The 57671-nt window shown below is 37.7% G+C and carries 56 protein-coding genes and 2 pseudogenes (2 of these 58 cut by a window edge); 9 read left to right on the forward strand and 49 right to left on the reverse strand.

The annotated features are described in order from the left end of the window. The 5 genes and pseudogenes from BTR_RS06980 to BTR_RS07005 form a co-directional block, all read right to left on the reverse strand. Positions 1–610, reverse strand: a pseudogene (locus BTR_RS06980) (hemagglutinin repeat-containing protein); its annotated part reaches 2426 nt to the left of the window's first position; the annotation flags it as partial. Between the two features lie 915 nt (positions 611–1525). Continuing rightward, on the reverse strand, positions 1526–2902 hold the full coding sequence (locus tag BTR_RS06985) for an amino acid permease (protein ID WP_012231955.1): 1377 nt from the start codon (positions 2900–2902) through the stop codon (positions 1526–1528). Positions 2903–3352: 450 nt separating this feature from the next. Beyond that, positions 3353–3715 (reverse strand): hypothetical protein, encoded by a 363-nt coding sequence (locus BTR_RS06990; protein ID WP_012231956.1) that lies wholly within the window; start codon positions 3713–3715, stop codon positions 3353–3355. Positions 3716–3988: 273 nt separating this feature from the next. After that, on the reverse strand, positions 3989–5527 hold the full coding sequence (gene hutH / locus BTR_RS06995) for a histidine ammonia-lyase (RefSeq protein WP_012231957.1): 1539 nt from the start codon (positions 5525–5527) through the stop codon (positions 3989–3991). A gap of 1440 nt (positions 5528–6967) precedes the next feature. Continuing rightward, a pseudogene (locus BTR_RS07005) lies at positions 6968–7697 on the reverse strand (class I SAM-dependent methyltransferase). Positions 7698–8085: 388 nt separating this feature from the next. Between BTR_RS07005 and BTR_RS07015 the strand changes: the two are divergent. The 4 genes from BTR_RS07015 (at position 8086) to parE (ending at position 12592) form a co-directional block, all read left to right on the forward strand. Beyond that, positions 8086–8712 carry a LemA family protein gene (locus tag BTR_RS07015; RefSeq protein WP_012231959.1) on the forward strand — a complete coding sequence of 209 codons (627 nt, stop codon included), beginning with the start codon at positions 8086–8088 and terminating at the stop codon, positions 8710–8712. After that, positions 8712–9563 carry a TPM domain-containing protein gene (locus BTR_RS07020; protein WP_012231960.1) on the forward strand — a complete coding sequence of 284 codons (852 nt, stop codon included), beginning with the start codon at positions 8712–8714 and terminating at the stop codon, positions 9561–9563. The genes BTR_RS07015 and BTR_RS07020 overlap by 1 nt, the downstream gene beginning before the upstream one ends. A 142-nt stretch (positions 9564–9705) precedes the next feature. Further along, positions 9706–10443 carry a lipoyl(octanoyl) transferase LipB gene (gene lipB / locus BTR_RS07025; protein ID WP_012231961.1) on the forward strand — a complete coding sequence of 246 codons (738 nt, stop codon included), beginning with the start codon at positions 9706–9708 and terminating at the stop codon, positions 10441–10443. A gap of 82 nt (positions 10444–10525) precedes the next feature. After that, on the forward strand, positions 10526–12592 hold the full coding sequence (gene parE, locus BTR_RS07030; protein ID WP_012231962.1) for a DNA topoisomerase IV subunit B: 2067 nt from the start codon (positions 10526–10528) through the stop codon (positions 12590–12592). 25 nt (positions 12593–12617) lie between these two features. On the opposite strand, the gene recJ is transcribed toward parE, so the two are convergent. Further along, positions 12618–14402, reverse strand: coding sequence for a single-stranded-DNA-specific exonuclease RecJ (gene recJ / locus BTR_RS07035; RefSeq protein ID WP_012231963.1), 1785 nt, complete (start codon positions 14400–14402; stop codon positions 12618–12620). A gap of 288 nt (positions 14403–14690) precedes the next feature. Here recJ and rplM point away from each other — a divergent pair, with 288 nt between their 5' ends. Beyond that, complete coding sequence (rplM, locus tag BTR_RS07040; protein WP_012231964.1) at positions 14691–15155, forward strand: 50S ribosomal protein L13; 465 nt, start codon at positions 14691–14693, stop codon at positions 15153–15155. Between the two features lie 2 nt (positions 15156–15157). Then, entirely contained in the window at positions 15158–15643 is a 486-nt protein-coding gene (gene rpsI / locus BTR_RS07045; protein WP_012231965.1) for a 30S ribosomal protein S9, read from the forward strand. A gap of 325 nt (positions 15644–15968) precedes the next feature. Here rpsI and BTR_RS07050 read toward each other — a convergent pair whose 3' ends face one another. The 8 genes from BTR_RS07050 to BTR_RS07090 all read right to left on the reverse strand — a co-directional run bounded on the left by BTR_RS07050 (position 15969) and on the right by BTR_RS07090 (position 26584). Then, a complete protein-coding gene (locus BTR_RS07050) occupies positions 15969–16334 on the reverse strand; it encodes a response regulator (protein ID WP_012231966.1) in 366 nt (121 codons plus the stop codon). A gap of 542 nt (positions 16335–16876) precedes the next feature. Further along, positions 16877–17236 carry a hypothetical protein gene (locus BTR_RS07055; RefSeq protein ID WP_012231967.1) on the reverse strand — a complete coding sequence of 120 codons (360 nt, stop codon included), beginning with the start codon at positions 17234–17236 and terminating at the stop codon, positions 16877–16879. Between the two features lie 989 nt (positions 17237–18225). Next, entirely contained in the window at positions 18226–18588 is a 363-nt protein-coding gene (locus BTR_RS07060; protein ID WP_012231968.1) for a hypothetical protein, read from the reverse strand. Positions 18589–21055: 2467 nt separating this feature from the next. Further along, complete coding sequence (locus BTR_RS07065) at positions 21056–21367, reverse strand: hypothetical protein (RefSeq protein ID WP_012231969.1); 312 nt, start codon at positions 21365–21367, stop codon at positions 21056–21058. A gap of 875 nt (positions 21368–22242) precedes the next feature. Beyond that, entirely contained in the window at positions 22243–23031 is a 789-nt protein-coding gene (locus tag BTR_RS07070; protein WP_012231970.1) for an ABC-2 family transporter protein, read from the reverse strand. Then, entirely contained in the window at positions 23015–23749 is a 735-nt protein-coding gene (locus BTR_RS07075) for an ABC-2 family transporter protein (protein ID WP_012231971.1), read from the reverse strand. The genes BTR_RS07070 and BTR_RS07075 overlap by 17 nt, the downstream gene beginning before the upstream one ends. A 64-nt stretch (positions 23750–23813) precedes the next feature. Beyond that, on the reverse strand, positions 23814–24821 hold the full coding sequence (locus BTR_RS07080) for an ATP-binding cassette domain-containing protein (protein WP_244393416.1): 1008 nt from the start codon (positions 24819–24821) through the stop codon (positions 23814–23816). A gap of 779 nt (positions 24822–25600) precedes the next feature. After that, positions 25601–26584 (reverse strand): RluA family pseudouridine synthase, encoded by a 984-nt coding sequence (locus BTR_RS07090; protein ID WP_012231973.1) that lies wholly within the window; start codon positions 26582–26584, stop codon positions 25601–25603. A gap of 234 nt (positions 26585–26818) precedes the next feature. Between BTR_RS07090 and BTR_RS07095 the strand changes: the two genes are divergently transcribed. Then, the gene (locus BTR_RS07095) at positions 26819–28606 is read left to right on the forward strand and encodes a glucan ABC transporter ATP-binding protein/ permease (RefSeq protein ID WP_012231974.1); all 1788 of its coding nucleotides are present in this window, start codon (positions 26819–26821) and stop codon (positions 28604–28606) included. Positions 28607–29313: 707 nt separating this feature from the next. On the opposite strand, the gene alaS is transcribed toward BTR_RS07095, so the two are convergent. From alaS to rpsL, 35 genes are all read right to left on the reverse strand, one after another. Next, the gene (gene alaS / locus BTR_RS07100) at positions 29314–31980 is read right to left on the reverse strand and encodes an alanine--tRNA ligase (RefSeq protein WP_012231975.1); all 2667 of its coding nucleotides are present in this window, start codon (positions 31978–31980) and stop codon (positions 29314–29316) included. A 208-nt stretch (positions 31981–32188) separates the two neighbouring features. Further along, on the reverse strand, positions 32189–33232 hold the full coding sequence (gene recA / locus BTR_RS07105; RefSeq protein WP_012231976.1) for a recombinase RecA: 1044 nt from the start codon (positions 33230–33232) through the stop codon (positions 32189–32191). A gap of 989 nt (positions 33233–34221) precedes the next feature. Further along, the gene (locus BTR_RS07115) at positions 34222–35541 is read right to left on the reverse strand and encodes a replication-associated recombination protein A (protein WP_038474623.1); all 1320 of its coding nucleotides are present in this window, start codon (positions 35539–35541) and stop codon (positions 34222–34224) included. Between the two features lie 7 nt (positions 35542–35548). Then, entirely contained in the window at positions 35549–36943 is a 1395-nt protein-coding gene (locus BTR_RS07120; protein WP_012231978.1) for a DegQ family serine endoprotease, read from the reverse strand. A 271-nt stretch (positions 36944–37214) separates the two neighbouring features. Then, the gene (rplQ, locus tag BTR_RS07125) at positions 37215–37643 is read right to left on the reverse strand and encodes a 50S ribosomal protein L17 (protein ID WP_012231979.1); all 429 of its coding nucleotides are present in this window, start codon (positions 37641–37643) and stop codon (positions 37215–37217) included. 24 nt (positions 37644–37667) lie between these two features. Further along, positions 37668–38681, reverse strand: a complete 1014-nt coding sequence (locus BTR_RS07130) for a DNA-directed RNA polymerase subunit alpha (RefSeq protein ID WP_012231980.1) — start codon at positions 38679–38681, stop codon at positions 37668–37670. A 94-nt stretch (positions 38682–38775) separates the two neighbouring features. After that, positions 38776–39165 carry a 30S ribosomal protein S11 gene (gene rpsK / locus BTR_RS07135; RefSeq protein WP_005773294.1) on the reverse strand — a complete coding sequence of 130 codons (390 nt, stop codon included), beginning with the start codon at positions 39163–39165 and terminating at the stop codon, positions 38776–38778. 116 nt (positions 39166–39281) lie between these two features. After that, entirely contained in the window at positions 39282–39650 is a 369-nt protein-coding gene (gene rpsM / locus BTR_RS07140; protein WP_012231981.1) for a 30S ribosomal protein S13, read from the reverse strand. A 180-nt stretch (positions 39651–39830) separates the two neighbouring features. Next, complete coding sequence (locus tag BTR_RS07145) at positions 39831–40409, reverse strand: adenylate kinase (RefSeq protein ID WP_012231982.1); 579 nt, start codon at positions 40407–40409, stop codon at positions 39831–39833. Beyond that, positions 40406–41752, reverse strand: a complete 1347-nt coding sequence (gene secY / locus BTR_RS07150) for a preprotein translocase subunit SecY (RefSeq protein WP_012231983.1) — start codon at positions 41750–41752, stop codon at positions 40406–40408. The genes BTR_RS07145 and secY overlap by 4 nt, the downstream gene beginning before the upstream one ends. Positions 41753–41907: 155 nt before the next feature. Then, positions 41908–42375 carry a 50S ribosomal protein L15 gene (rplO, locus tag BTR_RS07155; RefSeq protein ID WP_012231984.1) on the reverse strand — a complete coding sequence of 156 codons (468 nt, stop codon included), beginning with the start codon at positions 42373–42375 and terminating at the stop codon, positions 41908–41910. A gap of 20 nt (positions 42376–42395) precedes the next feature. Beyond that, positions 42396–42602, reverse strand: a complete 207-nt coding sequence (gene rpmD / locus BTR_RS07160; protein WP_012231985.1) for a 50S ribosomal protein L30 — start codon at positions 42600–42602, stop codon at positions 42396–42398. A gap of 31 nt (positions 42603–42633) precedes the next feature. Beyond that, positions 42634–43182: a 30S ribosomal protein S5 gene (rpsE, locus tag BTR_RS07165; RefSeq protein ID WP_005773287.1), complete on the reverse strand. Its 549-nt coding sequence runs from the start codon at positions 43180–43182 to the stop codon at positions 42634–42636. 112 nt (positions 43183–43294) lie between these two features. Beyond that, on the reverse strand, positions 43295–43657 hold the full coding sequence (gene rplR, locus BTR_RS07170) for a 50S ribosomal protein L18 (protein WP_012231986.1): 363 nt from the start codon (positions 43655–43657) through the stop codon (positions 43295–43297). 12 nt (positions 43658–43669) lie between these two features. Continuing rightward, the gene (gene rplF / locus BTR_RS07175) at positions 43670–44203 is read right to left on the reverse strand and encodes a 50S ribosomal protein L6 (protein ID WP_012231987.1); all 534 of its coding nucleotides are present in this window, start codon (positions 44201–44203) and stop codon (positions 43670–43672) included. Positions 44204–44242: 39 nt separating this feature from the next. Further along, complete coding sequence (gene rpsH / locus BTR_RS07180) at positions 44243–44641, reverse strand: 30S ribosomal protein S8 (protein WP_012231988.1); 399 nt, start codon at positions 44639–44641, stop codon at positions 44243–44245. Positions 44642–44655: 14 nt separating this feature from the next. Further along, the gene (gene rpsN / locus BTR_RS07185) at positions 44656–44961 is read right to left on the reverse strand and encodes a 30S ribosomal protein S14 (protein WP_005773283.1); all 306 of its coding nucleotides are present in this window, start codon (positions 44959–44961) and stop codon (positions 44656–44658) included. Positions 44962–44985: 24 nt separating this feature from the next. Then, positions 44986–45543: a 50S ribosomal protein L5 gene (gene rplE / locus BTR_RS07190; RefSeq protein WP_012231989.1), complete on the reverse strand. Its 558-nt coding sequence runs from the start codon at positions 45541–45543 to the stop codon at positions 44986–44988. After that, on the reverse strand, positions 45536–45850 hold the full coding sequence (rplX, locus tag BTR_RS07195) for a 50S ribosomal protein L24 (protein WP_012231990.1): 315 nt from the start codon (positions 45848–45850) through the stop codon (positions 45536–45538). Before rplX ends, rplE begins: the two co-directional genes overlap by 8 nt. Positions 45851–45862: 12 nt before the next feature. Then, positions 45863–46231, reverse strand: coding sequence for a 50S ribosomal protein L14 (gene rplN / locus BTR_RS07200; protein WP_004855715.1), 369 nt, complete (start codon positions 46229–46231; stop codon positions 45863–45865). A gap of 143 nt (positions 46232–46374) precedes the next feature. After that, positions 46375–46614, reverse strand: a complete 240-nt coding sequence (gene rpsQ, locus BTR_RS07205) for a 30S ribosomal protein S17 (protein WP_012231991.1) — start codon at positions 46612–46614, stop codon at positions 46375–46377. Positions 46615–46625: 11 nt separating this feature from the next. Further along, positions 46626–46826: a 50S ribosomal protein L29 gene (gene rpmC / locus BTR_RS07210; protein WP_012231992.1), complete on the reverse strand. Its 201-nt coding sequence runs from the start codon at positions 46824–46826 to the stop codon at positions 46626–46628. Between the two features lie 12 nt (positions 46827–46838). Then, positions 46839–47252 carry a 50S ribosomal protein L16 gene (rplP, locus tag BTR_RS07215; protein WP_005773276.1) on the reverse strand — a complete coding sequence of 138 codons (414 nt, stop codon included), beginning with the start codon at positions 47250–47252 and terminating at the stop codon, positions 46839–46841. Positions 47253–47288: 36 nt separating this feature from the next. Continuing rightward, positions 47289–47999 (reverse strand): 30S ribosomal protein S3, encoded by a 711-nt coding sequence (gene rpsC, locus BTR_RS07220; RefSeq protein ID WP_012231993.1) that lies wholly within the window; start codon positions 47997–47999, stop codon positions 47289–47291. Further along, positions 47999–48388: a 50S ribosomal protein L22 gene (gene rplV, locus BTR_RS07225; protein WP_012231994.1), complete on the reverse strand. Its 390-nt coding sequence runs from the start codon at positions 48386–48388 to the stop codon at positions 47999–48001. Before rplV ends, rpsC begins: the two co-directional genes overlap by 1 nt. 2 nt (positions 48389–48390) lie before the next feature. After that, entirely contained in the window at positions 48391–48669 is a 279-nt protein-coding gene (gene rpsS, locus BTR_RS07230; protein ID WP_004855734.1) for a 30S ribosomal protein S19, read from the reverse strand. A gap of 15 nt (positions 48670–48684) precedes the next feature. Continuing rightward, positions 48685–49518, reverse strand: coding sequence for a 50S ribosomal protein L2 (rplB, locus tag BTR_RS07235; protein WP_012231995.1), 834 nt, complete (start codon positions 49516–49518; stop codon positions 48685–48687). Positions 49519–49539: 21 nt separating this feature from the next. Then, positions 49540–49833: a 50S ribosomal protein L23 gene (locus BTR_RS07240; protein ID WP_005773270.1), complete on the reverse strand. Its 294-nt coding sequence runs from the start codon at positions 49831–49833 to the stop codon at positions 49540–49542. After that, complete coding sequence (gene rplD / locus BTR_RS07245) at positions 49830–50450, reverse strand: 50S ribosomal protein L4 (protein WP_012231996.1); 621 nt, start codon at positions 50448–50450, stop codon at positions 49830–49832. Before rplD ends, BTR_RS07240 begins: the two co-directional genes overlap by 4 nt. Positions 50451–50452: 2 nt before the next feature. After that, positions 50453–51190, reverse strand: coding sequence for a 50S ribosomal protein L3 (rplC, locus tag BTR_RS07250; RefSeq protein WP_012231997.1), 738 nt, complete (start codon positions 51188–51190; stop codon positions 50453–50455). A gap of 27 nt (positions 51191–51217) precedes the next feature. Continuing rightward, positions 51218–51526, reverse strand: a complete 309-nt coding sequence (gene rpsJ, locus BTR_RS07255) for a 30S ribosomal protein S10 (RefSeq protein WP_005773267.1) — start codon at positions 51524–51526, stop codon at positions 51218–51220. A gap of 61 nt (positions 51527–51587) precedes the next feature. Beyond that, positions 51588–52763, reverse strand: coding sequence for an elongation factor Tu (gene tuf, locus BTR_RS07260; RefSeq protein WP_012231465.1), 1176 nt, complete (start codon positions 52761–52763; stop codon positions 51588–51590). 65 nt (positions 52764–52828) lie between these two features. After that, positions 52829–54913: an elongation factor G gene (gene fusA / locus BTR_RS07265; RefSeq protein WP_012231998.1), complete on the reverse strand. Its 2085-nt coding sequence runs from the start codon at positions 54911–54913 to the stop codon at positions 52829–52831. A 24-nt stretch (positions 54914–54937) separates the two neighbouring features. Then, positions 54938–55408 (reverse strand): 30S ribosomal protein S7, encoded by a 471-nt coding sequence (rpsG, locus tag BTR_RS07270; protein WP_012231999.1) that lies wholly within the window; start codon positions 55406–55408, stop codon positions 54938–54940. An 18-nt stretch (positions 55409–55426) separates the two neighbouring features. After that, a complete protein-coding gene (rpsL, locus tag BTR_RS07275) occupies positions 55427–55798 on the reverse strand; it encodes a 30S ribosomal protein S12 (protein WP_005773262.1) in 372 nt (123 codons plus the stop codon). A gap of 496 nt (positions 55799–56294) precedes the next feature. On the opposite strand from rpsL, the gene xth reads away from it, so the two are divergent. Then, on the forward strand, positions 56295–57077 hold the full coding sequence (gene xth, locus BTR_RS07280) for an exodeoxyribonuclease III (protein ID WP_012232000.1): 783 nt from the start codon (positions 56295–56297) through the stop codon (positions 57075–57077). A 123-nt stretch (positions 57078–57200) separates the two neighbouring features. Further along, positions 57201–57671 carry the 5' portion of a transporter substrate-binding domain-containing protein gene (locus tag BTR_RS07285; protein WP_012232001.1) on the forward strand. It continues 435 nt past the right edge of the window, so 471 of the gene's 906 nt are visible here — the first part of the coding sequence; the start codon lies at positions 57201–57203; its stop codon lies beyond the right edge, outside the window.

Genomic DNA, 57671 nt, shown 5'->3' on the forward strand with positions numbered 1-57671 from the left:
CTTTATTGCTCTCAACCCCAACACCCACAGAAGCACCACTTTTGCTCTTTTCAAACTGAAAGCCAAAACCTGTGCGTTCTTCCTTTGAATTTGTGCTATGGCTATTGTGACCAGGCAAAACATTCACATTATGGACTGCCGAAACATTAATATTTTCCTCTGCGATAAAGTCAGAACCTACCACATTCACATCTTCTTTTTCGGCGGTGATAGTGATATTTTTACCATTGAGCGAAGAGCCTTGATGTTCAAAACTTTCTTCATTTTGCACCTTTCCCTCACTCCCGTAGATTGAGACAAAGCCCTTGCCTGATCCCACACCAAAACCCGTTTCATGAGTTTCTGAATGGCTCTCATGGTGATCTGTCATGCCATCAATCGTCACGCTTTGTCCTGCCACATGGATATCTCCATTGGCAATCATATGAGAAGCCGTGATTGTGGTCTCTTTGTCTGATTGCGTAATAATGTTGCCCGTCGCCCCCAGAATGGAGGAAACCGTTGTTGTATGGGATTGAGATGTATCGGAAGATTTGCTACTCAAAAAGCCACTTTCTGACGATTGTGCTTGCTGATCATACTTTTCTTGCGCCCCTTTGATGAGAATATTGCATAGTTTTATACTTAAATACATTTAAAATGCATTTTACCCTCTTCTACTTGTGATAAAAATGAACCCTGTATCGATATTATTTAATTTTGTAACAAAAATACGCAATGAAACATATGCTTATAAACAAATAAGCCTACTCCCTGCCCTTTTGATAGCAATAACAGAATCGTAAAAAAATGATCATACGCTCATCATTCTCTTAGATTGCCTCTTCTATTATGAGATTTTTTTCTATGAGATTTTATTGCGATACCTTACTTCTTCTTTATTAAAGCTTTTGCAAACACAATAGTACAATCCCCCAATGAATCTTTTATCTGCTATTTTCTACCAACGCCTCTTTGAAAAAAATTCCTCCTCTTTAACCCACAATAACCGCGATATCCTTTTAATGGATGTGGAGGATATCAGTTCTTCTTCACAAGGAACTGCATAAAGAACTTCACCTTCGCTTCTTCAGCGATTTCTTAAATAACAAAATTTAAAAACTCAATTTAAAAAAGCTTATAAAATAATTCATTGGCTCAGTTGAACATAGATGAAAAAATTTAACTCAAATAATAGAAATAAATCTCACAATAACTTCTCTTGTGAAACATCACTTCATTAATAAATTAAAAAAAAATATTTCCCTATAGCCTTCTATTTAGTAAAATATGTCCGCACTGTCAGGCATTTTAACAGGTGATACCTATATTAATGGCATGGCTATTAATGGCACAACTCACCATCAAAAAATATCTGATATTTATATGATGGTGTTATTGTCATCAACAATAGCTCACAAAAAATCCCAAAGCAAAATGGTAACGAGTAGGTTGTTTTCAATCTAAATTATTCCAATCTTTGGAGAATAACGATCAAATACCCGCTCTCCTGAAGACATCAGCCATTTCTTTTTACTCTAATCTTTTAGAGCAGTTTCTTTTGCTTAAAATTATAAAATTTAAGGGCATAGAAACAAATAACAAGCCAAGCAATCCAACTAACACCGACAATTAAAACTGGTCGTGTCTCATCGAAGTACCATAAGAGAATAAAAATAAAAAACATAAATAAGATAGAAAAAATTGATCCTATCGGCCAAAATAGAATGGGAAAATTTAAAGTATTCTGTTCTTCTTTAGGCATCTTAATTCGCATAAAAATTTGCGAAAGTAGAATCATCATCCAAACAAAAACCGTTGCAAATGTTGCCATTGCTGCAATAAGAAAAAAAAGCTTTTCATGATAAAAATAATTAAGGACAACACCAAGAAGAAAAATAGCAAAGATCATCAAAATAACAAAAACTGGTATACCGTTTTTTGATAAATATTGAAACTTTTTTAAAGCATAACCTTCCTGCGATAAACCATGGATCATACGACAAGCACCATACATTCCACTATTCATTGCCGAAATAGCCGCTGTAACAACAACAATATTTAAAATATTTGCTGCATATGAAATCCCAAGATTTTCAAAAATGGATACAAAAGGGCTATCCATAAGACCAATCTCATTCCAAGGATAAAGAGACATTAAAATAGCTAACGTCATGATGTAAAAAAGTAAAATACGAACTGGAGTAGAATTAATTGCTTTTGAAATCGTTTGATGAGGATTTTGAACTTCCATGATTGCCATGCCAATGATTTCTATGCCACCAAAAGCAAAAACAACAACACTAAAGCAAGCTAAAAAACCAAACCAGCCATTGGGAAAAATACCACCATTCTTCCACAAATTATGAATAGTAACAGTAGAAGAACCTACACTTCCACCCCACCCCAAAAAAATAATTGCTATTCCTAAAATAATCATCGCAATGATAGCAATAACTTTAATAGAAGACAGCCAAAACTCTAGTTCACCATAGACTTCTACAGCAGCTAAATTAATACCTGTGATGATTAATGTAACACTCAGTGCCCATACCCAAGGAGCAACATCAGGATACCAAAAACCCATATAAGTCGCAAAAGCTGTAATATCAGCCAAACCAACAAGAATCATCTCAAATACATATGTCCATCCCGTTAAAAAACCAGCTAATGGCGATATGTAATTTGCCGCATAACGAGCAAAAGAACCAGGCAATGGATTATGAAGTATCATCTCTCCTAAAGCCCGCATAACCATAAAAATAGCTAAACCAGCAATACAATAGGCAATCAAAACACTAGGACCCGCAAGCTTAATTGCCTGTGCAGACCCATAAAAAAGACCTGTTCCAATAGCAGAACCAAGAGCTAAAAAAATAACTTGGCGCTTACTCATCCCTCGTTTCAGTTCATTTATTGCCATTTCTTTCCTTACTTTTTGAAATGCTGATAAAATCCACACCACTACAACAGCTTTATGATAAATAAAGTCTCATGTTTTTTTTCACAAATATATTTCAAACAACATCGAAGACCAGCCAGTCCAACACTTTGCTATAAACAATGGAAAAATACTTTTATTACGAATTATTCAGCTTTTATAGCCTGCAATTTCGTATTATTTTATAAATAAGGTGATAATGAATTTTTTTATAATTGTCATTTAATTCATTTTGTATTCTCTAGTTTTTTACAGAGAAAATTAGCCTTAATGTAGTGTAAACTACTTAGACCTCTATTTCGGCGCCCTGAAATAGAAGCCTAAAAATTCATAACGACGCATTAACTATGCGTACAATTAATTTTTTGTTACTTTAAGCAAACCCTTTTTGGGCCCATAAAACAAACTTTTTACGCCAATTTAATAGCTCAATCAGTGATAATACGAATCTCGCCAGCTTTCAAAAGTATGAGAAAGTGTATCTACAGCCCATCTTTTAAGGACTCCAACTGCTCTAACGACAAGCTTTCCAATGAAAAAAAAATATACGGTAAAAATGGCATCTTTAACTGTTGGTCCGATGATAGTATCCACCTTACCTCTAGGAGTTCTCCCTGAGATAGGAATCAAACCTTTGTTTTCCGCCGAAACAAGAGGCTTCTTCTCTTGAGCGACGATCATAATGAAAACGTCCTCTGAAAAACGACCTCTCCTAAAATTTGCATGAACCTCAAGTATTTGCAAAAAACAAAAAAGAACTGTTATTAAAACGCATAATCGAGCACTTTTAAACATTTCTTTCTCCTTTTTTATTTATAATACCAAAAATGAACTATAAAACTCATAAAGCATTAATAAACAAGAAGAATATACAATAAAATTCTTATTTTCTATAAAATTATGATGATAAATACAGATCATTATAAAATATCTAGTTGGCTACAGACAACAGATATATACAGTAAATAAATACATAAATTTGAATATATTATTGATCTCCTATATTTTTATATGAAGGAAGTTTTAAAATTCAATATCCGCCCCTCATCATTAACTTTAAAACAAATATTATTGAAAACTTAATGAAGGAAAAATTGTTTCTGGTAAAACAGATAATAAGTGCCCTTCACGTACAAGTATATGGACTTGATGAAGATCTGGAGCCAGATACCGATCTTCCTTAAGAGAAGCAATATTTTTGCGTAAACATTCCATAACAGACTGTAAGAGAGTACTTGTTTTTAAAGGTGCACGATATTCAATTCCTTGTGTTGCAATAAGCGTTTCAATGCCAATAAGTGTAAAAAGGTTTTCACTCATTACCAATAATCGACGAGCCCCATGGCAAGCCATTGAAACATGATCTTCTTGATTGGCTGAAGTTGGTGTTGAATCAACGGAAGCAGGATAAGCCATTTGCTTATTTTCAGACATTAAAGCTGCTGCTGTTACTTCAGCGATCATAAAACCTGAATTAAGACCTGCATTGTGCGCTAAAAAAGCTGGAAGACCGTAAGAAACTGCTGGATCAACCATAAGGGCAATGCGCCGTTGAGAAATAGATCCTATTTCACACAAAGCAAGAGCAATCTGATCAGCAGCAAACGCGACAGGCTCAGCATGAAAATTGCCCCCTGATACAACCTCACCATTCCTTAAAATCAAAGGATTATCTGTAACAGCATTTGCTTCAATAATCAGTGTTTTTGCTGCTGCGAGTAAAATATCAAAACATGCCCCCATAACCTGTGGCTGGCAACGTATACAGTAAGGATCTTGTACACGCTCATCACCACGTAAATGTGCTGCACGAATTTCTGAATCCTCTACAAGCTTTTCTAATGTTTTTGATACGGCAATCTGCCCATAATGACCTCGCAAAATATGGATATCAGGATGGAATGGCGCCGTTGACCCCATGGTAGCATCTGTCGTTAAAGCCCCTGCCAACAATCCACCACACAATGCCCGATAAGCTCGAAAAAGTCCAGCAAGTGCAAGTGCTGTTGATGTTTGAGTCCCATTAATAAGAGCCAGACCTTCCTTTGCCTCTAAAATAATAGGGGATAACCCTGCTTTCTCTAAAGCAAGTGCTCCACTCATACGAATATTTTGAAAAAACGCTTCTCCTTCTCCCATCATAACAGCCGCCATATGAGCAAGTGGAGCAAGATCACCTGAAGCGCCAACAGATCCTTTTTCTGGGATGACAGGAATAACACCCTTTTCAAGCATATTTTCCAGCAAATTTACCAACTCTAAACGAACCCCAGAGGCCCCTCTTCCTAAAGAGATAAGCTTTAAGCTCATGATCAAACGCACAATATTTTCAGCTAGAGGGTCTCCTACCCCACAACAATGAGACAAAATAAGATTTCTCTGTAAAACAGTGACTTTGTCCGCATCAATTTTAATGGAAGCCAACTTCCCAAAACCAGTATTAATACCGTACACAGGCTCACTTCCAGCAACAATTTCAGCGATACGCTGCGCTCCTCTCTCGATAACTAAATGCGTGTCATGATGAAGCTTACTGATTTCACCATTAAAATAAATAGCTTCAAGTTCGCTAAGCGTTACCTCACCCGGTTTTAGTATAATCGTCATAATTTTCTTTCTTTTTTAATTAAAGTATAACTCTTAGCATTATTGATCCTTCTATAAAACAAAAAAAGATATAATCACTCTTTAAACGAAAATGCTTTTTTAAAAGCCACTCCTGAGAATAAAGGTATTGCCAAAAAGTAGAATGATTAACGATAGATGAAAATGAGATAATGACAAACACAACAAAGGCTGTGAATTTTAAATAACAGATAGTGGATTGATATATAATGATATATCTAGCGTTAGTCATATTGAATGAGGGAACGAATATCTTAAGATTCTCTCATTCCAAATCTGTTTTAAAACAATCAAAACTATGTCGCTTGCAGGCCACAAGCGAAATTAGCGTGGAGAGTGGAACTGTACAAGAAAAGACTAAAAATACCTCTTATAAACCGTCTCAAGTGTCAAGGGCTGTCGCACAACATTGGGAGATGGGCAAAGTGTGTGATAATGCAGGTTAGCTCTTTTATTAAGTCTAAAGATGAGAAGTGCTCAATGAATTTATCGTAAAACTATTCCTACTAAACTTATGAAAAAGCTTAGATAGATAGCTGTCACAATCTATTATGATTGCAAAAATTAAACTTCTCCTTGAAGATAGAGCGGTATTTTCGATGGAACTTTATGGAAAATTTAAAAAACTTATTCAAAACATCAATATAGAGAAGAAATTAAGCTTATTTGCCACTTCTAACATTGTATTTAAAGCGCCAGATTGAAATCTGAAAATCACATTTCAGTAAAACCACACAAGACTGGAACTAACCCGTTATTTAAAATAGAAAATAAAGGAGATTTTCTTATATCAAAAAATTTAATTAACATATTGTTTTTATATTATATCTTTTAAAAAAAGAAATATTTCATATAGCATATTTCTATTTTAATTTTTTGTTATATTGAATTTGAATTTAGAAATAATTTTAAAATTCAATATAAGTCAGTTTTTTAGGTCTTTTAAAGCCACTTTTTTTTCGAGTTTTCATAGAGGTTTCAAAGTCCTCTACCCTTTATTACGAGCAAATTCTGATTGTGGTAATTTTTTGTATTTTTCAGTTTTTTGCTGTCAAAATCTATTTTAACAAAACTCTAATAGTAAACAATAATCATAAAAACAAAGAATTACCCAATATTTCCATTCAATCCCCCTCTTCCTACTTAGTGTAAAACCTACTGCCCAATTACAGTAAAGATACTCTCCCTTAAACGCCATAACGAAGTTCATAATTTTTCTGTTGAGAATTCCCACATGTCAATTAGACAGTAAAGATCAGATGTACTGAAGAGTCCATTCAGTGCAAAAGGAAAAAGCTATCTTCCCCCTCAAAATGTGCCTTAATACTGCACAAATTTCCCAAACATTGTCTTCTTTGATGTGCTAAAGGATAGTAAAAACATCATCGATAACAGATTATTTGCATACATATAAAGCTCACTTCAATACAAAATCTCCAAACTCTCTTGCAGTTCATATTTCTTTACCAATGCAACCAATTTCCGCAAATATTTTTCCCTATGGCGCGCAGTAGCGCCTTGCGCTTGCGTTGAAGAGCAGCTCATTCCAATAAAATCTTCAGATGGGATTGTCATTGTCCAATTACGTGTATGAAAAGAAATCTTTTCTAGATTTACCCCAAAACCATCACTCATTTCCTGTAAAAAATCACGATAATAATGAGAATAGTTCAAACGCTTCTTCTCTAACAATGCCTCATAAACGTCTAAAAATTCGCTATGCTTGAAATCACGATTATTTTGAACAATCGCCATAACACCATTGGCGCGAAATTGATCCGAAGCAGTGCCAAAGTAACTTAGGGCGGATCATCCACTGAAACGCCTGTGCCACAACAAAAAGATCGACCTCGCCGATTTGAGGCAATTTTTCAGCTTGACCTTGATACCACTATATCGTAGAAAATTTTCTTCACCCCTTCTTAATCATATCTGCCGATATATCGATAGCATGAGATTGGTGCTCATTCCCTCAAAGTTTAACTATCCCCTCTCATGCAATGCCTGGTCCCACCCCCCACATCCACGATCGACAAATATTTTTTGTTCTTAAAAGGAAGATCTTAAATAAGGCGAGAGGGTAGCGACAACGATCATAATCATCAGCTAATCCGTCAAACTTTTCATTTTGCTGTTGAAAGTTTTGCAAGATAGGATTTTTCCCCTTCTTCACAATTTTTGATATCCGTAATTTAAAAGCCTTTTTTATCCAATAGGTTAAGCGTGACTTCTAAAGGAGGGGAAATGGGCAGTGCCTCTCCTTTCTATAAGCTCGATGCCTATATTATTCTGAAACAAAAAAAATACTATGAAAATAATAAATACGCCATAAGAATAATTGATATAAATATTATAGATCTTTCACAAGATGACATCTATATTTTCATTATTATTTTCATATCAACAAGTCACTTAAGCGTGCTAAAAGCGCAGAAAGATATCAATTTATTGATAATAATATCTGTTTATAAAATTCAAAATACTTTCCACCAAGAATATAAACCCTATATAATACATAAAATATCTGTGGAGACATCTTTATGTTAAATGTACAAACTTCTTCAATGTTTAAAATATTAAAACAATTTTCAATTATTATTTTTTTGGCGGGATTAATCCCATTTTTAAGTGGTTGCGGATTTAATACCATACCAACAACTGAAGAAAAAGCACACGCAGCATGGAGTGAAGTGCTCAATCAATATCAACGCCGTACAGATCTCATCCCCAATCTTGTAGAAACAGTTAAAGCTTACGCAGCCCATGAACAAAGCGTTTTCACAAATGTCATTGAAGCACGTGCCAAAGCAACACAAGTCAACATTAACGCAGATATGTTGAATAATCAGGAAATTATGCAGCAATATCTCAAAAATCAAGCAAATTTATCAAGTGCACTTTCGCGGCTTATGGCAGTTGTCGAAAACTATCCGGATCTTAAAGCAAACCAGAACTTTCTTGCTCTTCAGTCACAACTAGAAGGAACTGAAAACCGTATCTCCGTTGCGCGCCGCGATTATATCGAAACGGTTCGTGCCTACAATACTGCACTCAAAACAATGCCGACAATGATTTGGGCAAAATTATGGTTTCGTGATGCTAAACCGATGCCAACTTTTACTATTGATACGGATAGCCAACAAACACCAAAGGTTAATTTTAATTAATGAAACTATTTCAACACTCTATACAACGTCGTTTTTTTCTACGTTTATGGATTCCTTTGAGCATTCTATGCTTGATCATTGCATTGGGGAATGTCACTTACGCACACATTAAGTTTCCTCCTTTAACCGGCTATATCAACGATATGGCTCATTTACTTGATCATGCAACAAAGAAAAATTTAACAGAACAGCTCTCTGCCCTCGAAGAAAAAACGGGAGATCAAATTGTTGTTGTAACGCTCCCTACTCTTTCAGGCAATGATATAGAGACATACAGCAATTCTCTTTTTCGCACATGGAAGTTAGGTCAAAAACAAATCAATAACGGCGTATTAATCGTCATTGCACCCAATGAACGTGAAGCACGTATTGAGGTAGGCTATGGTCTGGAAGGAGAACTAACAGATGCCATTTCCTCTGTCATCATGAATAGCTTTATGATTCCTAATTTTCGTGAAGGAAATTATCAAAAAGGAATTGTCGAATCGGTTCATGCAATTATCAAAGTGATCACACAAAGCGATGCTGATTTTTCTTTTCGAATCAATCAAAAGGCTAAAGCTGTTGAGGAACAACGTAAACAAGCTGCAAAAGAAGAAATGATTATAAATACAATCATGTTTTTCATTCTCTTTATAGCAGTTGGTTTGCCCATTCTTGCTATGATTTTTGGTCAGAAAATAGGTCCACGAAAATATCTTTGGATGGGTATTATCTTCACACCTTGGTTTTTAAACTTAAATGCAAGCGGTAGAGCCCCTGGTGGAATATTTGGTAAACATTCAGGAGGAGGAGGATTCAGAGGTGGTGGTGGATCATCAGGTGGTGGTGGTGCAACAGGAAGATGGTAAAACGAGCATAACGCGTTTTTTAAATAAAATTCATTGCAATTCTCATAAAGTATCTCTTAATCTTATGCTTTTGTTATTTTTCTGATTACAATACAAACTCAAACATTAAGATAAATCTCAAACATTAAGATAAATATTGCCAATGACATTTGAATTAAAACATAGGGATCGTAGTCACTTATCACATCATTTTAATGCTATTCTAGGAAATCCACCTGTTGAATGGAAAATAAGTGATCATTTGGTTGAGTATCCTGAAGCGCTGCGTTATATGCAGGAGCGTGTGGAAAAAATTCTTGCAAAAACTGCCCATGAACAGGTTTGGCTTCTTGAACACCCTTCCCTTTATACAGCAGGTACGAGTGCAGATAAAAAAGATCTTTTAGCGCCTCATTTATTTCCTGTTTATGAAGCAGGACGTGGGGGTGAGTTTACATATCACGGTCCAGGACAGCGTATTGCTTATATTATGCTTGATCTTAAACGTCGAAAACAAGACATTCGTGCTTTCATTAGTGCATTAGAAGAATGGATCATACAGATGCTTGCAAGCTTTAATATTAAAGGCGAACGCAGAGAAGATCGCGTTGGTGTCTGGGTAAAACAGTCTCATTGCCCATCAAAAAAAAATGATCTTTCTTCCGAAGATAAAATTGCAGCGATTGGCATTCGAGTGCGCAAATGGATAAGTTTTCATGGTGTTTCTATCAATGTTAATCCTAATTTAGCCCATTATTCAGGAATTGTTCCTTGTGGAATTACAAACCACGGTGTCACAAGCTTTCTCAATCTAGGGTGCCCTGTAACAATGCATGATATTGATATTGCTCTTAAACACGCTTTTGAGAAAATTTTTGGTCCAACGATTGATGTTTCCTAAGTGCATTGATTTTTAAATAAAAAACAGGCATAAAATTTATTTTAATGAATATTTTATTTTATGAGGTATATAGTTAAACGCTATGAGCGATAACAACAAGGATCTTTTTAGTGTTTTAAATAAAGCCCAATCTCGGGTAAATACAAAAGAAAGCACTCTGCAATCTCCAATGAAATCAAAAGCGATGATTTCAAAAAAAAGTGCAAAAAATACGCAAGAAGACGACTATAATGCCCTCTCTATTCGAGTGCTTGAGGGTTTAGAGCCTGTGCGTTTACGCCCTGGAATGTATATTGGTGGAACAGACAGTAAAGCACTTCACCATTTATTTGCTGAAATTATTGATAATGCGATGGATGAAGCTGTTGCTGGTTATGCAGACTCCATTGAAGTGTCATTAGATAGAAATGGTTATATAACCGTTACGGATAATGGACGTGGTATTCCTGTCGAAAATCATCCTCAAATGCCTGACAAATCTACTCTTGAAGTTATTATGACACAACTCCACTCAGGAGGAAAATTTGATGGAAAAGCTTATCAAACTGCGGGTGGACTTCATGGAGTAGGAATTTCTGTTGTCAATGCTCTTTCTGATGATATGGAAGTTGAAGTTGCTCGAGAACGAAAACTTTACCGCCAACGTTTCTCACGCGGTATTCCTCAATCTGGATTGGAAAATTTGGGGGATGTTTATAATCGTCGTGGTACACGCGTTCGTTTTCATCCTGATAGCGAAATTTTTGGTGAAAAAGCGGCTTTTAATCCAGAAAAAATCTATAAAATGGCGTGCTCCAAAGCCTATCTTTTTGGCGGTGTAAAAATTCGCTGGAGTTGTGATCCCGTCATACTTGAAAGTGTAAAAAATATTCCTGAAAAAGCTGTTTTTCATTTTCCCAATGGGCTTAAAGACTATTTACTTGCATCACTAAAAGATGAATATCGCGTAACGTCAGAAATTTTTTCTGGCAAAACACAACAAAATAATGGTCATGGCTCCGTCGAATGGGCTATCGCTTGGCATGGTGGTGATCCTTGTGTGCAATCTTACTGCAATACGATTCCTACAGGAGAAGGTGGAACACATGAAATAGGATTACGTCAAGCTCTTTTACGTGGATTGAAATCTTACGCTGAATTAATAGGCAACAAGCGCGCAGCGATCATTACATCTGATGATATTATGATTTCAACAGCCGCAATACTTTCTGTCTTTATCAGTAATCCTGAATTTGTTGGACAAACAAAAGATCGATTAGCAACCATTGAAGCACAGCGTATTGTTGAGAATGCAATCCGTGATCCTTTTGATCATTGGTTGGCAAATTCCCCCCAAGAAGCAACAAAACTTCTCGATTGGGTTATTGAACGTGCTGAAGAACGTGTTAGACGACGCCAAGATAGAGAAATAAGTCGAAAAACTGCTGTCCGTAAATTACGTCTCCCCGGTAAACTTGCAGATTGTAGCCAAAACCATGCAGCGGGTGCTGAATTATTCATTGTTGAAGGGGATTCTGCAGGAGGATCAGCCAAACAAGCAAGAAATAGAGCAAACCAAGCAATTTTACCTCTTCGTGGCAAAATCCTCAATGTTGCCAGTGCTGCCCATGAAAAAATGAACTCAAGTCAAACAATTAGCGATCTTATCCTTGCTCTTGGATGTGGAACACGTTCTAAATATCGTGAAAAAGATCTCAGATATGAACGTATTATCATCATGACAGATGCTGATGTTGATGGTGCTCATATTGCGTCACTGCTCATTACTTTCTTTTTTCAAGAAATGCCTGACCTTATTCATCAGGGACATTTATATCTCGCCGTCCCCCCCCTATATAGAATATCGCAAGGCGGGAAAGTTGCTTATGCACGTGATGACATCCATAAGGATGAATTGCTCAAAACTGAATTTACGGGAAAAGCTAAAATTGAAATCGGGCGTTTTAAAGGGCTGGGTGAGATGCGCGCAGAACAACTTAAAGAAACAACAATGCATCCTCAAAAACGTACATTGCTTCGTGTTTCTATTGATGCCGTGGAAATGCAAGAAACGAAAAAGACTGTAGAAAGTCTCATGGGAACAAAACCAGAAGCACGATTTCGTTTTATACAAGAAAATTCTACTTTTGCTTCTAATTTAGACATCTAATGTAATCATGTAAAAAATATCTCTTTTAAACCACTGCAGCAGCGTCAATCACGCGCAGTTGCGGATTGATCGTTCCATTCCAATAATTCAGACTAAGATGTCCCGCTAAATGAATCATTTCACCAATATTTCTCGACAGAAAATCACCAAGTGCAGTCCCTACAGCACGAAAAGCTATTCCTTGCAGTTTTTTACCTTCCCCATTAGATATAATAAGGCGAAGATGTCCTTTACCAACTTCAGATAGGTTCATTAATCGATGAGAGGGAAGAACAAAAACAGGTGTTGCATTCCCTGTCCCAAAAGGTCCCGCCTTTTCAAGCAATTCAAAGAGTGCTTGATTAGCACCAGAAGCAGAAAGAGAACCATCTATACGAAGAGACTTTTTTGCATGCAATTGTGAAACCATAACAGAAACTTTTTCTTCGAGCCATTTTCGAAAAAATTCAATTTTTGTCGATTGAATCGTAATTCCTGCTGCCATACTATGCCCCCCTCCTTTTTCTAATAAATTGAGTGTAACAGCTTCACGAACGAGTGCTCCTAAATCTATGCCATGAATTGAACGTCCTGATCCTACACCATTTCCATCTTCTTTCAAAGCAATAGCAAAAACAGGACAAAAAAAACGCTCTTTAAGGCGAGAAGCAAGAATACCAATAATTCCCGGATGCCATTCTTGATGAGAAATGACAAGTGACAATGGGGGTTCTTGATCTTGATAAAGAGAAGCAATATAAGATTCTGCTTGTGCTAATTGAATCTTCTCCATTTCTTGGCGTTCTTGATTAAGCTGATCTAATTGTTCTGCTATTCTATCCGCTTCATCTTTATTCTCACAGCTCAGCAAACGTGCTCCCAAAGCTTGGTCGCCAATGCGCCCTCCTGCATTAATTCTAGGGCCTAATAAAAAACCTAAATGAAAACTATTAAGTGGCTCCCCTATCCGTGCAACCTTTGTTAAAGCTGCTATCCCTAGATTATGCATAGAACGAGCAACGTGCAGCCCTTTTACTACAAAAGCACGATTAACACCCTGTAATGGAACAACATCACATATGGTTGCCAAGGCAACAAGATCAAGCATACTGAGAAGATCAGGCAACGGCCCTTCGAATTGTTTTTTCCGCAGCAAATGATGAACCCAAGCTAATGTAACAAAGACAACACCCGCTGCACATAAATAACCCTGTTCAGAAAAATCATCAGGGCGATTAGGATTGACAAGAGCAATAGCTTCTTGATGAATCTCTGACATTTGATGATGATCTAAAATCACAACATCAGCCCCAGCAAGCCTCGCCGCTTTTACAGCATCTGGACTATTGGCACCACAATCAACAGTGATAATTAAACGAGCCCCTTCTTGCACGAGCATTCTCATTGCTTGTTCATTCGGTCCATAACCTTCAACAATACGATCAGGAATATAAATTTTGACTTCAATCCCAAAATAACGAAAAAAACGCGCTATGAGTGCTGATGCGCAGGCACCATCAACATCATAATCACCAAAAACAGCAACCTGTTCTTGATTGAGAAGAGCCTTAACAATACGCTCTGCTGCGCATTGCATATCTCTAAAACTTTCTGGATCAGGCATAAGCATTCGCAATGTTGGATCAATAAAAGCAACAGCTTCAGTTTCATCTACACCTCTTGCTGAAAGGACTCGCGCTAACTGATCTGGAAAACCAAACTTTTGAGAAATAGCACGCGCATTATTTATCCCTTGAACATCAAGAGCATCTAACCAAGCTTGACCACAAGCAGAAGATTCAACATTGAGAAAATAACGAGACAGCTGCATTGCTGCTTATTTTATAATGAAGATCAATAAAACACAATCACGCGATAAAAATAAGATAGCCTTTTACAACATTCATTTTAGATTTAAATTGTCCATAAACTTATTTTAATAAGGTATTATAATACCTCAATCATAACGTACTGTTTTATAAAGCTTTTATTTTCTCTTGACGTCAATCAAAAGACATTATATCAGAGCAATTATGCGTTAAATATTTCGCTGTGCTAACAATTTTCAACGCAAACAATGAAAATGCCCTCGTAGGGGCTTTAATTAAAGGATACTTCTATGGCAACTTTTTCGCAAAAGCCAACTGAAGTGGTGAAAAAATGGGTTATTATTGACGCAGAAAACCTTGTTTTAGGGCGTCTTGCCGCATTTGTTGCAAACCGCTTACGTGGCAAACATAAAGCTACATTTACGCCACATGTTGATGATGGTGACAACGTTATTGTCATCAATGCCGATAAAATAGCTCTCACCGGCAAAAAATATACGGATAAAAAATATTATTGGCATACCGGCTATATTGGTGGAATCAAAGAACGTACAGCGCGTCAGCTTCTTGAAGGACGTTTTCCCGAACGCGTTGTTGAAAAAGCTGTAGAACGCATGATTCCGCGTGGCCCTCTTGGTCGTCGTCAATTGAAGAATCTCCGTGTTTATGCTGGAAGCCAACATCCGCATGAAGCACAACAGCCCGAGTCTCTTGACGTTGGTGCTTTAAACCGCAAAAACAAAAGGATTGCTTGATTATGGCTGAAATTAATTCTCTTTCTGAACTTAGCATGGCAACAAGTATTACAGAGCCCCATGAAAATGTTGTTCCTGTCCACGTGCAAAAGCTTGATTCTCAAGGACGTGCCTATGCAACAGGAAAACGAAAAGATGCTGTTGCTCGCGTGTGGATTAAACCTGGTTCTGGAAAAATTATCATTAACAACAAGGAATTTGACAAATATTTCGCGCGTCCTGTTCTTAGAATGATTCTTCGTCAACCAATTGTTGCAACAAATAGAGATACTCAATTTGATATTGTTGCAACCGTTGCAGGTGGTGGTCTTTCTGGACAAGCTGGTGCAATACGCCATGGCATTTCCAAAGCTTTAACCTATTACGAACCAGAACTTCGACCAATTTTGAAAAAAGGGGGATTTCTTACCCGCGATAGCCGTGTTGTTGAACGTAAAAAATACGGTAAAGCAAAAGCACGTCGTTCTTTCCAGTTTTCAAAACGTTAATTTCAATTTTTGTGCAATACAATATATGTGCAATATATAAGCCCCGTTTTCATCGGGGCTTTTTTTACCCTGCTAAAACAGATTTTTAGATGAATATCGGAACAAATCTATATCGATTAGAAAAAACAAGAATGCAAAACAGCTGTTTCTCTTAAGACAAAACCAAGAAAAATAGACCGAAAAAATTCAAAACTTTAGCTTCACTTTTAAAAATCTGTTTGACTAACTTGAATATATCCACGTGCTAAAACACAAAAAAATTTAAAATATAACTCGCTATCTCATAAGCTTTTCAGTGTCTTTTCTATCATCACTTAACAAAGATTCAGTCCACAAAATGTTTTACCATTGTGATAAAATGAGGGACAGAAATAGGCTTTGACATATATTCCTCACATCCACTAGCACGAATTCGTTCCTCGTCCCCCTTCATAGCAAAAGCTGTTACAGCAACAACAGGGATTGATCGAAGTTCTTCATCCTCTTTTAATTGTTTAATAACATCTATCCCAGAGACCTCTGGCAACTGTATATCCACAAGAATAAGAGATGGCATCGTTGAACGTGCCAAATCTAATGCCATAAGACCATTACGTGTTTCAACGGTTTCATAGCCACTCGCTTCTACAAGATCACGGAATAACTTCATATTAAGCTCATTATCTTCCACGATCATGACTTTTTTTGACATGCGTATAACTCCACCCTTCTCAGATAAAATAGAGAAATAGAAATGAATCCCCATCCTCTTTATCTTAAGATAAAATGATAAAAAAAATTGTAAACCACAAAGAGATGGAGATCCTCTAATAAAAGCATTTTTTGCAAATCTTTGTAAGACGCACCACTGTGCTTTTTCGGTTCACCAGAATGAAATGCACAATAACCATAATATTGTATTACCCTCTATTTTTTGAGTGAATACGCACCGTTTATGGACATCCCAATTAAAATGCATGCATTTTCATCATAAAAAAAATATCAACTAAAAACTTATCTCAAATACGTATTTTGAATAGAAAAAATTTAATTAACTTTAAAAAGCTGCTGATTATTTAAATTTAATGCCCCCTATACTGCCATTCTCCCCCAAATATCTTAATGATATAAAAGAATAAGTTTATCGATATCATTAAAATTAAAAATTAAATAGACCGTGATATTTAATCACGGTCTATTTAATATAAAATATTCAATCAAAAAATAATTTAAAATTCATCAAGGAAATATCTTTTAATTAAAAGCCCATGCACTATAAGCAAGAGCATCGAATATTCTTCCACCTGACGATCTCTTAGGACTTGGCGGCTTTCTAGAAAAGAAATATACAAGATATGCGATTAAACCAAAAATCGCTGCCTCCATCCCCATTAAAGCCGCAACCTTCTGGACATTTTTCTCATCACTTTGTCCTCCAAGTTGGTTAATAATCATATTAACAGCTTTAGTAACTCCATTTTCTTGTGTCATCCCAGAAATGAAATCATCGTTTTGAAATCTACCATTTAAAGAATTGGCATTGGCTCCTAAAACCTGTGAAAAGAAAATAGCCGTCGCAACCAAACATACTATACAATGCTTAAATATTTTCATTATAACAACCTATTATAATAATTTAAAAATGAACTTTCCTTACTTTATTTTCTAAACAAAACACATCACATACATTTATCGATAATGTATATTTATATTTTGATAAATAAAAATATAATACAAATATTAATTATCATTTTATATTATATTATATTTTAAATAAATCTGTTACATATTCATTTAATTTTGTCAATTATTTGATTTGTATTTTTATATTTATATAATTTATCTATAAAATATATTAAAATTACAATTATATTATTGTTTTTATTGCATTTTTTATAATTAAAGCTACAAATATTATTAAAAATCACAATGTAAAAAATATCGTTATGTTGTTTTTTAGTAACATCTAATGTTTTTTATTTTTTATAATATAGTAAAATAAGTATTTTTTAACCTTATAGAAAAAATACTTTATTGAAATGTTCTAACAAAATAGTTTTTCCTTATTATAGTTGTTAATAAGTAGTTAACAGTGTAAATCATTAGCGTAAGCACAAGCTTAACGCTTTGATTGAAAAAGCTAAATAAGATAATATAAAAAAATAACATTGATGAATAAGCTTTTCTTCCCTTTTGGTAATATCGTGCGCCAATCTAACGCCATAAAGCCATTAAAAATTTCAATGATTTTACAATCATTCGCTTCTACAGAATCGCAGAATAACTACAATCAATTTCGTTATCATCCACGATCATAGCTTTTTGATATTAATATAACTACACGCTTTTAAGATAAAATAGATAATGAATATACACATTCTCTCTCTACCGAAGACAAAATAAAATGATAAAAAACTGTACAATAGAAAAAGCTACATTATGCTCAACAAATTATTTCTGTAGTAATATTTTTTAAAATGTATTCTAGACTACAGAATTAAATCTTTATATCCATATTAATAAATATAAAAATAACTAAACCGTGATTTGAAATCACGGTTTATCCATATGAAAGATTCAAAAACAGAATAATTTATATTTCATCAAGGAATAAGAGCCCATGCGCTTCTAGCAAAAGCAGTAAATGCTCTTTGACCTGGCTTTTGATGAGGGGGTAGAGCCGGAGCAGAAAAGAAATAAAACAAATATGCTAATAAACCAAAAATTGCTACCTCTGCTCCTATTAAACCGGCTACCTTTTGGACACCTTTTTCACTGCTTTGTCCTGAAAATTGACGAATAATATCCTTAACAGTTTTAATAACTCCATTTTCTTGTTTCATTACAGAAATGAAACCAGTATTTTGAAATCTACCATTTAAAGTATCGGCACTGGCTCCTAAAACTTGTGAAAAGAAAATAGCCACAGCAACAACACATGATATACAATGTTTAAATATTTTCATTATAATAACCTATTACAATATTTAGTAATTAATAAAACCTTACTCTTTAAAACAAGAAAGCACCGCATCATCTATTGATGATGCATATTTTCCTACTGAGAAGAGAATGATAATATAATACAGAAATAAATATCATTTTGTATTATATTTTATCCATTTCATATTTAATTTATTTTGTCAATTATTTTTTTATGCTTTAAGCTAGCTGATTAAATGATAAAATTTTATTAAAATAATATGATTATACTATTGTTTAAATTGTATTTTTTCTTAAAGAAAATCGATTTTCTTAATCACAATATTTTTAAATCACAAGATAAAAATATTAATAATTTGTCCTTTTTTATTATACATAATGGATTTTGTATTGCTAGCATAGATTAAGCTAATTTTTTCTTTATTATAAATTGAGAAGAAATAGCTAAGCGAAAAAAAGTTAACGTAATCATAACATTGATTGAAAAACTAAACGAGGAAAGAGGAAAGAGGAAAGATGGCATTAATGAAAACGCCAACTTTAATCCATAAAGAAGCCATTACACATTTCAATGATTTTACAATTATTCGCTTCTACAGAATCGCGGAATAACTACAATCAAGTTCATTATCTTTCTTTCACGACCATGAATTTTGGATATTAATATAGCTCGACGCTTTTAAGATAAAACAGATAATGAATATACACATTCTCTCCCTACCAAAGACAAAATAAAATGATAAAAATGTAAACCATAAAAATCTCAACAATACCGAATAAAATTATCGCAAATATTTGTAATGCCATGCATTATATTTCTTCAGTTTATAAAAATGAAATCCACCATAGCCGTAAAATTTTTATCGTATATTTTTTAGATGAATATATAAAATTCGTGGATATCAAATGATATCCATATTTTCATCGTAGAAAAGCTATCAATCACAAAATTTAACTCAAATGCGCATACTGAAGAGGAAAAATTACGTAACTTTGATATGCAGAGATTGTTTGATCTGTAAGCAATCGGTAGTTTATATGCCCAATCAAAAATTTATTTTTGTGGTCTTATATTGTCTCAAATGTTTTTTGTTATACATCAATATGAGCTATGCAATAACAAATCAAAATAGAACTTACCTATGAATTTAAACAAAACTTTAGAATAGACCATATATGCTATTAATGCATTGTTAAATGCAAAAGCAGTCACAACACTAGACAATAAAAGAGTCATTATAAATGTTAATATCGCTACGGCATTTATTTTTCTGCTTTATATACTTTTTCAAAAAATTTGGTAGGAAGATATGAATTATAGGCAAAAAAAATTTCAATCTCTATATCACAAATCATATTTTTATCACTGTTAATCAAAAACATATGATCGTTATCAGTTTATTTTACAACATCAAATGAACGCATTATTTTTGTCTATTGAAAAAGAAGCTGTCTGAATTTATTTTTCTCTTTATTTCTTTAGCCAAAATTAAAAACATAGTTTTATTAATAACATGTCTCATAAGCTCTATAGAAAGGCCGTTAAATAAAATTATAAATAATAATTCTATAACAGATAATATCCACATAAATATAAAATATAATTTTACGAATGATAGTAACTTTTTATTAGTTTATATTTTACTGAAACATTTAGATTCATAGTACAATATAAATGGATGTATGATAGTAATAAAAATAATTATTGAGTGTAATGCTTTTATAATAAATTTAACAAAATCCATCCACATCAATAATATCCACCATAACAATTAGAAACTAAAATTCTCAAATAATATCAATAAATAAAATTTATTTTTAACGCATAAATTTATCATTTTAATTATTTTAAAGTTAATACTATAATAAAATATATTTATATATAATAATTTAACAAATAAAAAAGATAAAAATATAATATAAAGTAAATAATAATTATAATTTATACTAATTTTATAGACTACTATAAAGTAGTAAATTTTAATTTATATAAATATATAATCAACAGCACAAAAATATTTGTTGCAAACAATGCATTTTAAACAAAAAAATGATATCATCCATAATAAATTCTATTTAAAAAATAAAAATGCATTGCTCATTATAAATAATATATACTACAGAAACATAAAAGTATTATTTTTATATAAAAATTAACAAAATAAAATAATAAAAAAATACTATAAAAAATGAAATAAAGGTTATTGATGATTTTTTATAATATTATTTTTACTATGCGATTTAGATTCATAATATAATTTAAATAAAGATATAAATATAAGCAGCTCACCTATCGATACAAGTAAATAATTAATAATATTAATATTATTTAAAATATCCATAACACTTAAAATTTCTTAGTTAAAATATAGAGAATTATAAATAACATATCATTGAAAATCATCCTAGAAATATTTGTAGACATTTTTTTTATTAACATATCTACAAAATTATTATGATTACAGAGATATATTTCAGATATTCTATAAATTATCGTACACAATTATAAAGATGAGGCACAGCTCCAAAAGCTCCCCCCATCACAGCGCCATTTACTGTACCACCCAATGTACCTAGTGCCATACCCGCTTCAGCAGCCTTCAAGATTGTCGGTGCAGCTGCCCCCCCCTGTTGCAACTGTCGCGCAGCCACTCCTGCCAACCTTCCAAGTATAGCGCCTCCAACCGCCCCAACAGGCGCCATTATCGCTGCTCCTGTTTGTCCTGCCGTTTTCATTGCATCCCAATAACCCGCAGAACGACATGAATTACCTGAATCAGGTGATGAGCTTGAACACCCCATTTTACTTCTTCTCTTATTAAAAATGACATATCATATTGATACAATTAAAGCAGGTATAACGTGTTTATAGCAATATCAAATATAATTTTAAATTAAAATAAAAACACCATATAAACAACAAATACATTATGTTTGTATTATATTTATACAAAATGTATATTTTAATTGAATAATAATACTATTAAAATATAGCACATTAATCTCTCTTTATCTTAAACAAAATCATAAAATCAAATGAGCCATGCGTACGAAAAATTAGGACTTCTCTCTTGATTTACAAAAAACACTAGAAACATATTTATGATGATATTGAACTCAAGCTAGTTACTATTGTTTTGTGCTTTCTAGCTTAGTAAGCTCTGTTATTTTTCAGGCGATTATCGACCGCATCTTGTCCTTTCTATCGGGCGGCTTAGAAACTTTACTCAGTCAATTTTCTTATTATTTAAGAAAAAAATCACCAACATAACAATATATTGCACGAATAAAATCCACACGAATAACCACATTCTGCCCATGTAAAAATCACCCGTCTTTGACAATTTTTTAGTAACATAACCGCAACAAGAACAAATCCAGCCGTATTATGAAGTAATCTTGACACTACCTTATCATTGGTTTTTGTCATCAAGCTGCCATCTAAACTCAAACCAAAATTGATCTAAAAGCAAGCAATTCAACTCTCTGATTTCTTTTATAAATTCTTTGCTCGCAGCTATGGAAACACAGCCGATCTCACGCGTCAATATATCTAACAAAAAGCCTCATGTGCAAATTTCATATGCCTTATATCGCCGGCATAAATAACGATAATTTATGGCACAATAGAATTATTCACTCAATTTTTTATTTTTATAATCAGGTTAACGTTCATCTCATCCCCCTAATCCATTAAATTGACGAATTGTTTTCTTATAACTTATAAAAGTCATAGCAATGGAAAGAAAAGCGCTCAACAGAAGATATTCAATATTCCATTCGCCTTTACCAAGCAACAGGGACACAGGCAAAGAAGCAGAAAAAGCCATGGGAAGCATAAACAAAAGCCATTTTACAAAATTTAAAGGATAAATTCCTATTGGGACAAATGAAAGCTCGTAAATCATTTCATGAAAATATTCGACTGGCATCTTACGACTGGTAACAAATGTTACAAAATTAAACATCATGAAAAAACAAATATTGACGATAAAAACACAAAATATTGCAACAATAAAAGAGATCCATCTATGCTTAAGATCAGACATATCCGGTAATGATACGAATAAATAGGCACTCACATAAAGAACAAATAGCTTGATCAGATTAAGTGGTTTACACCAACCAAACAACATCAACAACCAGATTGAAACAGGCTTTATCAAGTATGGCTCAATTTTACCATCCGCTACTTTTTCAAAAAACGTTTCAATAGAATGAGTAAAAATATTCAAAAATATCCCAAGTAAAACAAACACCACAAAGATAAGATGAATCTCATCTCTGCTATAGTTACCAATTCTTCCTGAAAAAGAAGATATTCTATCAATAAATATGAATTGAATAAAATAATAGCACAAAGAAAGAATAAACTCCCCAGTCAAATTCTTACCATAAACAATTTGTCGGCGGATATTCAGGCTGATAAAATGAAGAATTATTTTCATCTCAGCCACCTGCTCCATTATAGGCTTTCATTCCTTTATTCCAAGCAATATGAATTAAGAATAAAAGACACAAAATATAAGCAAAACTTCCGAAAATAAACTGCTGAAACAACGCTAAATTTTGTGTCGAGAAAAATTCGGCAGGCGCTGATATCATAAAACGATAAGGATTAAATTGCATAAGCGGAATAAGCCACACCGGCCAAAAAGATGGTGGTAAAAGAACACCCCCAAGAAGCGCCGAACTGACAATACTCAATGAAAGTAATATATTGTACTCAATCACCCAAAAACTTAATAAGGCAATTCCAAAAGAAAGTAAAAAACAAAGCAATTGTGATAGAATAACAACCAGAAAAAAGAACAGAAAAGCGATAAACAATCCAAAAATATTTTCATAGGATAAAACAAGCTTTACAACAAAAAGAGCCAATAACGGGATGCTATATAATACACTCTCACCCAAAAAGGTAAAAAGCATTTGTGTCATATATTGGAATGGCTTTGTGAGATAGACTTCTAATTGACCTTCTTTAACGTGATGAGAAAAAAACTTAATCACATTATAACCGTTATTTAAGCGTCCTAAGACTAAAGCAAATGCGTAATAATACATCATATCATAAAAGCTAAAGCCATTTATGGTGTTGACCGTATCAGAAAAAAGTGCATTCCATAATAGAAGTTGAATAATAAATGGCGAAAGTGTCCCAATAACAATATCCGTAAAAAACATGGCTCTATCACTTAGAACAGTGAGTAATCCATTCCTTGCATAGAAAAACATGCCAGAGCAATGATTAAGTAAATTCTTTAAATTTAACACGAAGCATCTCTTCAAGTGAGGGAGTAGACACAGAGAATGTACCGTTGAATTGAGTTGTCATTTCCCGTATGAAATATGAATAATCTCCACGGGACAACGAAATCTCCAGTGAGCATTCTTCATTGTTCAGTTTTTTATCTTTTAAAGGCGCAGACAATTTTAACGAAAGTTCATCCATTCTCTTTACAGCAGCAGAAAGCGCTTGCAAATGTTCACAAAAAAATGTCACGCGCACCAAAGAAGGAAGCATATTTTTAAAGGTATTAAGATCACCGTAAAATTGTTTTTTTCCTTTATGCAATAGAAGAATATCATCAACGTAGCCATCAATATCCCCCATATCATGACTTGTGATGATGTATCCCATACCTCGCTCTTTTTTGAGTTTTGTAAGCAGTTCCCTGATTTCGTGCTTAGAAGTAATATCAAGACCAATACTTGGCTCATCTAAGAACAACAATTTAGGTCTAAACGATAAATTAAAAGCCAATTCACTTTTGACTCTCTCACCCAAACTCAGCATCCGCACTGGCTTATCCATGATAGGCTCAAGTCCTAACAATTCTGTAATTTCTTTAAGATCACGGACAAAAGAAGTTCGTTCAAGACCATATAATGGTTGAATCATATCCAAACTGTAACGTAGTGGTAAATCCCACCATAAACAACTCTTATGACCAAAGACCACACCCAACTGCTTAAACAGATCTTTCTTAGTTTTATAGGGATTAGATCCTAGGACTTTAACACTCCCCTTATCAACGGCTTGTATACCAGAAAGTATTTTAATCAGTGTCGATTTACCTGCCCCATTCGCTCCAAGGATAGCAAGAGATTGTCCTGAAAACAGAGTAAAACTGATATCTTTCAGCACGTGATAATTTGTATATACTGGCTTAAAGAGAGAAAGAATTTTGTTTGTAACACCAGTTCCTCTGTCTATGCTGCGGTATATTTTTGAGACGTTATTAACATCAATCAATAATGATCCCATCAGTCCTCCTCATTTCAACTTAGCCCCTCTTGGAACATTCCCATAATCTCTGAATATCTAGTTTTGTTCACTGTTAAAATCCCCCACGCCTTAGAGCAATAAAAAGCAGCTGACACTTTAATCGCCAATTTTTAGTATGGCATCTTCAATGTGATAAATCTTCAATGAAGCATTAAGCTACTAAAAACTTGTTTCTTCTCTTGTGAAAGATAATCTTTCGAATAAATTCAGATAAATGAAGTAAACAGAAAAATATTGTAATTGAAAGAAGCACTTTGCTCATAAATTCTCATTGTGTAGACAAAGATATAAACCATAAATCTATAATAAGTATTCACACCACACAGATAACAGAACAAACCTGCTTGAAAACAAGATTTTTTTTGAGATGCTGCTCCCTTAAGAATTCCTGTAAAAGGATTCAATTATTCTCTATAAAAAGATTAAAAATCGCCTTTACACATTTCAATAAATGTCTTCAGATTTTATCTCATTCATCTTCCTCAACATACACCTCTCCCCAATATACAACCCCTCTGCAGATAATTCAAAGGAATACCTTCATAAGCTTAGATTATTAAAAATACACCCTATCTAGAAATAACAATACAATCAATATGGATAAAGAACTGTAGAAAGAAAATTCATCATGCAAAACACCATTTTCTCTTAGCGATTACTAAAGCTCTCTTCTAATGATGCTCTATCCATCTCATCAAATTTACAGACAAAATTTTTATCAATCAAAAAAACACAAATGAAGTTTTTTATTCTGTTTCAGCATCATGCTCATTAAAAGACAAAAGATTAAAACTTTGGACCATATGGGGTGGTAAAGGTGCAATAATATCCAATATACCACCTGAAGGATGAGGAATACGAATACGACGTGCATGAAGGTGAAGGCGGTTTTGAATTCCTCCTGGTAATGTCCAATTACTATCAGAAAAAAAATACTTTGAATCGCCAATGATAGGATGATCCATATAGGCAGCATGCACACGAAGCTGATGTGTTCTCCCCGTATAAGGTTCCATTTCAAGCCACGAAAGAGTCCGCCCTCGCGTATCTAAAACGCGATAGTAGGAAACCGCATGATGGGAATCTGGCTCACCATGGTCACAAACACGCATTTTGTCACCTTGTGCAGTCATCTCCTTAACCATCCACGTTGAGATTTTGTCCTGCTTTTTTTTAGGAACCCCTCGAACCAACGCCCAATAAGTCTTTTTTGTTTCTCGCTCTCTAAAAGCAGCTGTTAAGGCCTGAGCAGCTCCCCTTGAGCGCGCAACAATAAGCACACCTGATGTTTCACGATCAAGACGATGAACCAAACGCGGCTTTTCACCTTTTTTATTGCGCCATACCTCAAGCATACTGTCTATATGACGTGTTAAACCAGAGCCACCTTGTACAGCGAGACCTGCTGGTTTGTTAAAAACAAAGACCTTTGGATCTTCATAGAGCAGCATTTTTTTCAAAATGGTCCCATCATCCTGCCCACGAAGTGTTTTATCCGTTATTGGAAGACTTATCATATTATCAAGAGGGAGAGGTGGAACACGAACAGACTGCCCCATACAAAGACGCGTATCGGCTTTAACACGTCCACCATCAACCCGTATCTGACCAGAACGCAACAATTTTTGCAAAGCTCCAAACCCAAGTCCTGGATAATGCACTTTAAACCAACGGTCTAAGCGCATTCCATTTTCGTCTGTCTCAACCTTTTTTATTTCTACGCCTGCCATGAAAGCTCCCTTACCTGATAATTTTTCCCTGCCCAATATTTTTTGCCTGATAATTTTATTGATCTATTTTTTCACCCTTATGAACACAAAAATTCATATTTTCGTTAGCTTTATCACACCATATTACAATAAGTATCCAAAATTGCCTTTTCTTAATGTTCAAATTTTATTAGCTAGAAATTCAAGTATTATAAAACAGCCTTTACGCTTAACAGCGAATGGAGGTCATTAACAGTGTCCTTATTCAAAACCTATACACGTGTTCTCAGTTACCTAAACAGAGAAAAAAATGCATCCCTTTTAATCTGTACCGCTAATGTTATGTTGGCTATTATCGCCATTGCAGAACCTATTTTATTTGGACACGTTATTGACTCCATTGCAGAAAAATCAGGAATCATCCCTACCCTCGCCATTTGGGTTTGTTTCGGTCTTTCCCATATTATCGCTTATGTCCTTGTAGCTCGTGGTGCAGACCGCTTAGCCCATAGACGCCGTTTAACGGTTTTAACAGAATCTTTTGAACGCATCATTGCCATGCCTTTAATTTGGCATCAACAACGCGGAACGTCTAACGCTCTCCACACACTTTTGCGTGCAATAGACTCCATGTCAACCATATGGCTTGATTTTATGCGCCAACATCTCTCAACGCTTGTCGCCTTATTGGTTCTCATCCCCACAGCCTTTCACATGAATTGGCGTCTTTCAATAGTCTTGGTTGTACTTGCCGTCATCTATGTCTTAATTGCACGTTTAGTGATGCGAAAAACAAAAGAAGGACAAGCCGCTGTAGAATGCTATCATCATAACCTTTTTAACCATGTCAGTGATTCAATCTCTAATGTTTCTATTGTACAAAGTTATAGCCGAATAAAAGAAGAAACATCCATACTGCATCAACATACAAATGCTCTACTTAAAGCACAAAATCCTGTTCTCAATTGGTGGGCACTCGCCAGTGGCTTAAATCGAATGGCTTCAACAGTTTCAATCGTTTGTGTTCTTCTTCTTGGAGCTTTTTTTGTTGCAAAAGATCAATTAAGAGTAGGTGAAGTCGTTGCTTTTGTTGGATTTGCACAACTTATGATTAGCCGTCTCGATCAAATGAGCAATTTTATTCATTGTGCAATATCCTCACAAGCAAAATTGCAAGAATTTTTTGAAATGGAAAACTCAACCTTCCCTATCAACGAACCACAAAATCTCCCTTCCCTCCAAAATGTTAAGGGAGCCATACAATTTCATCACGTTACTTATAAATTCCCAAATTCTTCTCAAGGTGTTTTTGACATTTCCTTTGAAGTGAAAGCAGGACAAACGATTGCGATTGTAGGACCAACAGGGGCTGGAAAGACAACATTAATCAATCTGTTGCAGCGCGTATACGACCCTACTTTGGGGCATATCTCCATTGATGGAATAAACATAAGCTCGATCAATCGCGAATCTTTACGCCACTCTCTAGCAACAGTTTTTCAAGATGCGGGTCTTTTCAACCGTAGTATTCGTGATAATATCTCAATAGGAAAAGAAAATGCAACAAACGAAGAACTTTGTGAAGCAGCAAAAATAGCAGAAGCGCACGATTTTATTCTAAAAAAAGCTGATTGTTATAACACAATGGTGGGCGAACGAGGATCTCAACTATCAGGCGGAGAAAAACAACGCTTAGCAATTGCACGCGCTGTTTTAAAAAATGCCCCTATTCTTATTTTAGATGAAGCAACAAGTGCTCTTGATGTTGAAACAGAAGCACGTGTCAAAGAGGCTCTTGATTGCATAAGCCATAACCGCACCACTTTCATTATAGCACATCGCCTCTCAACAGTACGCAATGCTGATATGATACTCTTTCTGGAAAATGGTTCCTTAATTGAAAAAGGACACTTTCAAGAATTGATCGATAAAGGAGGCCGTTTTTCTGAATTTTTAAAAGCAAGCGGTTTAGCAATCACACCACCAGAAAGAGAAGGAGAAAATGAAAACATCATCCCCTTACATGAAGCCATAGCATCATAAAAATCACACTCTTCACAAACCTCATGCAAAAAAATATCTCAATGCAAGACATTGCAAAAATGCTTTTTTCGTTTAAATGAAAAAAATTCTAAGAATGCCATAATCTATTTTTAATGCGGCAATAAATAGCACATAGAAAAACCTAAATTAATATAAATATTTAGTTTTATGCAGTATTTAATTGATTTATATCATTAATATACGTTTTGTAATTTGCAATAAAAAACTTTTCTCTTACACACAATCCACAAAGGGAACCAATAAAACGACTCTAAAAAAATGGACTTCTTATGAAGAGCGAGCAATAATTTAAGCAATCTGAAAGCGAGAAAACGATAACCTATAACTTCATAAGCTAAAAAAAACTGTTATGCAATAAATTTTGCGTTATCCTCTTCACAATTCCTCTTTTGAAAAAGGAGAGAGAGATTTCTTTTAAAACCAATATAATAGATACTATTCTTCATAAAAGGTATGATCTATCTATCTCACAAAAAAGCATGAAGATAAACAAAAGCAATGAAGCATCGCATAATCATCTCGCTAACGAACACTGTTTCTTTATCTTTACATCCTTACGATTTTATCTCTCTCTCAATGAGACGGTATCGGCATTTCAGCCAATACACCAGACAGATATTCGTAATTCTTAAACGCTCTTCCAACATAAAAATGTAAAAAACACTTATGAGAAAGGTTTTTATTTTTTAAGTTTTTTCAAGAAAATCTTTTAGTGCTGCAAAGGCTTCATTAGCTTTGTTCCCGTCAGGACCACCAGCCTGCGCCATATCAGAACGGCCACCTCCACCTTGACCACCAAGCACATTTGAAAGAATACGAACAAGATCAACAGCATTGAGTTTATCCGTTAAATCATCCGTAACACCAACAACAGCACTCCCTTTTCCATCTTCTGAAATAGTGATAAAAGCAACGACCCCAGACCCAATCTGTTTTTTCCCAGCATCAACGAGTGCCTTAAGATCCCGTGGCAAAATATTTTTGACAATGTGTCTCATAAAAGAAAGTCCATTGATGATGGTAATATCACCTTGACCACTTTCTGTTATTTTCCCATTCAACACCATTTTCTTGCGTACATCATTCAACTCTTTTTCAAATTTACGACGCTCATCAAGCAAACTCCTCACCCGTTCTTCTAAATCAGAAGAAGAAGTTTTTAAAAGATCGGAAATTTCACGGATACGTACATCTTGGCGACAAAGATAAAGACGCGCTGCTGCACCTGTTAAAGCTTCAATACGCCGCACCCCAGCTGAAACCGAACTTTCAGAAACAATATGAATCAAGCCAATATCGCCTGTTCTTTCCACATGTGTCCCTCCACAAAGCTCAATTGACCAATGCTTTTTTAATCCTCCCTGTTCAAGTGGCGCCCCCATAGAAACAACGCGAACTTCATCTTCATATTTTTCCCCAAAGAGTGCCATTGCTCCTTCAGAAATTGCCTCATCGACAGCCATGAGGCGCGTTGTCACTTTATTATTTTGCAAAACAATCTCATTGGCTAAATCTTCTATTTTTTTTAATTCTTCCAAAGAAACAGATTTTGGATGCGAAAAATCAAAACGCAACCGTTCTGGCGATACAAGAGAACCCTTTTGAGTCACATGAGATCCCAATACTTGACGTAAAGCCTCGTGTAATAAATGGGTAGCAGAATGATTGGCGCGGATTTTTTTACGACGCACAACGTCAACGGTTAATTGCACACAATCAGAGATCTTGGCATGACCAGATTTAACTTTTCCAAGATGAATAAAAACACCATCAGCTTTTTTCTGAGTATCATGCACTTCAAAAATAAAATCTTCACCAGAAATGATACCGCTATCACCAATTTGCCCACCAGATTCACCATAAAAAGGAGTCTGATTTAGCACAAGAATAGCTTTCTGCCCTGAAGAAACCTCATCAACAATTTTACCATCACACACAAGAGCTGTAATAATACCTTCAGCTTTTTCTGTTTCATAACCTAAAAATTCTGTAACCCCTACCTGATCACGAACGGAAAACCAAATTGTCTCTGTTACAGCTTCACCTGAACCAGACCAATGGGCACGGGCTTCTTCTTTCTGGCGTTCCATTGCTTTATCAAAGGCATCAACATCAACAGATATTCCACGACGCCGAAGCACATCCTGCGTCAAATCAAGTGGAAAACCATAGGTATCATAAAGCTTGAAAGCAACTTCACCATTTAAATGATCCCCTTCCTTAAGCTTGGCACTTTCTTCATTTAACAAACCTAGTCCCCGTTCAAGCGTTTTACGAAAACGTATTTCTTCTAATTTTAAAGTTTCCGAAATCAAAGATTCAGCTCGCACCAATTCGGGATAAGCTTGTCCCATTTCGCAGATGAGAGCAGGCAAAAGCTGCCACATTAAAGGTTCTTTAGCACCAAGAAGATGCGCATGACGCATAGCACGACGCATAATGCGACGTAAAACATATCCCCTTCCCTCATTGGAAGGAAGAACACCATCCGCAATCAAAAATGCAGATGAGCGAAGATGATCAGCAATAACACGATGGCTCGCCACAAAATCCCCCGTTGCCTTAATCCCTGTTATCTTTTCTGATGCTCCAATTAATACACGAAAAAGATCAATGTCATAATTATCATGAACACCCTGTAAAACAGCAGCAATACGCTCTAACCCCATACCGGTATCGATAGAAGGATGAGGCAAATCAACACGCTCTTCCTTAGAAAGCTGCTCATACTGCATAAAAACAAGGTTCCAAATCTCAATAAAGCGATCACCATCTTCTTCCATACTTCCAGGAGGACCACCCCAAATTTCATCACCATGATCATAAAAAATCTCCGAACAAGGACCGCAAGGACCTGTATCACCCATCGCCCAAAAATTATCAGCTGTCGCAATACGAACGATTTTCTCATCTGGAAGACCTGAGATTTTACGCCATAATTCAGCAGCAACATCATCACTCTGATAAACGGTTACCAACAATTTATCTTTTGGGAGGCAAAATTCCTTTGTTAAAAGATCCCATGATAAAAAGATGGCTTCTTCTTTGAAATAATCGCCGAAAGAAAAATTACCCAGCATTTCAAAAAATGTATGATGGCGCGCCGTATAACCAACATTATCAAGATCATTATGTTTTCCACCCGCACGAACACATTTTTGTGCCGTTGTAGCCTTTTTATAAAGATGCTGTTCAAGTCCAGTAAAAACATTTTTAAACTGCACCATCCCTGCATTTGTAAACATAAGTGTAGGATCATTGCGTGGAACAAGTGGACTAGAAGAAAGAACTTGATGCCCATTACGATGAAAATAATCCAAAAATGTTGACCGGATATTATTAACACTATTCATATATACACCTGCAGAATACCGCATAAAACCATAAAAGAAAAATCCCTCTCATTAAATATTCTCTTTGCCACGCATGGAGTCAATTTAATCAAAGAATGGACTATTTGTTCAAAAAAATTGAGAAAAAATGGCTGTATATTAAAAAACTTAAACAAATAAAAACAGAAAAAATCTTAAATGAAAAAATTATAGACGAAAAAACGCTCTATCAAATGACTTCATCGCCTTCTGTATTTTCTGACCCTGCATTTTCTAACAATTCAATCGCAATCAAACCTGCATTTTGACGCAAAGCCGTTTCAATTTCTGCCGCTATTTCCGCATGTTCGCGCAAAAACTGCTTCGCATTTTCACGTCCCTGCCCTAAACGTTGAGAATTATAAGAAAACCACGAGCCAGATTTCTCCACGATACCCACTTTGACTCCTAAATCAATCAATTCACCTAGCTTGGAAATACCTTCCCCATAAATAATATCAAACTCAACCTGTTTGAAGGGAGGAGCCAACTTATTCTTCACAACTTTAACGCGGGTCTGATTGCCAACAATCATATCCCGATCTTTAATAGACCCAATACGGCGAATATCCAAACGAACAGAAGCATAAAACTTTAAAGCATTTCCCCCTGTAGTTGTTTCAGGCGAACCAAACATCACACCAATTTTCATGCGAATTTGATTAATAAAAATCACCATACAGTTAGAACGAAAAATAGAAGCCGTAAGTTTTCGCAAAGCTTTGCTCATCAATCGCGCTTGTAATCCTGGTAAAGCGTCGCCCATTTCACCATCAATTTCTGCTCGCGGTGTTAAAGCTGCAACAGAATCCACAACAAGCACATCAACGGCACCAGAACGAACTAACGTCTCTGTAATTTCCAATGCCTGTTCACCGGTATCCGGTTGAGAAATGAACAAATTCTCTAAATCAACCCCAAGCTTACGCGCATAAATAGGATCAAGCGCATGTTCAGCATCAATAAAAGCACAAATTCCTCCCCCTTTCTGTGCCTCAGCAATAGCATGCAGAGCCAATGTTGTCTTCCCAGAACTTTCTGGTCCATAGATCTCTACAATACGCCCCTTCGGTAACCCACCAATCCCTAAAGCAATATCCAAGGATAATGACCCTGTTGGAACTGTTTCAATTTCAACAACTTGCTCTTTTTGCCCAAGACGCATAATCGAGCCTTTACCAAAAGAACGTTCAATTTGTGAGAGAGCAGCATCGAGAGCTTTTGTTTTATCCACGATTATATCCTTGACCGATTCATAATAATCTAACACTTCAAAGTGTACACTGTACTTTTAATTTAACTAAAGCCTTGAGTTTAGATGTTCACAGACTATTCCCATCTCTATCCCCACGTTATGTCTATAACATATCATGACCATCAAAATAAAGAACTGGCCCTCTTTGTTTTATGACACAACATAGAATCCAAATAAAATAATACTTCTATAGGAGAGCAAGTTAACACATTTATCTCTCTCTAGAAAAGCAACAATTTAAATTTCAACATAATGTTTAACCTTTCTCCTTCCCCCTTTAGTTAAGCCCCTAAAGAAAAAATTCTTCCCTTAATCACACAAAACACATCATCAATAAAAACAACCCCCTATTACATCAAAGAACAGAACACCTTTGTGTTGCATATCCACGCACTGGTTGGAAAAAAAACATCTTTCAACGCTCGTCACCCCCGTTTCGTGATAACGCCCGTAAATGATATACTGTAAAATCCATTGAGCACCAACATCTTTATGCTTGGAACAACTCAGTACGGCATCTTTACACCATGGCATACTTTTCCAGCCTCTAATATTGCGACAACTCATGATATTTGAAACGATTCATAAGGTCATTTTAGTTTTTTATTGTACAGTTTTTATCACGCGTTAATCCCGCTTGTAACGTACAAGCGAATGGTTTTGATTGATTAGATTTGGAATGAGAGGATCATACGGTATTTGGGGGCTCTCATTCAACATATAAAACAGTTAAATATCAATATAAATTAATATCTTACTCAAATTAAAATCACAAAAATAAAACAGCTTTAAGAGTTGAATGACAGATTTCTTAAATTATGAATCCATAAAAAGATATGCGTTTCAAAAAAAATTGTTCTACGAACAATGCAACAAGTGTTTAAAATATAAACTAACTTGTTCATACGGTGACATGAGGGATAAAAAATAAATCCAAGATCAATAAAAAATGTGCTTCAACTCAAATTCTATTGTTGATTTTTACGTTTTTGGCGCAATTGTTTCCACCATTCAAGACGTTTCACAATTTCACGCTCAAATCCACGCTCAACTGGTTTATAATAACTCTGTCGCCCAAGTTTTTCAGGAAAATATTCTTGTCCTGAAAAAGCATCTGGTTCATCATGGTCATAACAATAACCATCTCCATACCCTTCTTCCTTCATTAATTTCGTCGCTGCATTAAGGATATGTTTAGGAGGCGGTAAAGAACCATTTTTGCGTGCACAACGCAGTGCTGCTTTATACGCGAGATATGTCGCGTTCGACTTTGGTGCAGTTGCAACATAAAGACATGCCTGTGCCAAAGCCAACTCTCCTTCTGGTGATCCTAAATAATCATAAGCATCTTTTGCCGCATTACAAATGACAAGAGCTTGAGGATCTGCCAAACCAACATCTTCAACAGCCATACGAACCAATCTTCGCCCAATATAGAGAGGATCTTCACCAGCATCTAACATACGTGCTAAATAATAAAGTGCCGCATCAGGATCAGAGCCACGAACAGATTTATGCAACGCTGAAATGAGATTATAGTGTCCATCTCGTCCTTTATCATAAATAGGTGCACGACGCTGGATAACTTTTTGCAAAGCACCAGCATCAAGAATTTCTTCCGAGCGCGCAACAGACCAAACTTCCTCTGCTAATGTCAATGCTACCCGTGCATCACCATCAGACATCCCTATCAAAACGTCTCTAGCACCATCATCCAAGGGAAGAAGCTTTCCTTCCACCTCTTCAGCACGCTTCAAAAGCATGCCTAAACTTTCATGATCATGAGAAAAAAATGTTAAAACCCGTGCACGCGAAAGAAGAGCAGCATTAAGTTCGAAAGAAGGATTTTCGGTCGTTGCACCGATAAGTACTACAGTACCATTTTCCATCACAGGAAGAAAACTATCCTGCTGTGCACGATTAAACCGATGAATTTCATCAACAAAGAGAAGCGTTTTATCCCCAGACATAAAACGCCTCTGTGCAACTTCAAAAATCTTTTTAAGTTCAGAAACGCCTGTAAAAATAGCAGAAACTTGTTCAAACGCGAAATTTGTTTCAAGTGCTAACAAGCGTGCAACTGTTGTTTTTCCCGTCCCTGGAGGTCCCCAAAAGATCAGCGATCCAATTGAGCCCGCTGCCACCATCCGTGAAAGCAAACCATCTTCTCCAATTAAATGCTTTTGTCCCACAACTTCATTGAGAGAACAAGGACGCATTCTTTCTGCAAGTGGCTGATTTTTATTAACTTTAGGATCAAACGACGAAGTAAAAAAATCTTTCTTCAAAAAAACCTCAACGAATAAATTGGCGAATATACATACCATCACGTTCATATTCCAATTGCCAAGTACGTGAACGCGTCTGCATAAGAACCTTTTTCAACTGATGAACTGTTTGAATTTTATGGCCATTTACAACACGTAAGATATCTCCGGGCCGAAAAATTCCAGAAGCATTGCTCATTTCATCAAGATCGGTAATCACAACACCTTTTGCCGATATAGGAAGATGAAACCGTCGACTATTTTGCGGTGTTAAATCTAACACTTCAGCACCAGCAAGAGGACTATCACCCGTAATTTTTTCAGATTTTACAGATGCAGTTTCCGATATTGATGCAACCATTATTTGTGTTTTTAAAGTTTTGCCACTTCGTAAATATTCCAAAGCAAGGCTATGACCCACGTCAGCCGTCATCAAACGATACCCAAGACTATCTGGATTATCAACGCGCACCCCCTGCACACTCAAAATAACATCACCTACTTTCAAGCCAGCTTTTTCAGCAGGACTGTCTTTGATAATTTCAATAATAAGAGCCCCATAGGGACGTTCTAAACCTAAACCACCAGCAATATCAGGAGTAACATTTTGAAAGGATGCCCCAATATAAGGCGGAACAAAATATTTTCCACCGCGTTTAACAGTAGCAAGCATCACTTTTACAAGATTAACTGGAATAGCAAAACCAATCCCTACAGAGCCACCGGAACGCGAATAAATAGCCGTATTAATTCCGATTAATTGCCCCTTCATATCAATTAAAGCGCCACCAGAGTTTCCTGGATTAATGGCTGCATCTGTTTGAATAAAAAAGTCAAAGTCGGAAATCCCAACACGTGTACGCGCTTGCGCTGAAACAATACCACTTGTAACCGTTTGACCAACACCAAAAGGATTACCAATAGCCAAAACAAGATCACCAACTTCAACAGTATCAGAATCCCCCAAAGGTAGAACAGGAAACTGAGTATCTTTTACATCAACTTCAAGAATGGCAATATCCGTTGCTTCATCCTTGAGCACGACCTTACTCTCAAACTCTCGCCCATCAGAAAAAGCCACTTTAATTTCGCTTGCATCTTTAATGACATGATAATTTGTAACAATCAAACCACGCGCATCAACAATCACGCCTGATCCTAATGATGATTGCTTACGGACAGGAAAATTATTTTGCAGACGACCAAAAAATTGCTCAAAAAATGGATCGCCCGCAAAAGGTGATCGCGCTCTAATTTGTCGAGCCGCATAAATATTTACAACGGATGGTACTGTCTTTTTAACCAAAGGAGCAAATGAAAGAGTGATTTCTTTTTCTGTTTGAGGAACATGAGCATAGATATGATCAAACGATATCAGCATCATAATCGCACAAAAAAGCCACACCCAAAAAGAATACCTCATAATCTACTCCTTATAAAACCAGCCCATTCTGTTGAAGATTCATAGAATTCTAAAAAAACATCCCCGCAAATAAAGGATCTCTATTAATAATATTTCATAATAGAGACTAAAAACAACCCATTTAAACAATAAAATATTATAAAAATCAAATAATTCAATATGCTATAATTTTCTCTCACCATCTATTTCTCAAGTAAAACAAACTTAAAAATACGCATAAAAAAACCGCCTAAAACAAGGCGGCCTTAAAAAATCCAATTGAATAAAAAGCTTATGAGGTTGTTCCCTTTTCATTCTCTAAAGCTTCGATACGAGCACGATCCCCAGCACCCTTTGCTTCAACATCACGATCAACAAATTCTATAACAGCCATAGGCGCATTATCTCCAGTACGAAATCCCGCTTTCATAATACGCAAATACCCACCGTTGCGTGATGCATAACGCGGCGCAAGTGTATCAAATAACTTTGCCACTTTCCCTGTATCACGAAGTGCAGCAATTGCTTGTCGGCGCGCATGCAAACCACCACGCTTACCAAGAGTAACAAGTTTTTCAACAATAGGACGAATTTCCTTAGCCTTTGGAAGTGTTGTCACAATCTGCTCATGCTCGATCAACGACGTTGCCATATTTGCAAACATCGCTTTACGGTGACTGGCAGTCCGATTCAACTTGCGGCCTGACTTACTATGGCGCATAAGCCCTCTCCTTAAACTCTAATTTTAATATTGATCTTCATAACGTTTAGCAAGATCATCAATGTTTTCAGGCGGCCATGCAGGAATTTCCATTCCGAGATGCAATCCCATACATGCCAAAACTTCTTTAATCTCATTCAATGACTTACGACCAAAATTTGGTGTCCGAAGCATTTCAGATTCTGTTTTTTGAATAAGATCACCAATATAGACAATATTATCATTCTTAAGACAATTTGCCGAACGAACGGAAAGTTCTAATTCATCCACTTTTTTGAGAAGTGCAGGATTAAAGGAAAGCTCAGAATCAGCCTCCTCAACAGGCTCCTTCTGTGGTTCTTCAAAGTTAATAAATAATGATAATTGATCCTGGAGAATGCGTGCAGCAAAAGCAACAGCATCTTCTCCATTAACAGCACCATTCGTTTCAATCGTTAACGTCAATTTATCATAATCGAGAACTTGACCTTCACGCGTATTTTCCACTTTATAAGACACTTTACGAATTGGTGAATAAAGACTATCAATTGGAATAAGTCCTATGCGCCCATCATCAACACAATTACGATCCGATGGAACATACCCCTTTCCTGTGTTGACAATAAATTCCATACGAATTTCAGCATCTTCATCAAGCGTACAGATAACATGATCTGGATTAAGAATTTCCATATCCCCAACGGTATTGATATCCCCCGCTCTCACAACACCAGGCCCCTCTTTATAAACGACGAGACGTTTAGGTCCTTCTTCTTCCATACGAAGTGCAATTTCTTTTATATTCAGAATAATATCTGTAACATCTTCACGAACGCCTGGAATCGATGAAAATTCATGTAAGACGCCATCAATCTGTACAGCAGTAATAGCAGCACCACGAAGCGAAGACAATAACACACGACGAAGCGCATTTCCTAATGTTAAGCCAAACCCCCGCTCAAGAGGCTCAGCAATTACGCTTATAATATTTGAATTATCATGCGTAAATGATTCAACCTTATTGGGTTTAATAAGTTCCTGCCAGTTTTTCTGGATCATATTTTTATTCCCGTTCTTTAGTTCCGTTACCATTCAATCGTAACGACCAATGTGAACATCAGAGAAATCTCCGACAACAAAAAACAACACCCAATTAAACACGCCGCCTTTTCCGAGGACGACATCCATTATGAGGAATTGGTGTTACATCACGAATAGAAGTAATGACAAAACCAACAGATTGCAACGCACGTAGAGCAGATTCACGCCCTGCCCCAGGACCACAAACCTCAACTTCCAAAGAACGCATACCGTGTTCCTGTGCTTTTCTCGCACAATCTTCCGCAGCAACTTGAGCGGCAAAAGGCGTAGACTTACGCGCCCCTTTAAAACCCTGAGCACCAGCAGACGACCACGCAATTGCATTCCCCTGAGCATCAGTAATCGTAATCATTGTATTATTAAATGTTGAATTGATATGCACAACACCCGATGAAATATTCTTACGTTCGCGACGACGAACACGTGTGGCTTCCTTGGCCATATTTTTCCTTTCAACGATCTCATCACTGCCGTAATATCAGCAGCTCCACCTTCTTTTCCTTGTCAAACCGACTTCAACAAGAAACAGAATATATAAAAAACCTTTCACACAGTTTCTTATTTCTTCTTACCAGCGATTGCCTTAGCAGGTCCCTTACGCGTACGAGCATTTGTATGTGTACGCTGTCCCCGGACAGGCAAAGACCGACGATGACGCAATCCACGATAACAACCAAGGTCCATCAAACGCTTAACATTCATAGCGACTTCACGACGAAGATCACCTTCAACTTGATAGCCCTGATCTATCGCCTCACGAATCTGCAACACCTCAGCATCTGAAAGCTCATGCACACGACGCCCTGTGGGAATGCCAACCTTTTCAGTAATTTCTTGAGCAAATTTTGGTCCAATCCCGTGGATATATTGAAGCGCAATAATTACACGCTTATTTGTCGGGATATTGACGCCAGCAATACGAGCCACGCCTATTCTCCTTAGTTATGTTGACAAATTGTTATAAAATACCTGATGTACCTTACAGAAAAAAATAGACTCAGAACAAAGTTCTCCCGAATCCGCTTATTTAACCGAAATAAATTAAAGTTGTTTGTGATAGATTTTATCTCAAAAGTCAACTCTTTTCATTTACTTCTCAAAAAAATCTCATGAAAGAAAACCTTTAATTATACGTGTCACCTCAGCAATACCAATCATTCCATCAATAACCTTCAACATTCCTCTCTCTGAATAAAATTTTGATAAAGGAGAGGTTTTTTCACGATATTCTACTAATCTTTTTGCAAAAGCAACAGGGTTATCATCTAAACGGACCTGCCCACCAGCCGCAACCGTCTCCTGAACACGCCTTTCCATACGTTCAATCAATGCGTCTTCATTAACACACAACTCAATAACAGCATCAAGCCGCATATTTTTTGACTCAAGTATCTGTTGTAACGCTTCTGCCTGCCCTACAGTCCTTGGATATCCATCCAAAATAAAACCGTTTATACAATCAGCCTCATCAATCCGATCTGATACGATTTGATTAACAATGCTATCAGGAACCAAAGCACCAGAACTTATAATAGCTTTAGCTTTTTTACCAACTTCCGTTTCTTTAGCAATAACCTCACGCAACATATCCCCTGTTGATAAATGAGGAATATTATATTCCTCAGTTAACATTTTAGCTTGCGTCCCTTTCCCTGCTCCAGGAGGACCTAAAAGAACAACTCTCATCGATTTCTTCTACCTCCACGAAGTTTTGATTTTTTTATCAATCCTTCATATTGGTGCGCAACAAGATGCCCTTGGATTTGAGCGACCGTATCAAGAGTAACAGTCACAACAATTAACAAAGACGTTCCCCCAAGATAAAAAGGAACTTGAAATGCCGATATCATAAACTCAGGCAATAAACAAACTAAGATAATATAAAGTGCACCCACAACAGTAATACGCGTTAAAACATAATCAATATATTCCGCTGTACGCTCACCTGGACGAATTCCTGGAATAAAACCAGAATGTTTTTTCAACTGATCCGCAGTATCACTCGGATTAAACACAATAGCCGTATAAAAAAAGCAAAAAAATGCCATTAAAAATGCGTAGATAATCATATAAAGTGGCTGTCCGTGACCAAGAGAATAAGAAATAGCCTGAACCCATTGCGGCATTTTATCAGAAAAGTTATTAATAGTAGCGGGTAATAACAATAAAGATGAAGCAAAAATAGGCGGAATGACACCAGCAGTATTCAACTTTAAAGGAAGATGCGACATATCACCTTGAAACATTTGATGACCAACCTGACGCTTCGGGTACTGAATAAGGATTCGCCGTTGCGCGCGTTCTATAAAAACAATAAGTCCAATAACCAAAACAGCAATAAGAACAATTGTTACTAAAAGAAAAGTTGATAAATCAGCCTGACTATGTGCAGTCAAAAGCTGAGCAAAAGTAGAAGGAAGATTGGCTACAATCCCCGTAAAAATGATGAGAGAAACTCCATTACCAACACCGCGTGAGGTAATTTGCTCACCAAGCCACATGAGAAACATTGTTCCGCCAACAAGTGTGATAACAGAAGAGATGCGAAACATGAGACCTGGTTCTACAACAATTTGAAGCCCTGTCCCTATACCGCTTTCAAGCGCAACCGCAATACCAAAAGCTTGCAAAATAGCCAATATGACCGTTACATAACGCGTATATTGATTAATAACCTTACGACCTATCTCACCCTCTTTTTTAAGAGTCTCCAAAGAAGGAATAACGGACGTGAGCAATTGTACAATAATAGATGCCGATATATAAGGCATAATACCCAAGGCAAAAATTGCCATACGCCCAACAGCGCCGCCAGCAAACATATTAAAGAGTCCTAGGACACCTGATGCATGATGTTCAAATGTTTGCCGTAAAGCATCAATATTAATACCTGGAAGAGAAATATAAGTGCCGAAACGATAGACAAGAAGCGCTGCTAGAGTAAACCAGATGCGTTTCTTTAATTCAGTTGCACGCGAAAAGGTACCGAAGTTTATATTGGAAGCAAATTGCTCTGCTGCTGATGCCATAAAACGTCTCCACTTCACACTCCAGTTCTTTAAATCACAGAAGTATCCTAAAATTTATATCTTTATACACAAATAATTGCAGAACTTAAACAATTCTCCAAAAAATATTCAAAAGAATAGTACCTCTTATTTAAATCATAACTGATACTAAAAAATTATCCAACAACTTCAGGGGAAATAACCTGACCACCTACTTTTTCAACCTTAACACGAGCAGCTTGTGAAGCACCAGAAACATGAAAGGTAATTTTAGCTTTCAAATCACCATCAGAAAGAAGACGAACCCCATCCTTCTCGCGACGAATAATACCAGCCTCTTTCAAAGCAATCATATCAACAGGCTTTTCAATATTCAACTTACCAGTATCAACGGCCAACTGAATACGTCCCAGTGAAACTTCATTATAGATTTTAGAAAAGAAATTTTTAAATCCACGTTTTGGTAAACGACGATAGATAGGCATTTGCCCACCTTCAAAACCATTCAAGGAAACACCAGAACGGGATTTTTGCCCTTTCACACCGCGACCACCAGTTTTACCAGTCCCTGAACCAATACCACGCCCAATACGCTTACGATTTTTTGTTGCACCTTCGCAATCACGTAGTTCATTGAGTTTCATATCTAATACTCCTGCAACCCTTAATCTTCATCTATAACGCGAACAAGATGCCGAACCCGAGCAATCATACCCCGTACACACAGTGTATCTTCTAAAACGCGCCGCCGACGCATTTTATTGAGTCCAAGACCCTTTAAGGTTGCACGCTGAATCTGTGAGTTTCGAATAGGGCTTCCAATTTGCTCTACTGTCACAGTTTTACCACTCTGAGATTTTTTCTGAACCATTTTCTAATTCCTTTTCTGACAATCTCAGAAACTACCCTTCTACGTCGACCAAATGGCGACGACGCGCCTGTAAAGTCGAATATTTTATACCACGCTGAGCAGCAATATCTCTCGGATGCATTTGATGTTTCAATGCATCAAATGTTGCACGAACCATGTTATAAGGATTGGATGATCCTAGTGATTTTGCAACAACATCCTGCATACCAAGAGCTTCAAAAATAGCACGCATCGGTCCCCCTGCAATAATACCCGTACCAGCAGACGCTGAACGGAGCAAAACACGCCCCGCTCCGTGACGACCTTCAAGATCATGATGCAGTGTACGTCCAGACCGAAGCGGAACATAAATCATCCCACGCTTTGCAGATTCCGTTGCTTTACGAACGGCTTCTGGAACTTCACGGGCTTTACCATGTCCAAAACCTACACGCCCTTTTTGATCTCCAACGACAACAAGAGCAGCAAAACCAAAACGCCGACCACCCTTTACAACCTTAGCAACACGATTAATATGAACGAGCCTATCGACAAACTCATTATCGCGTTCTTCTCTCTCACCACGTTCTTTTTGTGCCATTCCTCATTCCTTTTTCTTTTCCGGAAGCACGATAACAAAGCTCCTCATCAAACCAGAAGAACTTAAACGAAATACTCTAAAGTATCCCTCCTCATCCAATAAGGAGGAAACTTTAAAAGCTCAAACCACCTTCACGAGCAGCCTCAGCCAAAGCTTTGACTCGACCATGGTATACATAGGCTCCACGATCAAAAACCACTTCATTAACACCAGCTTTCTTCGCACGCTCAGCAATTAACTTACCAACGGCAAAAGCGGCCTCTTTATCAGCACCACTTTTTAATGATTTTTTCAAATCACTTTCAAGAGTAGAAGCTGAAACAAGCGTACATCCCCGTAAATCATCAATAACCTGCGCGTAGATGTTCTGATTGGAACGATAAACGCTAAGCCGAGGACGATCATGAGAAACCATCTTGATTCTACGACGAACACGTCTTGCACGACGCTGGATAATGTCCTTAGATGAAACCATAATACAAAATCCTTATTTCTTTTTACCTTCTTTACGGAAGATACGTTCATCTGCATGCTTAACACCTTTACCTTTATAAGGCTCAGGTCTACGATATTCGCGAATCTCCGCTGCAACTTGTCCAACCTGCTGTTTATCAATACCAGAAATAACAATCTCTGTAGGCTTAGGAACAGTTACAGTAACACCCGATGGAACTTTATACACCACGTCATGCGAAAAACCTAGAGAGAGTTGAATATCCTTACCCTGCAAAGCAGCACGATAACCAACCCCATTGATCTCTAACCTTTTTTCAAAACCATCTTTTACACCACAAAAAATATTCTCAATCATTGAGCGTGACATACCCCACTTAGAGCGCGCATCTTTTGACTGATCCCGCGGCATAACGGATATGACATTTTCCTCGAATTTAACTAAAACTTCATCATTAACGACGTAACTTAGTTCACCTTTTGGACCTTTTGCCTTAACCAGCTGACCTTCAACGGTAGCAGTAACCCCAGAAGGAATTGAAATGGGTCTTTTTCCAATACGAGACATTGTTCTAACCTACTTTTTCTTCCGTTTTCTTGACATACCTTAGAAAACACGACAAAGGAGTTCTCCACCAACATTCTGTTCACGCGCTTCATGATCAGCCATAACGCCTTTAGGAGTCGACAAAACCGAAATACCTAAACCATTTGCCACCTGTGGAAGTGACTTAGCAGAAACATACACACGACGACCCGGCTTTGACACACGTGAAATATCACGAATAGCAGCCATCCCTTCAAAATACTTCAATTCGATCTCAAGCTCAGCTTTCCCATCACCCAAATCAACTTGATTATACCCGCGAATATAACCTTCCGACTGAAGAACATCAAGAACATGCGCACGAAGCTTCGAAGCTGGCGTAACTACCTTGTCTTTTTTGCGACCAAGAGCATTACGAATACGTGTTAACATATCACCAAGAGGATCTGACATAGACATTAAATAATCTCCTCTTACCAACTAGACTTTACAATACCAGGAATATGGCCAATAGAACCAAGTTCACGCAATGCAATCCGTGACATTTTTAACTTACGATAATAAGCCCTCGGACGACCTGAAACCTCACAGCGATTACGAATACGAACCTTGGAAGAATTACGTGGCAATTCTGCCAATTGAACAGAAGCTTTAAAACGTTCCTCAAGAGAAACCTTCTGATCCATAACGATTGCTTTCAGACGTGCACGACGTGCTGCATAACGCTTCACCATCACCTCACGACGCTTATTTTTTTCAACGGCACTTACTTTGGCCATAATTTCACCTCGCTACATTTGCCGTTACGAGCGAAAAGGAAAATTAAAAGCACGCAATAATTCACGCGCTTCATCATCCGTTTTTGCTGTCGTACAAACGATAATATCCATGCCCCAAATTTGATCAACCTTATCATAGTTAATTTCTGGAAACACAATGTGTTCTTTAATGCCCATAGCAAAATTGCCACGACCATCAAAACTCTTTGGATTTAAACCACGAAAGTCACGAACGCGCGGAAGAGCAATCGTAACAAGACGATCTAAAAACTCAAACATCCGATCTTTACGCAATGTCACTTTAGCCCCAAGAGGCATTCCTTCACGAACTTTAAAGGTCGCAATAGAATTACGCGCACGGGTAACAACAGCCTTTTGACCTGTTATGAGTCCTAAATCCTCAGCGGCAAGGGAAGGTTTCTTCGAATCAGCAGTTGCCTCACCTATCCCCATATTGATTACAATCTTATCAATCCGCGGAATTTGCATCGCATTTTTGTAATTAAACTTCTCTTGAAGTGCTTTACGAATTACTTCAAAATAATGCGTTTTCATACGCGGTATTTGTCTTTCCTCAGCCATTAATCAATTCTCCCGAACGCTTGGCAAAACGTACCTTATTACCATCTGCATTCATACGAAAGCCTACGCGCGTAGGCTTACCATCTTTAGGATCAGCAATCGCCAAATTAGACAGATGAACCGGAGCTTCTTTAGAAATAATTCCTGCTTCTTGCTTCTGCGTTTGACGCTGATGACGCTTAACCATATTAATCCCACGAACAAAAGCCTTATTCTCTTTCGGACTAACCTTAATTACTTCACCACTACATCCTTTATCCTTACCGGATAAAACAACAACCTTATCACCTTTTCGAATCTTCTGCATAATATTAACTCCTTATAGCACTTCAGGAGCAAGCGAGATGATCTTCATATGATTCCTCCCACGCAATTCACGGGGAACTGGTCCAAAGATACGCGTACCAATCGGCTCTTTTTTGTTATCCACTAAAACCGCAGCATTACTATCAAAACGAATGACACTACCATCTGCGCGACGAATATCCTTAGCAGTACGAACCACAACAGCTTTCATAACATCACCCTTTTTAACACGGCCACGAGGAATAGCATCCTTAACCGAAACAACAATAATGTCACCGACCGAAGCATATTTACGCTTTGAACCACCTAACACCTTGATGCACATGACACGACGAGCACCAGAATTATCAGCAACGTCGAGGTTTGTTTGCATCTGAATCATGACTGGCCACCTTTTCTTAACATCTATATCCGCTTGTATCTTTTATACAATCGGATTTGCCTGCCAAATAACGATAAAGTTATCGCCTTCAAATTTACCAACGAAAAACCACTGTTAAATTCTAAAACAATAAACTTAACTCATTACGCTACATTGTCTTTTACAACAATCCAACATTTATCTTTCGAAATTGGTCTCGATTCTTGAATAGAAACTTGATCCCCAATCTTGAATTGGTTGTTTTCGTCATGCGCTTTATAATTTTTAGACTGCCGAACAGTCTTCTTAAGAAGCGGATGAGAATAACGACGCTCAACTTTGACAACGACAGTCTTATCGCTTTTGTCGCTAATAACAACACCCTGCAAAACGCGTTTAGGCATCTCTTATTTCCTTAAACCTTACTTTCACTTAATTTTTGATGAAGAAAAGTCTTAATGCGCGCAATATCACGACGAACTTGTCTAACACGTGCAGTCTTTTCTAATTGACCTGTTGCTTTTTGAAAGCGCAAATTAAATTGCTCTTTCTTTAATTTAGCCAACTCATCTTTCATTTGGTCGAGCGTTTGCGCCCGTAATTCTCTGGCTCTCATTGCTTAACCTCTTTATTCCGCAATACGCTGAATGAAACGCGTTTTTATAGGCAACTTTGCAGCGCCCAACCTTAGTGCTTCACGCGCAACATCTTCAGGAACCCCATCAAGCTCAAACATGACGCGCCCAGGAGCAACACGTGCAGCCCAATAATCGACACTTCCCTTACCTTTACCCATACGAACTTCAGTCGGTTTAGATGTAACCGGAAGATCTGGAAAAATACGAATCCATACACGACCAGAACGTTTCATATAACGTGTAATCGCACGACGCGCTGCTTCAATTTGACGAGCAGTAACCCGCTCCGGCTCAACAGCCTTCAAACCGTAGGCACCGAAATTCAAATCCGTACCACCCTTCGCAACACCGTGAATACGGCCCTTGAACTGCTTACGGAACTTTGTGCGCTTTGGCTGCAACATTGTTCTCTACTCCAAATTTTAGTTTAATCTCAAAAACTAAGCATTTTCGCGGCGACGATTCGATGAAGAACCAGATTGATCAGCTTCCGTAGCACGACGTTCTGAAGCCATCGGATCATGTTCAAGAATCTCACCCTTAAAGACCCAAACTTTAATACCACAAATACCGTAAGCGGTCTTAGCTTCTGCTGTACCGTAATCGACATCAGAACGCAAGGTATGAAGTGGAACACGACCTTCGCGATACCATTCCATACGAGCAATTTCAGCACCACCAAGGCGACCAGAACAATTGATACGAATACCTTCCGCGCCAAGACGCATAGCAGATTGAACAGCACGCTTCATTGCACGACGAAAAGCAACACGACGCTCTAACTGTTGAGCAATTGACTGTGCAATAATCGTAGCATCAATCTCTGGCTTACGAATCTCCACAATATTCAATGAAGTCTCAGCATTGGTCATTTCTGAAAGCTTACGACGAAGCTTCTCGATATCAGCACCCTTTTTACCGATAATCAAACCAGGACGTGCAGAATGAATCGTAACACGACATTTTTTATGAGGACGTTCAATAACGACCTTAGAAATAGCTGCCTGCCTAAGCTCTTCAAGCACATAAGAACGAATTCTCAAATCCTCATGAAGAAGACGTCCATACTCACCACTATCAGCATACCAACGAGAATCCCAGGTCCGATTAACACCAAGACGAAGTCCTATTGGATTGATCTTCTGACCCATTACGCGGCCTCCACTTTTTCGCTAACTTCACGAACAATAATAGTAAGATGTGAAAATGGACGCTCAATTCGACTAGCACGCCCGCGACCACGAACATGAAAACGTTTCATCACAATCGACTTACCAACATAAGCCTCTGCGACAATAAGCGAATCAATGTCAAGATCGTGGTTATTCTCTGCGTTTGCAATCGCTGATTCAAGCGTTTTTTTCACAGTAGCAGCAATACGTTTACGCGAAAATGTCAAATCAGCGAGCGCCACATTAACTCTTTTCCCGCGAATCATTGCAGCAACTAAATTAAGCTTCTGCGGACTAACACGAATTGTTCGTGTGACAGCCTTTGCTTCATTGTCTTTAAGCTGGCGCGGAACCTTAGCTTTTCCCATTCCTACTTCCTCTTCGCTTTTTTATCGGCACCATGACCATAATAAGTCCGGGTAGGAGCGAACTCACCAAACTTATGTCCAACCATCTCTTCAGAAACAGAAACAGGAATATGCTTATTGCCGTTGTAAACACCAAAAGTTAAACCAACAAATTGCGGCAAAATAGTAGAGCGACGACTCCATATTTTTATAACTTCATTGCGCCCACTTGCACGTACCTTCTCTGCTTTACCAAGAAGATAGCCGTCAACAAACGGACCTTTCCAAACTGAACGAACCACTTCAGACTACCTTTCTTATTTCTTGCGCTGATGACGCGTACGCATAATAAACTTATCAGTGGCTTTATTGGAGCGCGTACGCTTACCTTTCGTAGGTTTACCCCAAGGAGACACCGGATGACGTCCCCCCGATGTACGACCTTCACCACCACCGTGCGGATGATCAACAGGGTTCATAGCAACACCACGAACATGTGGACGCTTACCACGCCAACGTGACCGACCTGCCTTACCATCATTAATATTCCCATGATCAGGATTTGAAACAGCACCAACAGTTGCAAAACAGCTGCTAGAGACCAAACGCTGCTCACCAGAATTTAAACGAAGAATAGCCATACCATGATCTCGTCCAACCAACTGCGCATAAGCACCCGCTGAACGTGCAATCTGCCCCCCTTTTCCTGGCTTCATTTCAACATTATGAATAATTGTACCAACCGGCATATTGCCAAGGGGCATAGCATTTCCTGGTTTAACATCAACATTTGAACCAGCGACAACAGAATCACCAACACCAAGACGCTGTGGTGCAAGGATATAACTTAATTGCCCATCCTCATAGCGAATCAAAGCGATAAAAGCGGTGCGATTAGGATCATACTCTAAACGCTCAACTTTCGCTAAGACATCACGCTTAAGACGCTTAAAGTCGACAAACCGATAACTTCGTTTATGACCACCACCCTGAAAACGAGCAGTAACACGACCTCGATTATTACGTCCACCCTTCGAAGACAAACCTTCAGTTAACATCTTTACAGGTTTTCCCTTATAAAGACCAGAACGTTCCACAATGACAAGCTGACGCTGCCCAGGTGTTGTTGGATTAAATTGCTTAAGTGCCATTATTCCTATCTCCGAGCCTCTTTAAAGACCTGTCGAAACGTCGATAGTCTGACCACTGGCCAGAGTTACGATCGCTTTCTTGACATCACTCTGCCGACCAACAATACCCTTAAAACGTTTCACTTTACCCTTACGGACTATCGTGTTAACTGCCTTAACTTTTACGCTAAAAAGCGCCTCAACAGCAGCCTTAATTTCAGGTTTCGTCGCTTTCGGCGCGACATTAAAAGCAACTTGATTATATTCAGAAATCATAGTCGACTTTTCAGTAATAACTGGACTAATAATTACATCATAATGGCGAAGATCTGTCATCTAAAACGCTCCTCAAGAGCCTCAACAGCTGCCTTTGATAAAACAAGTTTGCTGCGACGCAAAATATCATACACATTAATTCCCTGAATGGGCAAAACATCAATATTAGGGATATTCGATGCTGCACGAAAAAAGTTAATATCAATCTCTTGACCACCAATCAAGAGAGCATTATTAAATCCAAGCTTAGAAAAATGAGAAACAAGTTTTTTCGTTTTAGCATCCTTAACAGCCAACTCATCCACAACAATTAAATCTTTCGCTTTTAATTTTGCAGATAAAGCAAGACGTAAACCAAGAGCACGAATCTTTTTAGGAAGATCATGTGCATGGCTACGAAACACCGGCCCATGTGCCTTACCGCCACCTCGAAACTGTGGTGCACGGGCAGATGAATGTCGAGCACGCCCTGTTCCCTTTTGTTTAAACATCTTCGCCCCCGTTCGTGACACATCAGAGCGCCCTTGTGATTGATGGGTTCCCTGTTGACGACGTGCAAGTTGCCAACGAACAACACGCTGTAAAATATCCTCACGCGGAACAAGATCAAAAATAGATTCAGAAACCTTTAATTTACCAGCTTCATGACCATCAAGAGTTTTAATTACAAGATCCATTATTAGGCTCCCTCAACTTCAGAGGTTTCCGTCACCGGAGCAACCATTTCTGTTTTCTCCTTCACAAGACGGCGAATACCAGCAGGCTTTGGAGCATTATCAGGTAGCGGTTTCTTCACGGCATCTCTTACCAAAATCCAAGAACCCTTAGAACCAGAAACAGCACCACGCACTAAAATTAAACCACGCTCAATATCAGTGGAAACAACTTCAATATTTTGTGTTGTTACACGCACCTGCCCCATATGGCCAGCCATTTTTTTCCCTTTAAAAACTTTACCAGGATCTTGGCACTGCCCCGTAGAACCATGAGCACGATGTGTGATCGAATTACCATGGGAAGCGCGGTGCCCACCAAAGTTATGCCTTTTCATAACACCGGCAAATCCCTTACCAATACTGGTGCCCGTCACATCAACGCGCTGTCCTGGGACAAAATGCTCCACTGTAATCTCAGTACCGATATCAAGGAGATTATCGGGGCTTACACGAAACTCTGCTATTTTGGCTTTAGGCTCAACAGAAGCCTTAGCAAAATGTCCACGAAGAGCTTGTGAAGTATTCTTAACCTTAGCAAAGCCTACACCTAATTGAACAGCAGTATAACCATTCTTTTCAACTGTACGCTGAGCAACGACTTGACAATTCTCCAAACGAAGTACTGTCACCGGCACATGCTCACCAGCATCATTATAAATACGGGTCATGCCCAGCTTCTGTGCTATTACACCTGAACGCATCGGGTCTGTTCCTTCTGTCCTCAAACCTCAGAGCTTAATTTCTACATCCACACCAGCAGAAAGATCGAGCTTCATAAGCGCATCCACTGTTTGCGGCGTTGGATCAACAATATCAAGAAGACGCTTATGCGTACGCATTTCAAACTGCTCACGGCTCTTCTTATCGATATGCGGCCCACGATTGACCGTAAATTTCTCAATCCGCGTCGGAAGCGGAATGGGACCACGGACATTCGCACCGGTCCGTTTAGCAGTCGATACAATTTCACGCGTCGACGTATCCAGAATTCTATGATCAAACGCTTTCAAGCGAATGCGAATATTTTGACTGTTCATGCTCTTTATTTCCCTGTCATATAAAGCGCCTTCAATAATCAAGGCGCTTAACAAGCATTATTTATTCAATGATTTTAGAGACGATACCGGCACCAACAGTACGACCACCTTCACGAATAGCAAAACGAAGTTTCTCTTCCATCGCTATTGGAACAATCAGAGACACATCCATTGCAACATTATCCCCTGGCATAACCATCTCCGTTCCTTCTGGAAGCGTGACAATACCCGTAACATCCGTCGTACGGAAGTAAAACTGTGGACGATAATTCGTGAAAAACGGTGTATGACGACCGCCTTCATCCTTCGTCAAAATGTAAGCCTCTGCCTTAAATCGTGTATGAGGTGTAACAGATCCGGGCTTCGCCAATACTTGACCTCGCTCAATCCCTTCACGATCAACACCACGAAGAAGAGCACCGATATTATCACCCGCTTGCCCTTGATCTAAAAGCTTGCGGAACATTTCAACACCCGTGACTGTTGTCTTAGACGTTGGACGAATACCGATAATCTCGATTTCTTCCCCAACTTTAATAACACCACGCTCAACACGACCTGTAACAACCGTCCCACGACCTGAAATCGAAAAAACATCTTCTATCGGCATCAAAAATGGCTGATCAACAGGACGCTCAGGGGTTGGAATATACTTATCAACTTCACTCATTAACAGACGAACCGCATCTTCACCAATGCTTTTATCCTTGTCCTCAAGAGCAGCCAACGCTGAACCTTTAACAATTGGCACATCATCACCTGGAAAATCATATTTGGATAAAAGTTCCCGAACCTCAAGCTCTACAAGATCCAAAAGTTCGCTATCATCAACCTGATCAACTTTATTAAGAAAAACAACGATCGCAGGAACACCAACCTGACGAGCAAGCAAAATATGCTCACGTGTCTGAGGCATTGGACCATCAGCCGCAGAAACAACCAGAATGGCACCATCCATCTGCGCGGCTCCAGTGATCATGTTTTTCACATAATCGGCGTGTCCTGGACAATCAACGTGGGCATAGTGACGATTTTCCGTTTCATACTCAACGTGGGCTGTAGAAATGGTAATCCCACGTGCACGCTCTTCTGGTGCTGCATCAATTTGATCATATGCTTTAAACTCACCAAAAAATTTCGTAATCGCTGCTGTCAACGAAGTCTTTCCATGATCAACGTGACCAATCGTACCTATATTAACATGCGGTTTTGTACGTTCAAATTTGCTCTTCGCCATTTGAGCTCTCCATTTTCCGTCCAAGCCAAGGACTAAGTTAAAAAAAATAATTTACCAACCCGAAATTACGCGTATTTCTTTTGAATCTCCAAAGCAACAGCCGAAGGAACAGGTTCGTAGTGATCAAACTGCATTGTATATTGCGCACGCCCCTGACTCATAGAGCGAAGGGTATTCACATAACCAAACATATTCGCCAACGGAACCATCGCATTAACAACTGTTGCAATACCGCGCGCTTCAGTTCCTGAAATCTGCCCTCGACGAGAATTGAGATCGCCAATAACATCACCAACATAATCATCTGGCGTAACAACTTCCACCTTCATGATCGGTTCAAGAAGCTGTGCACCAGCTTTCTTTGCGCCATCACGAAAAGCTGCACGAGCAGCAATTTCAAAAGCCAACACAGAAGAATCAACATCGTGATAACCACCATCAATGAGCGTTGCTTTTACACCAAGCATAGGGAATCCTGCAAGAGGACCTGACCCCATAACACTTTCAATCCCCTTCTGGACACCCGGAATATATTCTTTAGGGACAGCACCACCAACAATCTTCGACTCAAAAATAAAATCATCACCTTCGTGAGGCTCAAAAACAATTTTTACACGAGCAAACTGACCAGCACCACCGGATTGTTTCTTATGGGTATAATCAATTTCCGCCGTTTTAGTAATTGACTCACGATACGCAACCTGAGGCTGCCCAACATTGGCCTCAACCTTAAATTCACGCCGCATACGATCAACGATAATATCAAGATGAAGCTCACCCATTCCAGCTATAATAGTCTGACCTGACTCCTCATCAGACTTAACCCGAAACGAAGGATCTTCCGCTGCCAAACGATTAAGAGCAATACCCATTTTTTCCTGATCTGCTTTTGTTTTCGGTTCAATTGCAATCTCAATAACAGGCTCTGGAAATTCCATACGCTCCAAAATAACAGGCTTCAAAGGATCACAAAGCGTATCCCCTGTTGTCGTCTCCTTAAGACCAGCAAGAGCAACAATATCCCCAGCAAATGCTTCTTCAATATCCTCACGAGAATTTGAATGCATTTGAAGCATGCGCCCTAAACGCTCCTTCTTCTTCTTCACAGTATTCTCAAGAGAAACACCTTTATGAACCTTACCAGAGTAAATACGACAGAAAGTCAACGAACCAACAAAAGGATCATTCATAATTTTAAAAGCAAGCATAGACAGCGGAGCATCATCAGAAGATTCACGCGTCGTCTCAGCCTCAGTCTTTACATCAATACCCTTAATCGCCGGAATATCAATCGGAGAAGGAAGATAAGAAACAACAGCATCCAAAAGCGGCTGCACACCCTTGTTTTTAAAAGCCGTACCACAAAGAACAGGATGAAACTGAACCTCTACGGTTCCCTTACGAATAAGAGAAACAAGTTGCTCGTTGGTTGGCATAACACCTTCCAAATAAGCCTCCATAGCAGCCTCATCGACCTCCACAGCCATTTCAATGAGTTTTTCGCGATATTCTTCAGCTTTTTCCTTTAAATCAGAAGGAATTTCACCGATCACTGCTGGAGCACCAATAGAGCCGTCCCACTTTAAAGCCTTCATCTCAACAAGATCAACAACGCCTTCAAAGTCATTTTCAGCACCAATCGGCAACTGTACAACAAGTGCTTTAGCCCCCAACCGAGAACCAACCATTTCTACACTACGATAGAAATCAGCACCTATTTTATCCATCTTATTAACAAAAACCATGCGAGGAACACGATATTTCTCAGCCTGCCGCCAAACAGTTTCTGTCTGAGGTTCAACACCAGCATTAGCATCTAACAATGCTATCGCCCCATCAAGAACACGCAAAGAGCGCTCAACCTCAATGGTAAAATCAACGTGCCCTGGCGTATCAATAATATTGAAGCGACGCTTCCGACCGTCACGCCCCTCCCAAAAAGTCGTCGTTGCAGCAGATGTAATTGTAATACCGCGCTCTTGCTCCTGCTCCATCCAATCCATCGTAGAAGCACCATCATGCGTTTCCCCGATTTTATGATTCTTACCCGTATAGAACAGAATACGTTCAGTCATCGTAGTCTTACCAGCATCAATATGTGCCATAATACCAAAATTACGATAATCTTCAATTTTATATTCGCGAGCCATTATATTTGCCTTAGTTTAAAACCTCTACCAGCGATAATGCGAGAACGCACGGTTAGCCTCAGCCATACGATGAACATCCTCACGCTTTTTCACGGCAGAACCGCGATTATTAGCCGCATCCATCAATTCACCAGATAAACGCTCAATCATTGTTGTCTCATTCCGTCCACACGCTGCCGAAATCAACCAACGAATAGCAAGAGCCTGACGACGATCAGGACGAACATCAATCGGAACCTGATAAGTAGCACCACCAACACGACGTGAACGAACCTCAATATGAGGAGCAACGTTCTCCAAAGCCCGATGAAATAGATCCACTGGATCTGCTTTTACTTTTTTCTCTACAGAATCAAGCGCACCATAAACAATACGCTCTGCAACTGACTTTTTGCCATCAAACATAATGGCATTCATAAATTTTGTAATAACCAAATCACCAAACTTAGGATCTGGATTAATTTCACGCTTTTCTGCTCTATGACGACGGGACATTGGCTTTGTCTCTCAATATTACTTTGGACGCTTTGCGCCATATTTTGAACGACGCTGTTTACGATTTTTGACACCTTGCGTATCAAGCAAACCACGAATAATGTGATAACGAACCCCCGGCAAATCTTTCACACGACCGCCACGGATCATCACAACAGAGTGCTCTTGAAGATTATGTCCCTCTCCAGGGATATAACCAATCACCTCAAATCCATTCGTCAAGCGAATTTTAGCAACTTTACGAAGAGCGGAATTAGGCTTCTTCGGCGTCGTTGTATAAACACGTGTACAAACACCACGTTTCTGCGGATTCGACTGCAGAGCAGGAACCTTATTACGTTTAACGGGCGCCACACGTGGCTTGCGAATCAACTGGTTTACGGTAGGCATGTAACCTTCCTCTTTTCAATCTATATTCGTCTCACCCAATTGGGCTTTTCTATTTTCATCTTCACCCATTCCAATAAAATTGGCATAGATGACTTATTCTAAACACAAAACCGGGCAAACCTGCAAAAACAGTCTACCCGATCACAAGCAGAGAAGGCAATAGCCTTTTGCACTAGCATTTGCTTTTAATCTTTTTAACACCCGTTTGAATGATCTTCTGTTATCATATCCAAAACAAACGATCACTTTCACATCGGTTACGTTCGTGTTTAATAGCGAGAACGCAGCCATTCGTCAAGAACTAATGCAGAAGAAAGTTTTCAAAAATCAAAATAAATTAAATTTAAAAACTTTAAATCTGCTTTTATCGGAACCCTTGATAAATCAATTTACCATAGTAATATCACCCTATAAACAAAAAAAGCAACGATGCCACTGCAGTAAAACATTAATGCAGTAAATTAAATTGCATATTCAATATCAAATGATGAGCACCATGAAAATAGCAACGTGGAATATTGCCGGAATAAAAGCACGACATGAAACATTGTATCAATGGCTACAGAAAAGTCAGCCAGACATAGTCTGCCTACAGGAAATTAAAAGCATTGATGAAAGTTTTCCACGTGATGCAATTGAAAATCTAGGATACCATATAGAAACACACGGACAAAAAAGTTTTAATGGCGTTGCGATTCTTTCTAAAAAAACACCCGATGAAGTGATCCGTCGATTACCAGGCAACGATAATGATGAACAAACACGTTATATCGAAGCCGTTTATTCAACAAACAAAGGTGTTGTACGTATTGCATCTCTCTATTTACCAAATGGAAACCCTATTGAGAGTGAAAAATATTCCTATAAGATGGAATGGATGGAAAGATTATATGCACATACAAAGTCATTGCTTGCATATGAAGAGCCTCTTGTTCTAGCCGGTGATTACAATGTCATTCCTACCCCGTTAGATGCAAAAAAACCTCAAGAATGGAATCAAGATGCCTTATTTCTTCAAAAAACAAGAAAAGCATTCCAACGTATTCTTCATTTGGGTCTTTACGATGCTATCCGGAATGTCACCGATACACCCTCCTTCAGTTTTTGGGATTTCCAAGCTGGAGCATGGCCTAAAAATAATGGGATTCGCATTGATCATTTACTCTTATCACCAGAAGCGGTTGATCGCCTTATTTGTGCGCACAGTCAAACAGAAGTAAGGGGGTATCCAAAACCATCTGATCATGTTCCTGTTTGGATTCATCTTAATATCAATTAAGAAAGTACAGCCCTCTTTCATGAAATAACAAAAAAAATTCCACTTAAGAGAATAACTATGCTACACCACGCAAACAGTATATCTTAAGTAACTAAAATAAAAAATAAATGAATGGAGGCATAAATGAAGAAATCATTGTTAATGTTTATTGCAGCAGCAGCCATTGGGCTCACAAGTGGCGCGCATGCTGAAAACGATACGCTTGAAAAAATAAAACAAACAGGGGAAATCACTTTAGGTGTCCGTGAATCATCTGGTTTGGCCTACGCCCTTGGTAATAATAAATATGTAGGTTTTCATACAGAAATGGCAGAACATATCATTGATGATATCTCAAAAAAAATTGGTAAATCGATTAAAATTCATTATCTTCCCATTACTTCTCAAAATAGAATTCCTCTCTTAAAAAACAAGACCTATGATTTTGAATGCGGCTCAACAACAAATGATATTGCCCGCAGCAAAGAAGCAGCATTTGCGTATACGACATACGTTGAAGAGGTTCGAATTGCTGTAAAGAAAAATTCTAACATTAAATCTCTTGATGATTTAAATGGAAAAATAGTTGCAACAACCACCGGTACGACATCTGTT

It is taken from the genome of Bartonella tribocorum CIP 105476, from assembly GCF_000196435.1.
In the GTDB taxonomy this organism is placed as follows: Bacteria; Pseudomonadota; Alphaproteobacteria; order Rhizobiales; family Rhizobiaceae; genus Bartonella; species Bartonella tribocorum.

Excerpts from the sequence above, each read along its gene's own strand:
- BTR_RS06985 (WP_012231955.1), bottom strand. The coding sequence starts at position 2,902 with ATGGCAATAAATGAACTGAAACGAGGGATGAGTAAGCGCCAAGTTATT.
- BTR_RS06990 (WP_012231956.1), bottom strand. The coding sequence starts at position 3,715 with ATGTTTAAAAGTGCTCGATTATGCGTTTTAATAACAGTTCTTTTTTGT.
- hutH (WP_012231957.1), bottom strand. The coding sequence starts at position 5,527 with ATGACGATTATACTAAAACCGGGTGAGGTAACGCTTAGCGAACTTGAA.
- BTR_RS07015 (WP_012231959.1), top strand. The coding sequence starts at position 8,086 with ATGTTAAATGTACAAACTTCTTCAATGTTTAAAATATTAAAACAATTT.
- BTR_RS07020 (WP_012231960.1), top strand. The coding sequence starts at position 8,712 with ATGAAACTATTTCAACACTCTATACAACGTCGTTTTTTTCTACGTTTA.
- lipB (WP_012231961.1), top strand. The coding sequence starts at position 9,706 with ATGACATTTGAATTAAAACATAGGGATCGTAGTCACTTATCACATCAT.
- parE (WP_012231962.1), top strand. The coding sequence starts at position 10,526 with ATGAGCGATAACAACAAGGATCTTTTTAGTGTTTTAAATAAAGCCCAA.
- recJ (WP_012231963.1), bottom strand. The coding sequence starts at position 14,402 with ATGCAGCTGTCTCGTTATTTTCTCAATGTTGAATCTTCTGCTTGTGGT.
- rplM (WP_012231964.1), top strand. The coding sequence starts at position 14,691 with ATGGCAACTTTTTCGCAAAAGCCAACTGAAGTGGTGAAAAAATGGGTT.
- rpsI (WP_012231965.1), top strand. The coding sequence starts at position 15,158 with ATGGCTGAAATTAATTCTCTTTCTGAACTTAGCATGGCAACAAGTATT.
- BTR_RS07050 (WP_012231966.1), bottom strand. The coding sequence starts at position 16,334 with ATGTCAAAAAAAGTCATGATCGTGGAAGATAATGAGCTTAATATGAAG.
- BTR_RS07055 (WP_012231967.1), bottom strand. The coding sequence starts at position 17,236 with ATGAAAATATTTAAGCATTGTATAGTATGTTTGGTTGCGACGGCTATT.
- BTR_RS07060 (WP_012231968.1), bottom strand. The coding sequence starts at position 18,588 with ATGAAAATATTTAAACATTGTATATCATGTGTTGTTGCTGTGGCTATT.
- BTR_RS07065 (WP_012231969.1), bottom strand. The coding sequence starts at position 21,367 with ATGGGGTGTTCAAGCTCATCACCTGATTCAGGTAATTCATGTCGTTCT.
- BTR_RS07070 (WP_012231970.1), bottom strand. The coding sequence starts at position 23,031 with ATGGAGCAGGTGGCTGAGATGAAAATAATTCTTCATTTTATCAGCCTG.
- BTR_RS07075 (WP_012231971.1), bottom strand. The coding sequence starts at position 23,749 with ATGTTTTTTACGGATATTGTTATTGGGACACTTTCGCCATTTATTATT.
- BTR_RS07090 (WP_012231973.1), bottom strand. The coding sequence starts at position 26,584 with ATGGCAGGCGTAGAAATAAAAAAGGTTGAGACAGACGAAAATGGAATG.
- alaS (WP_012231975.1), bottom strand. The coding sequence starts at position 31,980 with ATGAATAGTGTTAATAATATCCGGTCAACATTTTTGGATTATTTTCAT.
- BTR_RS07120 (WP_012231978.1), bottom strand. The coding sequence starts at position 36,943 with ATGAGGTATTCTTTTTGGGTGTGGCTTTTTTGTGCGATTATGATGCTG.
- rplQ (WP_012231979.1), bottom strand. The coding sequence starts at position 37,643 with ATGCGCCATAGTAAGTCAGGCCGCAAGTTGAATCGGACTGCCAGTCAC.
- BTR_RS07130 (WP_012231980.1), bottom strand. The coding sequence starts at position 38,681 with ATGATCCAGAAAAACTGGCAGGAACTTATTAAACCCAATAAGGTTGAA.
- rpsK (WP_005773294.1), bottom strand. The coding sequence starts at position 39,165 with ATGGCCAAGGAAGCCACACGTGTTCGTCGTCGCGAACGTAAGAATATT.
- BTR_RS07145 (WP_012231982.1), bottom strand. The coding sequence starts at position 40,409 with ATGAGAGTTGTTCTTTTAGGTCCTCCTGGAGCAGGGAAAGGGACGCAA.
- secY (WP_012231983.1), bottom strand. The coding sequence starts at position 41,752 with ATGGCATCAGCAGCAGAGCAATTTGCTTCCAATATAAACTTCGGTACC.
- rplO (WP_012231984.1), bottom strand. The coding sequence starts at position 42,375 with ATGAAACTCAATGAACTACGTGATTGCGAAGGTGCAACAAAAAATCGT.
- rpmD (WP_012231985.1), bottom strand. The coding sequence starts at position 42,602 with ATGGTTCAGAAAAAATCTCAGAGTGGTAAAACTGTGACAGTAGAGCAA.
- rpsE (WP_005773287.1), bottom strand. The coding sequence starts at position 43,182 with ATGGCACAAAAAGAACGTGGTGAGAGAGAAGAACGCGATAATGAGTTT.
- rplR (WP_012231986.1), bottom strand. The coding sequence starts at position 43,657 with ATGGTTTCATCTAAGGACATTATCCAGCGTCGTGCAAGACGTGTTCGT.
- rplF (WP_012231987.1), bottom strand. The coding sequence starts at position 44,203 with ATGTCTCGTATTGGAAAAAGACCCATTTCAATTCCTTCTGGGGTTACT.
- rpsH (WP_012231988.1), bottom strand. The coding sequence starts at position 44,641 with ATGTCTATGTCAGATCCTCTTGGTGATATGTTAACACGTATTCGTAAT.
- rpsN (WP_005773283.1), bottom strand. The coding sequence starts at position 44,961 with ATGGCCAAAGTAAGTGCCGTTGAAAAAAATAAGCGTCGTGAGGTGATG.
- rplE (WP_012231989.1), bottom strand. The coding sequence starts at position 45,543 with ATGGCTGAGGAAAGACAAATACCGCGTATGAAAACGCATTATTTTGAA.
- rplX (WP_012231990.1), bottom strand. The coding sequence starts at position 45,850 with ATGCAGAAGATTCGAAAAGGTGATAAGGTTGTTGTTTTATCCGGTAAG.
- rplN (WP_004855715.1), bottom strand. The coding sequence starts at position 46,231 with ATGATTCAGATGCAAACAAACCTCGACGTTGCTGATAATTCTGGTGCT.
- rpsQ (WP_012231991.1), bottom strand. The coding sequence starts at position 46,614 with ATGCCTAAACGCGTTTTGCAGGGTGTTGTTATTAGCGACAAAAGCGAT.
- rpmC (WP_012231992.1), bottom strand. The coding sequence starts at position 46,826 with ATGAGAGCCAGAGAATTACGGGCGCAAACGCTCGACCAAATGAAAGAT.
- rplP (WP_005773276.1), bottom strand. The coding sequence starts at position 47,252 with ATGTTGCAGCCAAAGCGCACAAAGTTCCGTAAGCAGTTCAAGGGCCGT.
- rpsC (WP_012231993.1), bottom strand. The coding sequence starts at position 47,999 with ATGGGTCAGAAGATCAATCCAATAGGACTTCGTCTTGGTGTTAATCGG.
- rplV (WP_012231994.1), bottom strand. The coding sequence starts at position 48,388 with ATGGGAAAAGCTAAGGTTCCGCGCCAGCTTAAAGACAATGAAGCAAAG.
- rplB (WP_012231995.1), bottom strand. The coding sequence starts at position 49,518 with ATGGCACTTAAGCAATTTAATCCAACAACACCTGGGCAGCGTCAGCTT.
- BTR_RS07240 (WP_005773270.1), bottom strand. The coding sequence starts at position 49,833 with ATGACAGATCTTCGCCATTATGATGTAATTATTAGTCCAGTTATTACT.
- rplD (WP_012231996.1), bottom strand. The coding sequence starts at position 50,450 with ATGGATCTTGTAATTAAAACTCTTGATGGTCATGAAGCTGGTAAATTA.
- rplC (WP_012231997.1), bottom strand. The coding sequence starts at position 51,190 with ATGCGTTCAGGTGTAATAGCACAGAAGCTGGGCATGACCCGTATTTAT.
- rpsJ (WP_005773267.1), bottom strand. The coding sequence starts at position 51,526 with ATGAACAGTCAAAATATTCGCATTCGCTTGAAAGCGTTTGATCATAGA.
- tuf (WP_012231465.1), bottom strand. The coding sequence starts at position 52,763 with ATGGCGAAGAGCAAATTTGAACGTACAAAACCGCATGTTAATATAGGT.
- fusA (WP_012231998.1), bottom strand. The coding sequence starts at position 54,913 with ATGGCTCGCGAATATAAAATTGAAGATTATCGTAATTTTGGTATTATG.
- rpsG (WP_012231999.1), bottom strand. The coding sequence starts at position 55,408 with ATGTCCCGTCGTCATAGAGCAGAAAAGCGTGAAATTAATCCAGATCCT.
- rpsL (WP_005773262.1), bottom strand. The coding sequence starts at position 55,798 with ATGCCTACCGTAAACCAGTTGATTCGCAAGCCACGTGTGGCGCCCGTT.
- xth (WP_012232000.1), top strand. The coding sequence starts at position 56,295 with ATGAAAATAGCAACGTGGAATATTGCCGGAATAAAAGCACGACATGAA.